45 protein-coding genes and 1 pseudogene (1 of these 46 running past the window's edge) are annotated in these 57,671 nt (G+C 40.1%); 23 read left to right on the forward strand and 23 right to left on the reverse strand.

Annotation, left to right across the window (positions count from 1 at the left end):
• Positions 1 to 131: 131 nt before the first annotated feature.
• From XEN7305_RS18325 to XEN7305_RS30395, 3 genes and pseudogenes are all read right to left on the reverse strand, one after another.
• Complete coding sequence (locus XEN7305_RS18325) at positions 132 to 863, reverse strand: hypothetical protein (RefSeq protein WP_006510983.1); 732 nt, start codon at positions 861 to 863, stop codon at positions 132 to 134.
• Positions 864 to 1,022: 159 nt separating this feature from the next.
• Complete coding sequence (locus XEN7305_RS29845) at positions 1,023 to 1,145, reverse strand: hypothetical protein (RefSeq protein WP_006510984.1); 123 nt, start codon at positions 1,143 to 1,145, stop codon at positions 1,023 to 1,025.
• Positions 1,146 to 1,148: 3 nt separating this feature from the next.
• Positions 1,149 to 1,205, reverse strand: a pseudogene (locus XEN7305_RS30395) (prevent-host-death protein); the annotation flags it as partial.
• A gap of 85 nt (positions 1,206 to 1,290) precedes the next feature.
• Between XEN7305_RS30395 and XEN7305_RS18335 the strand changes: the two are divergent.
• On the forward strand, positions 1,291 to 1,557 hold the full coding sequence (locus XEN7305_RS18335; RefSeq protein WP_006510985.1) for a DUF1778 domain-containing protein: 267 nt from the start codon (positions 1,291 to 1,293) through the stop codon (positions 1,555 to 1,557).
• Positions 1,558 to 1,704: 147 nt separating this feature from the next.
• On the opposite strand, the gene XEN7305_RS18340 is transcribed toward XEN7305_RS18335, so the two are convergent.
• From XEN7305_RS18340 to XEN7305_RS18350, 3 genes are all read right to left on the reverse strand, one after another.
• Complete coding sequence (locus tag XEN7305_RS18340) at positions 1,705 to 2,631, reverse strand: RluA family pseudouridine synthase (RefSeq protein ID WP_040898582.1); 927 nt, start codon at positions 2,629 to 2,631, stop codon at positions 1,705 to 1,707.
• Between the two features lie 65 nt (positions 2,632 to 2,696).
• Positions 2,697 to 3,668: a hopanoid-associated sugar epimerase gene (gene hpnA / locus XEN7305_RS18345; RefSeq protein ID WP_006510987.1), complete on the reverse strand. Its 972-nt coding sequence runs from the start codon at positions 3,666 to 3,668 to the stop codon at positions 2,697 to 2,699.
• A gap of 208 nt (positions 3,669 to 3,876) precedes the next feature.
• Positions 3,877 to 6,552 carry a trans-splicing intein-formed DNA polymerase III subunit alpha N-terminal partner DnaE-N gene (locus tag XEN7305_RS18350; RefSeq protein ID WP_006510988.1) on the reverse strand — a complete coding sequence of 892 codons (2,676 nt, stop codon included), beginning with the start codon at positions 6,550 to 6,552 and terminating at the stop codon, positions 3,877 to 3,879.
• Between the two features lie 167 nt (positions 6,553 to 6,719).
• Here XEN7305_RS18350 and XEN7305_RS18355 point away from each other — a divergent pair, with 167 nt between their 5' ends.
• The 4 genes from XEN7305_RS18355 to nusB all read left to right on the forward strand — a co-directional run bounded on the left by XEN7305_RS18355 (position 6,720) and on the right by nusB (position 10,088).
• Entirely contained in the window at positions 6,720 to 7,466 is a 747-nt protein-coding gene (locus XEN7305_RS18355) for a DUF1995 family protein (protein ID WP_006510989.1), read from the forward strand.
• A 127-nt stretch (positions 7,467 to 7,593) separates the two neighbouring features.
• On the forward strand, positions 7,594 to 8,403 hold the full coding sequence (locus tag XEN7305_RS18360; RefSeq protein ID WP_040898565.1) for an HpsJ family protein: 810 nt from the start codon (positions 7,594 to 7,596) through the stop codon (positions 8,401 to 8,403).
• 236 nt (positions 8,404 to 8,639) lie between these two features.
• Entirely contained in the window at positions 8,640 to 9,356 is a 717-nt protein-coding gene (locus XEN7305_RS18365; protein ID WP_006510991.1) for a DUF502 domain-containing protein, read from the forward strand.
• An 84-nt stretch (positions 9,357 to 9,440) separates the two neighbouring features.
• A complete protein-coding gene (gene nusB, locus XEN7305_RS18370; RefSeq protein WP_006510992.1) occupies positions 9,441 to 10,088 on the forward strand; it encodes a transcription antitermination factor NusB in 648 nt (215 codons plus the stop codon).
• A gap of 139 nt (positions 10,089 to 10,227) precedes the next feature.
• Here nusB and XEN7305_RS18375 read toward each other — a convergent pair whose 3' ends face one another.
• The 4 genes from XEN7305_RS18375 to XEN7305_RS18390 all read right to left on the reverse strand — a co-directional run bounded on the left by XEN7305_RS18375 (position 10,228) and on the right by XEN7305_RS18390 (position 13,823).
• Positions 10,228 to 12,264 (reverse strand): amylo-alpha-1,6-glucosidase, encoded by a 2,037-nt coding sequence (locus XEN7305_RS18375; protein WP_006510993.1) that lies wholly within the window; start codon positions 12,262 to 12,264, stop codon positions 10,228 to 10,230.
• 102 nt (positions 12,265 to 12,366) lie between these two features.
• Positions 12,367 to 12,972, reverse strand: a complete 606-nt coding sequence (locus XEN7305_RS18380) for a Crp/Fnr family transcriptional regulator (protein WP_006510994.1) — start codon at positions 12,970 to 12,972, stop codon at positions 12,367 to 12,369.
• Positions 12,973 to 13,095: 123 nt separating this feature from the next.
• Positions 13,096 to 13,353, reverse strand: coding sequence for a hypothetical protein (locus XEN7305_RS18385; protein WP_006510995.1), 258 nt, complete (start codon positions 13,351 to 13,353; stop codon positions 13,096 to 13,098).
• Between the two features lie 251 nt (positions 13,354 to 13,604).
• Entirely contained in the window at positions 13,605 to 13,823 is a 219-nt protein-coding gene (locus XEN7305_RS18390; RefSeq protein ID WP_006510996.1) for a hypothetical protein, read from the reverse strand.
• A 149-nt stretch (positions 13,824 to 13,972) separates the two neighbouring features.
• Here XEN7305_RS18390 and glsA point away from each other — a divergent pair, with 149 nt between their 5' ends.
• The gene (glsA, locus tag XEN7305_RS18395) at positions 13,973 to 14,938 is read left to right on the forward strand and encodes a glutaminase A (protein ID WP_006510997.1); all 966 of its coding nucleotides are present in this window, start codon (positions 13,973 to 13,975) and stop codon (positions 14,936 to 14,938) included.
• Positions 14,939 to 15,068: 130 nt separating this feature from the next.
• Here the strand turns inward: glsA and XEN7305_RS18400 are convergent, their stop codons facing one another.
• On the reverse strand, positions 15,069 to 16,082 hold the full coding sequence (locus tag XEN7305_RS18400; RefSeq protein ID WP_006510998.1) for a type I glyceraldehyde-3-phosphate dehydrogenase: 1,014 nt from the start codon (positions 16,080 to 16,082) through the stop codon (positions 15,069 to 15,071).
• A gap of 480 nt (positions 16,083 to 16,562) precedes the next feature.
• Between XEN7305_RS18400 and murC the strand changes: the two genes are divergently transcribed.
• A complete protein-coding gene (gene murC / locus XEN7305_RS18405) occupies positions 16,563 to 17,993 on the forward strand; it encodes a UDP-N-acetylmuramate--L-alanine ligase (protein WP_369792517.1) in 1,431 nt (476 codons plus the stop codon).
• A gap of 80 nt (positions 17,994 to 18,073) precedes the next feature.
• Here murC and XEN7305_RS18410 read toward each other — a convergent pair whose 3' ends face one another.
• Complete coding sequence (locus tag XEN7305_RS18410; protein ID WP_006511000.1) at positions 18,074 to 19,309, reverse strand: VWA domain-containing protein; 1,236 nt, start codon at positions 19,307 to 19,309, stop codon at positions 18,074 to 18,076.
• Positions 19,310 to 19,412: 103 nt separating this feature from the next.
• On the reverse strand, positions 19,413 to 20,216 hold the full coding sequence (locus XEN7305_RS18415; RefSeq protein WP_006511001.1) for a glutathione S-transferase family protein: 804 nt from the start codon (positions 20,214 to 20,216) through the stop codon (positions 19,413 to 19,415).
• Between the two features lie 355 nt (positions 20,217 to 20,571).
• Here XEN7305_RS18415 and XEN7305_RS18420 point away from each other — a divergent pair, with 355 nt between their 5' ends.
• Positions 20,572 to 20,805, forward strand: a complete 234-nt coding sequence (locus tag XEN7305_RS18420) for a hypothetical protein (protein ID WP_006511002.1) — start codon at positions 20,572 to 20,574, stop codon at positions 20,803 to 20,805.
• A gap of 70 nt (positions 20,806 to 20,875) precedes the next feature.
• On the opposite strand, the gene XEN7305_RS18425 is transcribed toward XEN7305_RS18420, so the two are convergent.
• The 3 genes from XEN7305_RS18425 to XEN7305_RS18435 all read right to left on the reverse strand — a co-directional run bounded on the left by XEN7305_RS18425 (position 20,876) and on the right by XEN7305_RS18435 (position 22,665).
• On the reverse strand, positions 20,876 to 21,295 hold the full coding sequence (locus XEN7305_RS18425; protein ID WP_006511003.1) for a DUF309 domain-containing protein: 420 nt from the start codon (positions 21,293 to 21,295) through the stop codon (positions 20,876 to 20,878).
• 33 nt (positions 21,296 to 21,328) lie between these two features.
• Positions 21,329 to 21,742 carry a TerB family tellurite resistance protein gene (locus tag XEN7305_RS18430; RefSeq protein ID WP_006511004.1) on the reverse strand — a complete coding sequence of 138 codons (414 nt, stop codon included), beginning with the start codon at positions 21,740 to 21,742 and terminating at the stop codon, positions 21,329 to 21,331.
• Between the two features lie 152 nt (positions 21,743 to 21,894).
• Positions 21,895 to 22,665: a MarC family protein gene (locus tag XEN7305_RS18435; RefSeq protein WP_202951300.1), complete on the reverse strand. Its 771-nt coding sequence runs from the start codon at positions 22,663 to 22,665 to the stop codon at positions 21,895 to 21,897.
• A gap of 420 nt (positions 22,666 to 23,085) precedes the next feature.
• Between XEN7305_RS18435 and XEN7305_RS18440 the strand changes: the two genes are divergently transcribed.
• Complete coding sequence (locus XEN7305_RS18440) at positions 23,086 to 23,376, forward strand: hypothetical protein (RefSeq protein ID WP_006511006.1); 291 nt, start codon at positions 23,086 to 23,088, stop codon at positions 23,374 to 23,376.
• 58 nt (positions 23,377 to 23,434) lie between these two features.
• Here the strand turns inward: XEN7305_RS18440 and topA are convergent, their stop codons facing one another.
• The 3 genes from topA to XEN7305_RS18455 all read right to left on the reverse strand — a co-directional run bounded on the left by topA (position 23,435) and on the right by XEN7305_RS18455 (position 28,047).
• Positions 23,435 to 26,122, reverse strand: coding sequence for a type I DNA topoisomerase (topA, locus tag XEN7305_RS18445; RefSeq protein WP_006511007.1), 2,688 nt, complete (start codon positions 26,120 to 26,122; stop codon positions 23,435 to 23,437).
• A gap of 354 nt (positions 26,123 to 26,476) precedes the next feature.
• On the reverse strand, positions 26,477 to 27,220 hold the full coding sequence (locus tag XEN7305_RS18450; protein WP_006511008.1) for a phycoerythrobilin:ferredoxin oxidoreductase: 744 nt from the start codon (positions 27,218 to 27,220) through the stop codon (positions 26,477 to 26,479).
• A gap of 98 nt (positions 27,221 to 27,318) precedes the next feature.
• Positions 27,319 to 28,047, reverse strand: coding sequence for a 15,16-dihydrobiliverdin:ferredoxin oxidoreductase (locus XEN7305_RS18455; protein WP_006511009.1), 729 nt, complete (start codon positions 28,045 to 28,047; stop codon positions 27,319 to 27,321).
• Between the two features lie 245 nt (positions 28,048 to 28,292).
• On the opposite strand from XEN7305_RS18455, the gene lysA reads away from it, so the two are divergent.
• The 3 genes from lysA to XEN7305_RS18470 all read left to right on the forward strand — a co-directional run bounded on the left by lysA (position 28,293) and on the right by XEN7305_RS18470 (position 32,870).
• Entirely contained in the window at positions 28,293 to 29,702 is a 1,410-nt protein-coding gene (gene lysA / locus XEN7305_RS18460) for a diaminopimelate decarboxylase (RefSeq protein WP_006511010.1), read from the forward strand.
• 80 nt (positions 29,703 to 29,782) lie between these two features.
• On the forward strand, positions 29,783 to 30,688 hold the full coding sequence (cdaA, locus tag XEN7305_RS18465; protein WP_006511011.1) for a diadenylate cyclase CdaA: 906 nt from the start codon (positions 29,783 to 29,785) through the stop codon (positions 30,686 to 30,688).
• Between the two features lie 133 nt (positions 30,689 to 30,821).
• The gene (locus XEN7305_RS18470) at positions 30,822 to 32,870 is read left to right on the forward strand and encodes a thioredoxin domain-containing protein (RefSeq protein ID WP_006511012.1); all 2,049 of its coding nucleotides are present in this window, start codon (positions 30,822 to 30,824) and stop codon (positions 32,868 to 32,870) included.
• Between the two features lie 191 nt (positions 32,871 to 33,061).
• Here XEN7305_RS18470 and XEN7305_RS18475 read toward each other — a convergent pair whose 3' ends face one another.
• A complete protein-coding gene (locus XEN7305_RS18475) occupies positions 33,062 to 34,024 on the reverse strand; it encodes a DMT family transporter (RefSeq protein ID WP_006511013.1) in 963 nt (320 codons plus the stop codon).
• 519 nt (positions 34,025 to 34,543) lie between these two features.
• On the opposite strand from XEN7305_RS18475, the gene chlP reads away from it, so the two are divergent.
• From chlP to XEN7305_RS18490, 3 genes are all read left to right on the forward strand, one after another.
• Positions 34,544 to 35,767: a geranylgeranyl reductase gene (gene chlP / locus XEN7305_RS18480; RefSeq protein ID WP_006511014.1), complete on the forward strand. Its 1,224-nt coding sequence runs from the start codon at positions 34,544 to 34,546 to the stop codon at positions 35,765 to 35,767.
• Between the two features lie 183 nt (positions 35,768 to 35,950).
• The gene (pheT, locus tag XEN7305_RS18485; protein ID WP_006511015.1) at positions 35,951 to 38,383 is read left to right on the forward strand and encodes a phenylalanine--tRNA ligase subunit beta; all 2,433 of its coding nucleotides are present in this window, start codon (positions 35,951 to 35,953) and stop codon (positions 38,381 to 38,383) included.
• A 285-nt stretch (positions 38,384 to 38,668) separates the two neighbouring features.
• Positions 38,669 to 39,970 (forward strand): diguanylate cyclase domain-containing protein, encoded by a 1,302-nt coding sequence (locus XEN7305_RS18490; RefSeq protein WP_006511016.1) that lies wholly within the window; start codon positions 38,669 to 38,671, stop codon positions 39,968 to 39,970.
• Between the two features lie 33 nt (positions 39,971 to 40,003).
• Here the strand turns inward: XEN7305_RS18490 and XEN7305_RS18495 are convergent, their stop codons facing one another.
• Positions 40,004 to 40,831 carry a leucine-rich repeat domain-containing protein gene (locus XEN7305_RS18495; RefSeq protein ID WP_006511017.1) on the reverse strand — a complete coding sequence of 276 codons (828 nt, stop codon included), beginning with the start codon at positions 40,829 to 40,831 and terminating at the stop codon, positions 40,004 to 40,006.
• A gap of 308 nt (positions 40,832 to 41,139) precedes the next feature.
• On the opposite strand from XEN7305_RS18495, the gene XEN7305_RS18500 reads away from it, so the two are divergent.
• From XEN7305_RS18500 to XEN7305_RS18525, 6 genes are all read left to right on the forward strand, one after another.
• A complete protein-coding gene (locus XEN7305_RS18500) occupies positions 41,140 to 42,492 on the forward strand; it encodes an efflux RND transporter periplasmic adaptor subunit (RefSeq protein ID WP_006511018.1) in 1,353 nt (450 codons plus the stop codon).
• A 151-nt stretch (positions 42,493 to 42,643) separates the two neighbouring features.
• The gene (locus XEN7305_RS18505; protein ID WP_006511019.1) at positions 42,644 to 45,958 is read left to right on the forward strand and encodes an efflux RND transporter permease subunit; all 3,315 of its coding nucleotides are present in this window, start codon (positions 42,644 to 42,646) and stop codon (positions 45,956 to 45,958) included.
• 363 nt (positions 45,959 to 46,321) lie between these two features.
• Positions 46,322 to 47,308 (forward strand): SDR family oxidoreductase, encoded by a 987-nt coding sequence (locus tag XEN7305_RS18510; RefSeq protein WP_006511021.1) that lies wholly within the window; start codon positions 46,322 to 46,324, stop codon positions 47,306 to 47,308.
• Positions 47,309 to 47,796: 488 nt separating this feature from the next.
• Positions 47,797 to 48,633: a bile acid:sodium symporter family protein gene (locus XEN7305_RS18515; protein WP_144053316.1), complete on the forward strand. Its 837-nt coding sequence runs from the start codon at positions 47,797 to 47,799 to the stop codon at positions 48,631 to 48,633.
• Positions 48,634 to 49,013: 380 nt separating this feature from the next.
• Positions 49,014 to 51,086, forward strand: coding sequence for an adenylate/guanylate cyclase domain-containing protein (locus XEN7305_RS18520; RefSeq protein WP_158500421.1), 2,073 nt, complete (start codon positions 49,014 to 49,016; stop codon positions 51,084 to 51,086).
• Between the two features lie 128 nt (positions 51,087 to 51,214).
• On the forward strand, positions 51,215 to 52,636 hold the full coding sequence (locus XEN7305_RS18525; protein ID WP_006511024.1) for a mechanosensitive ion channel family protein: 1,422 nt from the start codon (positions 51,215 to 51,217) through the stop codon (positions 52,634 to 52,636).
• A 203-nt stretch (positions 52,637 to 52,839) separates the two neighbouring features.
• Here XEN7305_RS18525 and XEN7305_RS18530 read toward each other — a convergent pair whose 3' ends face one another.
• The gene (locus XEN7305_RS18530) at positions 52,840 to 54,264 is read right to left on the reverse strand and encodes an aldehyde dehydrogenase family protein (RefSeq protein ID WP_006511025.1); all 1,425 of its coding nucleotides are present in this window, start codon (positions 54,262 to 54,264) and stop codon (positions 52,840 to 52,842) included.
• A gap of 187 nt (positions 54,265 to 54,451) precedes the next feature.
• On the opposite strand from XEN7305_RS18530, the gene XEN7305_RS29440 reads away from it, so the two are divergent.
• On the forward strand, positions 54,452 to 56,446 hold the full coding sequence (locus XEN7305_RS29440; RefSeq protein ID WP_006511026.1) for a serine/threonine-protein kinase: 1,995 nt from the start codon (positions 54,452 to 54,454) through the stop codon (positions 56,444 to 56,446).
• Between the two features lie 9 nt (positions 56,447 to 56,455).
• Here XEN7305_RS29440 and XEN7305_RS18540 read toward each other — a convergent pair whose 3' ends face one another.
• Positions 56,456 to 57,499: a nitrilase-related carbon-nitrogen hydrolase gene (locus XEN7305_RS18540; protein WP_006511027.1), complete on the reverse strand. Its 1,044-nt coding sequence runs from the start codon at positions 57,497 to 57,499 to the stop codon at positions 56,456 to 56,458.
• Between the two features lie 54 nt (positions 57,500 to 57,553).
• Here XEN7305_RS18540 and XEN7305_RS18545 point away from each other — a divergent pair, with 54 nt between their 5' ends.
• Positions 57,554 to 57,671: the 5' end (the start) of a DUF4346 domain-containing protein gene (locus XEN7305_RS18545; protein ID WP_006511028.1), read on the forward strand. Its footprint extends 266 nt past the window's final position; 118 of the gene's 384 nt are visible here — the first part of the coding sequence; its start codon is at positions 57,554 to 57,556; its stop codon lies beyond the right edge, outside the window.

Here is a 57,671-nt window from a genome sequence, read left to right on the forward strand (position 1 = left end):
TCCAGAAATCCCAATTCGTGAGAGTTGGAAGCGCGTGAGACACGCTGAGGTTTCCTCAGCAAGTGTAATCACGTAAGAAGCCCACACTGTAATCTTTGATTCAGTGTGCGGAGGATGTCACCAAAGTATCATCACATTAAGAGCAAGAGAATTGAGAACAGCACCACTCCAGCAAGAAAAGATTTAAAACAAGTATCTTTCTCGTCAGGTAGTTCTCGCTTAAGAACATTGAGGATAATGCTTCCTGTTAAAAAAGACCAGATAATCGCGATCGCGGCTTCGTTGAGATGAACGGCTTGTCCAATCACGGCTCCCAAGACAATTGCCCCAACTAAAAACCAACGCCCTTTCTTGTCATATAGAGATTGGTGATGTTCCCGTAAATTCTCATCGATAATGAAAAAATGCAGGGCAACGGCCATAAAAAAGAGCAGGCAGTCAATTAAGGTATGTTCACTCAAGTCCTGTAAAAGATAACCAGAAATGACATTAAGAATGCCAAAGGCAATGATATGAATCCAAAAACTAGTTGATTCATCATGAGTGATTTCAGAGTTCTCTTGCCGAAGGGACTTGGCTCTATGGGTTAATAAATTCAAGCCATAAAACACCAATAGTCCCATCAGTGCCAGGATATAAACATGATTTTCTAAATACTGTACTAGTAAAATTTCACTATGCTGAAGTTCTTCCTGAGTATGGCTAAGCTCAGGGAATATTTCGAGAAATACATAACTAAGAGAGACTCCACCAGCAAATGACGTCCAGCGAAATCGGGGAATGATCGAAAAGATCGGCAATCGGGCAGCAAATCCATGAACTAGAGCTAAAGCGATCGCTAAAATCAAACCTGGGCTAACCATATTTTTATCAATTAACTAAATAATCACAGACAATAGCTGAGACGACTTAGAGTAGCCTGAATTTAGCCTTACTCTCCATCAGACAAAAACTTAGATGCTCTAATAAAGATAATCTTCCCAGGCTTGTTTCGCAAATACTAGCTTCATTCAACTATTAACTCATGTTCTGTAACCCTTTCCAGAACGAAGCTCTGCGATCGCATCATTGATGCTATCAGCATTATTTTTACTAGACAATAGATGGAAAGTAGCTTCATAAGCTTTAAAGTCATCCAAACTCATAACCACAACCGAAGGGGCATTTTGTCTAGTTACGATTACTGGCGTGCGATCGGCTTCAATTTAGTTAAGATATCCAGCTAGCTTTTGTCGAAATTCAGTGTAAGTAACTGTGTCCATTGTTAAATAAAATAAGGGAGAAATAATTATGAAAATAAGTGGCAAACAAAAGGTAGTAAATCTGAGAATTGATGAGATTAGACGGAATCTAATTGACGAAGCAGCAAACCTTCAAGGGAAATCTCGCACTGAATTTATGGTAGAAGCGGCATATAGAGAAGCCGAACAGACTATTTTAGATCAAAAAATTTATATATTAGATCAAGCAGACTACGAATATCTTTCTCGTACAGATCATCAACCAGCTCCTAAGTTAGTCAAACTATTTAAGAGCAAAAGCCCTTGGGAACAGTAAAAATTCTAGTGAAGGCTTTAAATGATAAGGTTGCTGCTTTCTATAAGTCATTTGGTTTTGTACAATCAAAAAGTGACCCTCTTTTATTGATGAAAGCGATCGCTGAAGTGAGAGCTAGTATTAATTGCAGCGATTAGCGATTAGCTATTAATTTATTTTCTCTCGCAAAACCCGTAGTAATTTTGTAAACTCTTCAGGTAAAGGCGCGATCGCTTCTATAATCTTTCCCGATACAGGATGTTCTATAGTTAATTTCCTAGCATGAAGTGCCTGCCCAGAAAGATTCACTCGCACTGAACCCCCAGAACCATATAACATGTCGCCGACTATAGGATTGCCATTATAGGTGCAATGTACTCTGATTTGATGGGTGCGTCCCGTTTCTAGGAGAAATTGCATTAGGGTATAGTTGCTCAACCTTTCTAAGATTGACCAATGAGTTATGGCTTCTCTGCCGCCTTGGTCAACCGGAATCACTGCCATTTTTTTGCGATCGCTTTTATGCCTGCCAATGGGTAAATTAATCTGGCCAGACTCAGTTTTGGGACAACCACAAACCACTCCCCAATATTCTCTTCTGGCGGTTTTTGCTTTAATTTGAGCTTGTAGATGTTGGTGAGCGCGATCGCTTTTAGCTACTACGATCGCCCCTGTCGTATCCTTATCCAAACGATGCACAATTCCAGGCCGTTCCACTCCCCCAATGCCTGCCAGATTTTGACAATGATAGAGCAAGGCATTTACCAACGTCCCATTGGGATGACCTGGGGCGGGATGTACAACTAAACCTGGAGGTTTATTGATGATAATTAGTTCTTCATCTTCATAGAGCACATCGAGGGGAATATTTTCAGCTATCAAATCTAGCTTAGTCGGAGCGGGAATTGTGATCTTTAGGCGATCGCCATTAGTCAAGGAATTTTTTTTGCTACCACATACTTTGCCATTGAGAATTACGTGACCATCTTCGATTAATTTTTGAATTCGCGATCGCGAAATATCGGTTAACTGACTGGCTAGCCAGCGATCCAGGCGATCGCTTTGAGTTTTTACCTCTAATTCAATAGTATTTATCTCAATATTGTTTGTAGTATCTAAATCATCTGGATTTGGCATTTTGGCACGAAGCGAATAAATTTTTATTTATTTAAAAACCACTCTACAGCTTTTTGCAAGGCAGGCTTGATAGGGGACTGGGGAAGTCCTAATTCTCTAACAGCTTTGGTCGCATCGTAATACATCTTTTGTCGAGCCATTTTGACTCCATCTAGAGAAACAGAAGGTTTTTTTCCGATCGCACCGAGAAGTAACTCATCAATCCAGGCGCAAGTATGGGGAATACAATGGGGAATTAGTTGTTGTGGTGCAGTTAAATTAGTGATTTCTGCCAAGTTATCTAAGATCTCTTTGAGGGTCAGATTTTGATTCCCCAAAATATAGCGATCGCCACTTTTTCCTTTTTCCAATGCCAAAAGATGCCCCCAGGCTACATCCTCAACATCAATCCAATTTAAACCTGTATCTACATAGAAAGGCATTTTACCCTGTAAGAAACGTAAGATAATTTCTCCTGTCGGAGTGGGCTTGATATCCCAAGAACCAATGGGCGTGCTCGGATTAACAATGACAATATCCTGGCCTGAATTATAGGCTTTTAGGGCTTCTTGTTCGGCAAAATATTTAGATTTTTTGTAATGACCAACTAATTTATCTACAGGACTTTGATGGGTTTCATCAACAGTGATCCCTTTATGGCCTACTCCGATCGCAGCAACCGAGCTGGTATAAATTGTGCGTTCGATGCCAGCTTGCTGAGCTGCGGCTAATATGTTTCGAGTTCCCAAAACATTATTGAGATACACAGATTCTTGGTCTGCTTGCCACAGGGAATAATGAGCCGCGACATGAAACAAGGCGCGACATCCCTGCATTTTTTGCTTTAAATCCCCATCATTAAGATCACCTGTAATAATTTCGACATCTAGAGATTCAAGATTATCGAGCCGACTGGTAGGACGTACCAGTGCTCTTACTTTATAACCTCGTTTTAGAAGCAATCTAACTAGGTTAGATCCGATAAAACCAGTACCACCCGTCACAAATACACGCATTACTAATTTGAAGAGGTCACTATCCAAGTGAAGACAACAAATTATATACGATGGGTATTAACTTTTCTTTTGTGGGTTTATGTTTTAATTATGTTAATAAAGCGCGATCGCCAATTATCAAGATTAACCATACTTAAACTACTGAAGTTATTTTAACTTTTGAAGCATAATTTATAATCCTTATTTACCATTAATATCGAATAGGAAATCATAATCCCAAAACTTGCTTCAACTCCAATCCCTGACTAAAAATCTCATCGATCGCAACCATCTGACCATCAATAGTCATCAACTTATGATCCTTAGTCGCCCGAATCACAGAACCATCATCTAACATATATTCAAAAACTTCCTGTTCTCCTCGATTATGCCATTGGGCAATTTCTTGAGTATAAACAAAACCATTGGCATCCACAGAATAAACAGTACATTCGATTCTTTCCTCGACAATCTTACCAATAGAAATCGCCCCGTATTCTACTGTCAAAACCTCAGTATCAGCACTCAGACAATATTCGGCGAAATCCAACATTTGCTTAAACAAATCTTCTGCCACATCCTGAGTAACCCCATTCTTCGTGGAGCCATCAATAAACTTCACCTTATGCTTTTGCATCTCCGCAACCTTCTTTTTACCCATAGCTCTTCTGAGTAAATCTGCCTCACCCAAAGAATAACCAGCCAGATCTTGAGCCATCTTCATAATTTGCTCTTGGTAACAAAGCACACCATAGGTCTCTTTGAGAATTGGTCTTAACAATTCATGTTGAAACTCAACCTTTTGGCGACCATGTTTGCGATCGATAAAAATAGGAATTAAGCCTGCATCCAATGGTCCTGGTCGATAGAGAGCGAGAATAGAAGAAATATCTTCAATACCCGAAGGCTTAAGATCTTTTACGATCTGACGCATCCCATCAGATTCTAATTGGAAAATACCTTCGAGATCGCCTTTTTCTAATAATTTCTGAGTTTTATTAACATCTGGTGGTAATTTTTTACTTGTTCCTTTTTCGATAATATTAAAAGCCCTAATAGAATCTAGAGGCAAACTATCTAAATCTAAATCCGTATGTTGATATTGTTTAATTAAATCCGCCGCTCTTTGAATGGTTGTAAGATTTTTCAAGCCCAGAAAGTCCATTTTTAATAGTCCTAGAGCTTCTAAATCTTCCATATAATATTGGGTAATAACGGCACCTTCATTATTCTTCTGTAACGGCACAACCTCATCCAAAGGCTGAGAAGAAATTACCACTCCCGCAGCATGAACACCAAAAGTTTTATTCGTCCCTTCAATGCGAATTGCCATATCGAGCCAATGACGCACACTGATCGTGCCCACTTCCTCTTTTTTGTCGTTGTAGGTTTTAACGTAATCTTGATCATAGGATCTTTTAAACTCAGGATCAGGACTGTCATCGGAAATCATGACCTTGAGTTTTGCTGGTTTCCCCCGCGCCACAGGAATCAACTTAGCCAGGCGATCCGAATCCGCAAAACTTACACCAAGAACTCGTCCCACATCTTTGAGAACTGACTTGGAAGTCAAGCGGTTGAAGGTAATAATTTGGGCAACATTGCCTTCGCCATATTTTTCTGTCACATATTCGATCATTTCGTCCCGACGTTCGATACAAAAATCCGTATCAACATCAGGCATGGATTTTCTTTCAGGATTGAGAAAGCGTTCAAATAATAATCCATGATGAACTGGATCAATGTTAGTAATTTTGAGAGCATAGGCAACTAGAGACCCTGCGGCACTTCCTCTTCCAGGCCCCACTGGGATGTCCTTATCTCTAGCATGTTTAATATAGTCCCAAACCACTAAAAAGTAAGTAGAAAATCCTTTAGTCTGCATTACTTTTAGTTCTGTTAACAATCTTTCTTTGTAAACAGGAGGAATTTCTGAATGTTGGCGGCATTTAAGTCTTTCAATCAATCCTTGCCAAGTAATTTCTTCTAAATAACTATCAGGAGTATGGCCAGGAGGGACTGGGTAATCGGGAATTCTCGGTTCTCCCAAAATCTTGTAGGGTTTGATTTTTTCGGCAACTTCCACTGTATTATTAATTGCCTCGGCGATAATTTCATCACTAAGATGATCGCGGAATAACTGACGCATTTCTTCAGCAGATTTTAAATACTCCGTCCCGCTATAACGCAATCTTTTTTCGTCAGTAATGCGTTTTCCGGTGAGAATACATAACAATGCGTCATGAGCTTCTACGTCATAGCAAGAAATAAAATGAGAATCGTTAGTGGCAACAATTTTAATGCCAAATTCTTGTGATATTTTGACTAATTCTGTATTGACAATGCGATCCTCTTGGGAGCCGTGATCTTGGATTTCTAAATAATAATCATCACCAAAAACTCTTTGATACCATTGGGCAACTTTTCTGGCCTCTTCTAAATCGCCACTGAGAATTCTTTGGGGAACTTCTCCTCCGAGGCAGGCACTAGTTACAATTAAACCTTCGTGATATTTTTCGAGTAGTTCTTTGTTAATACAAGGGCGGGCAAAAATCCCTTTTCCTTGAAATCCTTGAAGATGGGAAATCGTGGTTAGTTTAACGAGGTTTTTATATCCTTGGGTATCTTTGGCGAGAACTACTTGGTGAAATTTTTTGTAGCGCTTTTTCGGGGTTTTATCTTCCACATCGCCGTTAATGACATACATCTCATTGCCAATAATCGGTTTAATGCCCTTTTGCTTGCATACTTTAATTAATTCGATCGCGCCATACATGACTCCATGATCGGTTAGAGCGATCGCACTCATACCCAATTCTAAGGCGCGATCAATCATTTGGGGAATCTGAGACGCTCCATCAAGTAAGCTGTAATCACTATGGATATGTAAACCAACGAAAGACATGTTTTTAAGGGATAAGGGATGAGGGATGAAGGATAAGGAGAAGCTTAATAGTTGTTTTGGGGATTGGTGATTGGGTACAGTATCTTAGCAATTATCATTTATAGTGTTGCGCAATTTTAGCAAAACCTCACTTTTAGTACTTTTATACTTAATCATAATCAAAAGCCATGAATGAATTTCCCCAAAGTATTGCTGAAGCCGTTGAACAGGCAAAAAAGACTGTGATAGATGCGATCGCAGATGGCTATACCAGATTGCAAGTAGAATTAGTCATTCCTGAAATTCCCCTCCAAGCTCAGTCTTTGGCCTTAGAATTTGCCAATTTATTTTTAGAATCCCATGGTTCGGGAGTCAAAGTCATGTTTCCCGATACAGGTGCTGCGATGCTGGCCAAAAGAGATTGGGGCGAAATTGCTTTTCAAGTCACAGATATGGGCGGACGTTTCACTTCGATAGAGCAGCAAATAGCTGAAACCGATGAAATTTTTATTATGGTCTGTCCGTCTTCGGTGGAAGTAGAGCGAGTGGAAACCTTGTGCAATCTAGTAGGCGATCGCCCTGTAATATTATTGATTCCCCAACTAGAAGATGTCGCCGTTGTGGGAATTGGACTAGCAGCTCGTCGATTAAGAGATAGATTTATTAGCACCCTTTATTCTTGTTACTACATTAGACCTCTAGAGGGGGCGAGCATTTTACGAATTCACCCCTCATCTTGGCAAATTTGGTTAGAAAAAGAAGAGGGTTACGAGTTAGCAATGGAGCTATCTAGTAAACCGATGGGAGAAGAATTAGATCGTTTATTAATCCAGTTAACTACCCCCGAAGGAGAGGCCGGAAAAAATAATTCAACCATCAAAAAACCTGGACTTTTGGGGAATTTACAGAAATTTTTGAAAGCTTTAAGTCAATAGATATTGACCCCAGAATATGAGGAAGCCAATTTATCTTATAGAGGCTAAGATAGGCAGATTAGAAAGCTTGTCAAACTCGCGCGTACCTTGCGCTGCAAGATTATTAGGTCATATTCTTACAAAAATTATGAGTAGCTCTAAAGTTTCCAGTTTTACTTCCCTTTGCCTCAAAACTATTGGGGGAATTCTAGTGTTGACCTCTCTTTTAGACTATTTGACACTAGCAATTCCTTTTCAATTCTCCGATTCCCAATGGCAAATTAGTTTCGCCAGTCAGATGGTGGACCGGGGAATTGTCCCTATGGTTGGGATCTCATTTATTGTCCTAAGTTATTGGGTCGAATCAATTATCTCGCAAGACAGCGATAGCAAAGGTTTTGACCTGCGATTGCCAGCCTTTTGCCTATCTTTGCTTTTAGGTGTAGTTTTTTTTGTTTTGGTTCCTTTGCACTTAAATAATTTACGAGCTATTAGTGTCCAGAATTTGGCGCAAATTGATGCTAGTACCGAAGAAGCCCAATCACTAATTAGTCAAAGATACGAACAACTCAAAAATCCGCAAAATGCTCAACTAATAACCCGCAGAATTAGTGATATTGATCAAGCCTTAAATAGCGGAAAACTAGAAGGGCAAACTATCAATCCGCAACAGCGAGAACAGCTAACCAGCACAAAGCAACAATTGGAAGGCTTAAGTCAAAGTGCTAAAAATCCCGCAACAATTGATGCTCGTCGTCAGGAAGCACAAAATAAACTAAAGACAGAAACCTTAGCACAAAAAAAACGAGCGAAGAGTCAGGCCGTTAAGCAAGGTTTACGGGTAGGGATCAGTAGTTTCCTATTATCTATTGGCTATCTACTTATGGGATGGTTTGGGCTTCAAAGTTCCAATAATAAGGTTGCAAAGACTAGTAATAAAAAGTCTTCATCCCGTTAATAAAAACTGATCAAACGAAATCTCTGCGGTTTTTTTTGATTGTGATTGAGGCAGCACAGGGTAAAATATCAAATAAATCTATCACTAACTAGAAAATCAATTTTTTGCTATCTTTGTTAAGATGCATATAAATATTATTAAGTCAACGCTTGCAATAATTCTTTGCAAGCCTTAAAAATAATATATAGTTCGAGATCAGTTTTATTGTCAGAATATTTCAGGAGAGTTTGCACTCTGTGCTGCAACGCTTAAAGCAAGATTTAAAAAATGATTTGATAGCAGGGTTTTTAGTAGTAATCCCTCTTGCTACAACCATTTGGTTAGCTATTACCATTGCTAAATGGGTAATTGACCTGTTGACTCGTATCCCGAAGCAGGTCAATCCTTTTGAGAGTTTAAATCCAATTTTAACGAATGTTCTGAATCTTGCTGTGGGGTTTGCGGTGCCCCTACTATCTATTCTTGTTATTGGTTTGATGGCAAGAAATATTGTGGGACGCTGGCTTTTGGATTTTGGCGAACAGCTATTGCAAGCGATTCCCCTGGCAGGTTCAGTTTATAAGACTTTAAAGCAAATTTTAGAGACTTTGTTGCGAGATTCTAAGAGCCGCTTTAGTCGCGTGGTAATGGTGGAGTATCCCCGTAAGGGTATCTGGACTCTGGGGTTCGTTACTGGGGCTGTTAGTGCTCAATTTCAAGCCCATATTTCCGAGAAAATGATTAGTGTGTTTATTCCTACTACGCCTAATCCGACTTCCGGATGGTATGCAATGGTTCCGGAAGAGGAAACAATTGATCTGGCGATTTCTATAGAAGATGCTTTTAAAGTTTTAATCTCTGGTGGTATTGTTAATCCAGAGGCGGCTGAAACTCTTGCCCCAAATTTATCTATTCCTTTGCCAAAGGCTCACCAAAAAATGTCATTAAAAACACCTGTAACAGAGGACTCTTAATTAGAAATTAGAAATTAAAAATTGAAAATTGAAAATTGAAAATTACATTCTCTTCATTTACGTCACCTACTGAATAACTGACTTATGCCTCCTCGTCAACAACCTCGAAGTATTGCTCGCGAATTAGCACTTTTAAGTATTAGTCAAATCAAAACTAGTCCTAGTAAGCTTGCTGAACAAGATTTAGAAGATCTGATGTTAGGTGCTGTGAGAACTTTAACCTCAGAAGTGCAAGATATTTTAGAAACTGCTAGTGCCGAGACTAAACGTGGTGAAGAGCGTCTTCTCAGCAGTGCGACCCGCAGTAATGATTTGGACAGCGCCAAATTGATGGTATCCGATGCTATTAAGTTAACTCAAAAAGCAATTAATAGATTGGGCACTGCGATTGAAATTCCCGAATTTGTTCAGTTAAGTAATCAAGAAAAAGTTAAAGAATATGCGATCGCGATTATTGCTGCTGTCAAAGAAAACCGACAATATATCGAACAGTATATTGAAGAAGTCTTGGTAGCATGGCAACTCAGTCGTTTACCGAAGATCGATCAAGATATTTTGCGGATCTCGGTTGCGGAGATGTTATATCTAGAATTGCCCATTAGAGTGGCGATCGATGAAGCAGTAGAGCTAGCCAAAAGATATTCTGATGATGAAGGTTTTCGCTTTATTAATGGCGTTTTACGTAAGGTTAGCGATCGCATTAAGAAAGAGAAGTTACCTGTTAATCCTTAAATTGGGTAATGGGTAATGGGTAATATAGCCCTTCTCTAATTAGTGAGATACATAAGGATATGCTTTAGGGAATAGGGAATAGGGAATAGGGAACAGCAAACTGTATCTTATGAATATGAGAAACGCTATAAGTAATGAGCTATTTGTTTACCAAGAGCCAACTTCTTAGAACTTCTGCGACACTCCAAGCTTGGGCAAAACAACCTCTGGGAGTGAAGGGCGCGTCGCCATCGAAGATTTCGCTAATGCTTCCGATACAGCCAGCTTGTAAATGATCAGCCATTGGTTCAATGAAACTACGGGCTAGTTCGGGGTTGTTATAGACTCGCAGATGGGCTTGAATGAAATGACCAATGAGCCAAGACCATGTGGTTCCTTGATGATAACTACCATCCCGCTGCAATTGATTGCCGCCGTAGATTCCTACATAATCAGGATCATTAGGATCAAGCGATCGCAAACCTGAGGAAGTAAGCAAAATTTGACTAACCTTATCTACTACCATTTTCTGTTGTGATTTTTGTAGAGGCGAAGACCATTCACTCTCAATTGCCTCTATTGACGGGAGAGAAACTGCAAAAATTTGATTGGGTCGAAAGCTAGGATCATTACCCTCAGGGGAATCAATTACGTCATAGCAATAACCCCCAGCTTCATACCAAAATTTGGAGAAATGCGATCGCGCTCTTGTAGCTAGTTCTTGATATTTACTGCCAGATTTCCCTAAAACCTGAGCAAAATACATCATACAGACCAAAGCATTGTACCAAAGAGCATTGACTTCAATAGGCTTCCCAATACGTGGCGTCACAACCCAATCTCCAACTTTGGCATCCATCCAGGTCAGCTGAACTCCTTCTTCTCCAGCATAGAGCAAACCATCATCATCCAGATGAATATTGTAGCGAGTGCCTTTGAGATGCCAGTCAATTATTTCTGCTAAAAGAGGGAATAATTTGGCTAAAAACTCTTGATCTTTGGTGGCAGCGTAATAAAGCTGAATCGCCTCGAAATACCATAAAGTTGCATCTACCGTATTGTATTCTGGCGTTGACCCAGCATCGGGAAACATATTGGGCAACATTCCCTGGTCGAGATGTTTGGCAAAGGTGAGAAGAATTGTTTTCGCAATTTCATATCTTCCCGTGGAGAGGGTTAGGCCAGGTAGGGCGATCATCGTATCTCTTCCCCAGTCAGTAAACCAAGGATAGCCCGCAATAATCGTTTTCCCCTTGGGATTATCGGTTAATGGGCGATCGACAATGAACTGATCTGCTGCTAAAACTAACTGTTCGACCCAATCCTTAGGCTGACGGGGATGGGGTTTTTTAGCAAGAAAATTGGAGAAGTACCACAGATTCAGTAATTTACTTTCTCTATTGTTTTTTTCCTGTAGACTAACTTTGCTATCCAATTGAGGAGTATTTTCCGTACTCGCCACAATTGTTATGGCCTCTCCTGGCTGTAAAGTAACCTTGCCTGTTGCAGCATTAAGATGGTCTTCTACTTCATCTAAACCTCGATATTTTTCAACTGCTAAGGTAAGATTGCGATACCAATTATTATTAATCTCCCAGCTAAAGTTGTTGGTTTGATTTTCCTGGGTGGCAAATAAATATAAGCTAGCTGCATCATCGCAGGCTCTAATTTTTAAGCTCTGTTCCCCAAGATGATCCACAGAGAATAATGAGCTGCCTTCTGTTTTATTGTGATAATCTCGGTAATTAACTAATGCTTTGAGGGACAAATTTAAGGGCTGAGTACCTCGGAGGAAACTATAGCGAATATAAGTTGTATTTGCTCCATGCTGCATCCAAATACGCTTTTCAAGCAAGCCATCAGCAAAGGCATAGTTCCAGACAGCCGTTGTCCCTGCTAAATAAAAATTCTCGATATTCAGATATCCGTGGGGCGCAATTGTGCCGTCAGCCCAACTATTAGTGTAGAGATCATAGGATTTTGTATTATATTGAACAGTCTCATCTAGTTTAGTTAAGAGTAAAGTTCTAGCCACAGGGGGCTTTAAAGCGGCAACAAGTAAGCCATGATAGCGCCTTGTTAATCCTCCCGCGATCGCACCTGAAGCATAACCACCAATGCCATTGGTCACCAACCATTCTCTCGACTGAGAAATTTCAAAATTACTACATATTTCTCGCCCAAACTTGAGACTCATAATGACCTGACCTATGGTTTAAGAGATTCAGTAGCTATGCAAAATCAGTTATACATTCTTTTTTGCCTAACATCTAACACTATAATCTCTAACACCTCTCGATCATGGTCTCTTAATAATAATATGGCGATCGCTATCAAATTCAATCCAGTTTTTAGATTGAAACTCACCTAACACTCTGGTGACAGTTACTCTGGTGGCCCCAATTACATTGGCTAGATTTTGATGGGTGAAACGAACGGCAAGACGAGTCCCGCCCTTAACAGGTTGTCCCATATCGTCTCTAAGCATTACGAATAACTCCCACAAACGATCTTCAACTAGTTTAATCGCAGTAACAGTTAAAAGTTGTTCAGTTTTAATTAAGCGATAACTTAATTTAGCAATTAATTCTGCAATAATTTGAGGGTATTTTTTTAAATATTGAGTATTCAAACATCTAATGTAAACATCAGATAGCGCTTGCGCTTGATAGGGCGCAGACTGCAAATTTCTATTGTCAAAAACATTACCAGGAGTTACCCAGCCGAGTATTATTCCCTTTTCTGCAAAATTAATCTTACTTAACTGCACCACCCCGCGATAAACTTGCCAAATTCCAGTTTCTAATAATGTAATTTCCTCGCCTTTTTCGTAAAATTCTAGTAATGGTTCTTGAGAATCCTTTGGTTGATAAAAATTCGGTGACAGTCTATCAGTCAATAACATAATGAAAATACTTATTCACTTAGGGGAGGGGGATAACCTGATCCCAAGTGTATTGGATAAAAGTAAATAAATAGTAATCGAGAGGTTAAGGCGTAATTCGATTACTATTTTGAGTCTGTTGAGTTAGTTGGTCGGTTCAGTGTTGCCAAAAGAAGGGATTAGACCCTTGCCCGATTCGTAGCCATCTTGGGCTGTAATTTCGCCGATAAGCTCAGGTTCTTGATTAATACATTCAGGTCTCTTGGCATATTTGCAAACTCTAGCATAGAGTCGCGCTCGGGTTCCCGGACTGCCATTGGAAAAATTGACTTGTCCTTTTTCTGTGATGGAAACGCCACAGATCTGACAAGTTTGCAGATTATTCAAATGATTTTTATCCATAATTTATCAATATTGTTATCTGAGTCAGTGTAGCGCAGGTCAACAAAATATTTATTAGCTTATGGTCTAGCTAAGAATGGTGTTAGGTTTTAGGTGGTAAGTTTTAGGTTAAAAAGAGTTACATTTTAATTTAAATCGAAGAATATTTTATGTAAAAAGCATTTTTAAGGCTTTAGCCGCCTATTATAGCTAGGTTTATGATTTTTTGAAGTTTACCTAACACCTAACACCCAATCCCTAAAACCTTTTCCTCACTCTTCAAAAATAGTGATATTTGTATAGCTATCAAAACAACTAACAATAATTGTTTTGTCATATTCGTTAAAAGAATTATAAGCACTATTAAAAGTATTTCTCAGTTTGTGATGCATCTTGCCGGAAAACCGACGTGAATGCATCGTTGTACCATCATCTAAAACCTGATAATTCCATTCTTGGAGATTAGCGGTTATCTCATTGAGTAAATTCATGATTTATTAACCTAGTGATAGCTGTTATTAAGAGATTTTGTAATGATTAGAGTATTCCCATTTCTCTCGATTTACTAACAGGCCATCAACAGAGATTGAATCTTTCTGGTAATCTCAGTAAATATATTGACCGCAGCATCTTATCTTTAATGTCTAAACTAGAAAGATTTCTGGAATCTCTTTATAAAAAATATCGAACCCTTAACTCAGGAAAACTAGCAAGTTATATTCCTCAGTTGGCTAATGCCAATCCCGACTGGTTTGCCATCACTGTGGTGACTACAGATGGCAAGGTTTTTACTGTAGGAGACAGCCAGGAAAATTTTACAATTCAATCTATTTCCAAAGTATTTCTCCATGGTATGGCATTGGAAGATTGTGGAAGGGCCGCATTACTCGAAAAAGTGGGGGTAGAACCAACAGGTGACCCCTTCGATTCGGTAATTCGCTTGGATGAAAACTCGAAACGACCTGATAATCCGATGGTCAATGCTGGGGCGATCGCCACCACTAGTTTAATTAAGGGTAATGAATTAACAGAACGCCTTAATCGAATGTTAGAAATGTTTCGTCGTTATATCAACCGCGACGTTTTTATCGATGTTTCCGTATTCATGTCCGAAAGGGCAACAGGTCATCGAAATCGGGCACTAGCTAACTTACTGCTTAATTTTGGCACAATTGATCATAATATTGAAGAAATTCTCGATCTCTATTTTCAACAATGCTCCCTGGTTGTTAACTGTCAAGATTTAGCGATGATGGCTGCAACATTAGCGAATCGAGGTATTCAACCAATTACGAATCAACAGGCTGTCCAATCCGAATATGTCAGGGATATGTTGAGTGTGATGCATACCTGCGGCATGTACAATTACGCAGGAGAATGGGCTTATCGTGTCGGTATTCCTGCTAAAAGTGGAGTTTCTGGGGGCATTATTGGTGTAATTCCCGAAAGAGCTGGGATCGCTGTCTTCTCGCCACTAATTGATCAACAAGGGAATAGTGTTAGGGGATTACGAGTATTCGAAGATTTATCCCAAGAGTTTGGTTTTCATTTGTTGGATGTATCGATGGGAAAATGCAATTTTGCGGACTGCCTCGAATCGGATTGAATTAGATTTTAGGTTTTAGGTTTAATGCTTTGATAGTTAATGAAACTCAAAAAAAGCAAGGCAATGAGAAAAGCATCAATTTCCCATTGCCTTTTTAGAGCTTATAGCTTAGAGCAAAGTGATTTGAAAATTAATTCCATTTAGCAGCCATAACTTCTGCTAAATCAACAACTCTTTGAGAGTAACCCCATTCGTTGTCATACCAAGCAACAACTTTCATCATGTCGCCATCAAGAACTAGAGTTAGCTGTGAGTCGATAGTAGAAGAAACATTAGTTCCCTTAAAATCGCCGGAGACTAGAGGTAATTCGGTATAACCAAGAATTCCTTTAAGTTCTCCTTCAGCAGCAGCTTTGAGAACTTCGTTTACCTCTTCGGCAATAGTTTTCTTCTCGACCTGAGCGACCAAGTCAACAACGGAAACATTGGGAGTAGGCACGCGCATAGCAATCCCATTGAGTTTGCCTTTCAATTCGGGAACAACCAAAGCTACTGCTTCAGCTGCACCAGTAGAAGTAGGAACAATATTAATAGCGGCTGCTCTAGCTCGTCTCAAGTCACGGTGACTAGCATCAAGAATACGTTGGTCTCCAGTGTAACTGTGAGTAGTCGTCATTGTTGCTTTAATGATGCCAAATTTATCGTTAAGAACTTTGGCAATAGGAGCTAAACAGTTAGTAGTACAACTAGCATTACTAACAATATCAAATTCGCCAGGTTGATATTGATCTTCGTTAACCCCAACCACATAGGTCCCAATACCAGCACCTTTACCAGGAGCAGTAATTAGAACTTTTTTCGCTCCAGCCTGTAAATGCTTACCTGCACCATCTTTGTCTCGGAAGACACCAGTTGATTCGATTACGATATCCACATCCCATTCTTTCCAGGGCAAGTTTAAGGGATTGCGATCAGATACACATTTAATTGTTTGGCCATTAACAATCAAAGAGTTAGTGTCGGCCTTAATGTCAGCATCTAAAATGCCCAACATTGAGTCATATCTGAGCAAATGAGCATTAGTTTTGGGATCGGAAGTATCATTAATCCCCACTAATTCTAAGTTGCTATTTTCTCTGCCTACTAAGCATCTTAAAAAGTTACGTCCAATACGTCCAAAACCGTTTATTGCTACTCTAACCACTGCGTCTTGCCCTCTATAATAGTTTTACGTCAATAAATTAAATGATTCTTAATAAGACTCATCATATCGTAAAGTATGACTTATTCAATATGCTAAAAAAAATTGATTTTTTCTCCGGGGATCGCAAGAGTCTAGTTAGTTAGTAAAACCACAGATATTCCTAGTAACTGATGGTAAATAGAAATTTCCTTTATGGTGTTTTCTCGGTTCCGGAGCGAAATGATCATAAAAGAAACCTAAATCAATACTTATTGCTTCTTATTTATTTGTCATTTGCTTTTGAGCAATATCACTAGTCCGAAAAATTGCTGTTATCATAGCCCGTATCGCTTGTGACTATTGTGCGGAGAAAATCTCCGCTAGCGATGTACGTTCGTCGTGAACAGCCAAAATACCAGTGGTTCTGAAGGAGACTTGAGGGTGAAGAAAGTAGATTTAAATGGCAGACCATTTCATTTTATTGGCATTGGCGGGATTGGAATGTCTGCTCTAGCATATATTGTTGCGAAACGTCGATTGCCAGTATCGGGATCGGATTTGCGGACTAGTCATATTACCGATCGCCTAGAAGCTTTGGGTGCCAAGATTTTTGGTCGGCAAGTAGCGAGTAATTTGGCATCTTTTGCTTTGCCTAATACTGCTAACGCCAGATCTTTGTCGACTATGGCGGTCTCGAATGTTGAAACAGCAACAAATTCTGTGGCAACTCAAGTAAAGAATACTGTTAACAATTTACCTCAAGTAATTTGTTCGACAGCGATTAATTCTTCTAATCCCGAATATCAAGAAGCTATTAAATTAGGGTGTCCAATTTTTCATCGTTCGGATCTTTTGGCCGCTCTGATTAATGAATATTCTAGTATTGCCGTCTCGGGAACTCATGGGAAAACGACTACTAGTAGCGCGATCGCCTATGTGTTGCTCCAAGCAGGTTTAGACCCCACAATTATTATTGGGGGAGAGGTTGATGCTTGGTCAGGTAATGCTCGCGCTGGAGAAAGCGATTATTTGGTCGCAGAAGCAGATGAGTCTGATGGCTCTTTGGTGAAGCATTTTCCCGCCATCGGAATTATTACTAATATTGAACTAGATCACCCCGATCGCTATCAAGATTTGACCGAAGTTATCGAGATTTTTCAGACTTTTGCTGAGCAATGCGAAACTTTGATTGGCTGTATTGATGATCCCAATATTCAGCAACATTTAAAACCTGATATTAGCTACAGTCTCGACCCTGATAGTAATGCTGATTACTTGGCAAAAAATGTTAACTATCATGATCAAGGCACGCAAGCAGATATTTGGGAAAGAGGGGAATTTCTGGGGACTTTAAATTTACAATTGTTGGGAACTCATAATCTGAGTAATGCCCTGTCTGTGATTGCTGCGGGACGTAAAATTGGTTTAGGATTTGCCGAAATTGCTGAGGGCTTGGCAAGTTTTACTGGAACCAAAAGACGTTTTGAATTACGTGGAGAAGTTAATCAGATTAGGTTTATTGATGATTATGCCCATCATCCAAAAGAAATCGCGGTGACTCTAGCCGCAGCTAAATTAAGAATTAGTCAAAATCTGGATACCCAAAGAGTGGTTGCGGTCTTTCAGGCCCATCGCTATAGTCGGGCACAAACTTTCTTGGAAGAATTTGCGGCTGCGTTTAAGGATGCTGACCTGGTTGTGGTTACAGACATTTATAGCGCAGGAGAGATGAATACTACTGGGATTAGCGGAGAACAATTGGCTAGCGCGATCGCAGAGCATCATCCTCAAGTTTTTTATCACGGAGATCTCGCTACTCTGCCTCAATATTTGCGATCGCAAATTTTGCAGCCAGGAGATTTAACTATGTTCCTTGGGGCAGGAAATCTCAATCAAACTATTCCTAAAACCATTAGTCTGTTCGGTTCATAGCTTTGCTGGGATAACGAGAAGTATCTAGTGCCGCTACGCGGAAGTAATAGGTAATAAGTAATAAGTAATGAGTATTGTTTTTACAAACCAATTTTAGAAGCCAATCTGGTTCTCTTTCTTTCCTTTGGTGATAATTCTTCTCCTCGCTGTAGACGAGTGGCACTATTTTGTAAAACCGTAGCCGAAGTTTTATCTCCCAGTTGCAAGGCTGTTTTGGCAGCATTTTGCAGCATAGTCACGGCTCCAGTCTTGTCTCCCTCTTGCAATTTTGTTTCGGCAATTTGAGTTTGACGGTATTTTGCTAAGAGAAGAATTGATTGCTGTACTTGTTGATTTAATAGAGGATGATATTCTTCTTGTGAGTTGATTTCTATCGAAAAAATAGGAGACAATTCATTTTCTCCTGCCATAGTTGGATTATCGTAGGAAACCTGCACTGTGGCTATTTGATAACTACCTGGAAATAATTGGTTAATATAAAGATTTATTAGCACAATTCTGGCCTTATCGGTCATTAAATCACCAATACGAACTTTGAAATAGTTTCCTTCTAGTTTAAACGGTATTTCCACCGCTTCTGGCGCTACTTGAGTAATGGGTTTTAGTTTGCCTAATCTAGTTCCCGGAGATAATTCCACCATTAAGTGGGCATTGGTTAAACCTACTGTTTGAATGCGAGCAAAAACCTGCTCAAATTCAATTAAGGCTTGTTCTGGCTCTTCTATGTAGCTTAAAGTTCCGTTGGCCAAGTCAGCAATTTTTTCTAAAGTGTCTTGACTCCAATGTTCGCCAAAACCAAGAGTATTAATTGTGATTTGATATTCGGCAGCTAGTTTGGCAAATCGGACACAACGCTCATCGTCACCATGTTCGTTCTCCCCATCACTGAGCAAGCAAATATGAGAAACATTATTGCGCTTGCGATGGGAGATTTCTTTGATACCCAATTTCATTCCGCGATCGATCGCAGTACCACCCTCTGCCTCTAGCTTATCTATCAAAAATTTTATCTTGGCAATATCGGTTACTGATTGACTAGGAACAATCACTGTGGCTTCTTGATTAAAGGCAATCACTGAAATGCAATCCCCTGGTTGTAGTTTTTCAATGATTGAGATTGCTGCCTGTTTGACAGTTTCTAGAGGTTTTCCTTTCATCGAACCACTGCAATCTAAAACTAAACAAAGATTTAGTGGCAAATCATAATCCGTTGATTCGGCGATCGCGGATATTTCTAGAGACAATTGACGCTGACTATTTCTACTGTTAGCGTCAATATGAGCGTCACTTAAATAATGTTCTAGATTAATTTTCATCTCTACTATTTCAGGGAATAGGCAACAGGGAGTAGGGAACAGGGAAGAGACCAGCTACTTTTCCTTGCTCCTCGCTCCTCGTTCCTCGTTCCTTCTTATTTTTTTATTCTATTTCAATCGACGTTGGAGCCGCATCATCATTGGGGGTCGAACTACTGTTAGAAGTAGAAGCTTTACGATAATCGGCATAAAGGCGATCGCGCCAGTCGAAGAAGATATCATAATCACTATTATCAGCAAGGCCGGGAATTCCCTTGCCTTTGAGCTGACTGGGAATATCGAGATAAGAGCCTTCAGGAAACTTCAATAAAATGCTTAATCCTGCAACAGCCAAATCTGCTAGGGTGGGTGTATCTCCGACTAAATAGGGTTTGTTTTGTAATATCAAACTTAGCGCTTCTAAATCTTGTTTTAATCCCTTCTTGGCATCTTTAACTGCATCGCCACCAAAACCAACGCCCATACCTAAAACATCTAATAACTCACCGGGAATTGCCCCCACAAGATTTTTTAGTAGATCGGGAGTTTCCTTTGGCAACACAGAAGTGCGGAAGTTCTGATTTTGGTTTAAAGCTCCAATAAAAGCCTTTCTGCCTTTGAGGCCGATGGATTCATCTGCCCATTCTTCGATGAGTAGACATTGACCTTTGGCCAAAGGATCTTCGGGGATAATGGGGCGATCGGGATATTTGCGATCGAGATAAAAAGCTATTTCAGTAGAATCAGCAATATAAGTACTACCGTCTTTGAGTATTGGCACCTGCTTACTACCAGATTTTTGGAGAAGTTCTATCTGTCCAACACCGGGAGTAACTTCAATTTTGCGGTATTCCAGTTCTTTGTAATCGAGAATTAGACGAACTTTCTCTGAATATTGGGATAGTTCAAATTGATATAACTCCAGCATTTCCTTTTCCTTGGGATGGGATTAAAATTCAGCAATTGTCACCAGAGAACCCATCGTGAAACAACAGGTTTTCCTCTGACTTCGTTAATGTAACTTCTTTTACCATCATTTTGCTGTAGTTTGCTGGACAAGGAAAGCTATAGAGATTTTTGTCGAGGCGCAAGACCAGTCTCTGTCGGCAATTCAGGCTATTTCATCGTCCCAAAATTTCTCAATTCCAGAATTTTGGTCGCCAGGTCCGGAAAACACCTCTATAATGGAGCCGAACCAAATACATTTTTTTGTTTTTTTGTCAATATATAAATATAAGCAGAAAAATTAATTCAAAAATTTAGATTTTCACGGAGCTAAAACCATGCTGACAGCAGAAAGCAACCAAAAATATCGCTTCCACGACATAATGACTCTAGCCGAAGAAGCTGAAAAACTGGGAAAAAGGGCAATGCAGTTAGGGCTAATCTCTAGTTTGACAGTCCATGTTTTTCCAGACTGCTGGCAATTTTCTTTTTCCAATCGTCGGGAATCAGAAATGATGACTCCACAAGAAGCTTATCTGCGATTTAAGAAACTTGTGGAACGAGCTGACTGAAGAGTCAAGAGTCAAGAGTCAAGAGTCAAAAATTATTGCCCAATGGTATTTTGTGCCTGAGATGAATTAGTCATGTCGAACTATCAACTCTCAAGATTTTTGGTAACTGGCAATTTACTTTATTTGTTGCAGTGGCGTTTTCTGGAGAAAATAACTTTTGGGCAAAATCAGCCAAGTTTTCTGGAGGGAGTCTTTGTAATGTTTGCAAAAGCAAATCACTTTCTATGAGCAGTTGCGTAACATCAATATCTTGATAATCAGGTTGGTAATCACTCAATCTCCGAACACCTTCTCCCAACAAGATTACTGCACCCCGCAGGTTCAACTCATGGAGATGATGACAAGCAACCGCAACCTGTAAAATACCTTGATAAAATCTTTTGTCTAGCTCAAGCGCCTCAATCCAAATCGCTTCTAAAGTATCGTGGCACTCATAAAATTGCTGTTGGTTAAACTGCTCTATCCCTCGGGAAAATAATGCCGACTGCATAAATATTGGATCAAATAAATTTAAGTTTCAGAATTAATCATGGCCTACTAGCCTACGAATTGAGCCAAAAATTACATTGAAGGCAGAACGAGAATTCATTTTACTGGGATCTAACAGCTGAAGTTGATTTAAAAGTTGGGCCTCTTCAGTGGCAATATAACCATCGGCATATATCACTCCAGCAATTTCGGCAAATAGACTTTGATAATTTTCCATAGTTGGGTTGGTGCCCAAATAATCTGATAGCCATTGATAGCAATTTTCCGCATCAATTGGTTCTTTGCTGGACAATAAGGATTTTATTTCTGGATCATCCAGCAGACCACGCTTGGAAGCAAGTTTGTATAGGTATTCCCATTCTTCCGGTTGAAACACACCATCAATCCAGGCAGCAGCAATTAAAAGCCGGAAAAGTTTTAGGTCATTACTCGCTGTTGATTTAACCATAGTCAAGAAAAAATAAGCAAACTCATCTTGTCAAATATAGAGAACAATATTCTCCTCTTCCACATATTAGAAGCAACTTATTCTTTAAAGTGACAATTTTCAGGTTTATTTACAAATTACAATTTTTTTAACTCGGAAATTTAAGCTTAACTTCAAAGAATAGGCAAACTTAAAAGTTGTTTTTGAATAATATAATAAATAGTCAAAACCTGAAGATTGATGGCCGAAAAGATAAAAGAGATTGCTAATGCCAACTGAATAATGGTTAACATTGAACTCAAAACCAGAAGCAGTGCCGGCCTGATAAAACTCAAGATCTTATCGGCATATAGCATACAGAGCAGATTGAGGATCATAATGATCGCAATCAAGCCCAAAATTTTATCAACATTATTGTCAAGTCTTTTTGCGATCGTCATTGAAATCATTACTAATGCTATTCCCTGAGGAGTTAAAATAGTTGGGAAAGTAAGTGGGGAAATTAGCGTTGTTAGAGGATTGTCCGGTGTTTTAATAGAATTAGTAACATTGGTTTCATATTGAGCTAAAAGCATTCTGATTGAAACTAAAAATAAAACAATTCCTGCTGCCCCTATTAAAGAGCTCAGGCTGATATTGTACTTGTTTAGTATATTTTGACTAGATAGAGCTATCACAAAAATCACTGAAGTTGATAAAGTGAAACTCCGTATAGCTAGTTTTCTTTTGACCTTTTTGCTGGCATTTTGAGTCAGCTTGACAAAAACAGGAATAATTTTTATCGGGCCAATAGTCATCAAGAAGATAATAGCAAGTCGAGACAAGGAGTTCTTGCCATAAATTTTTCTAATGTCTTTGATAAATCTTATTTGATGCTCAATGATATTTGTCAAGTCAGTTTTTTCAGACTCAAGATCATTACTTTCGGCTATTTGCGAAATCAAAACACACTCATTGGCTTGTTCGCAAACACTTTGATTTAAAGGGTTGGCAAGAGAATAAACAAATGTATTTGCAAAAAAAATAGAAATAGCGATAAAACAGGTCAAGCAAATAATTCTAAAAGCAATGATTCTAGAAAAAATGAATTTTCTTATTTTCGGGAGTTGCACAGACAGATAATTACGCGATACATATATTTATAAATACATTACATAGTATTGGCTCAACCCAACACTCTTTAATTTTGACGATCAATAAATGATTACCCACTATAGCCTTAAATTAAAAGCTTAAATAATAGCAAGAGAAGTGATTAGTCATGGAAAAATAACAAGAATTTTTTTCGTGGCGCATAATCTTTAACAACGCAACATATTTCTTGTTAAGCACAAATTTAAACAGAATAAATAGAGAGAAGTATCATGCTTACAACAAATCCAGAATTCAGCGGCAATGCCGCAATAAGCATTAAAAGACAAAAAGATGATAGCACTAAAAAATCAAATGACCATAGCAAAAAGACCACCAATAGTCATGTCGAAATAATCCGCGCTTTAACACCTATTACAATTGCATTAATTGGAGGCATAATTGGTGGGTATGCATTATTCCTAGAAGTTGAGGAAACGAGACTGACCGCTGCCATGGGTCTAGCAGGTTCAGCCATAGCTGGAGCTTCAGGTCTAGCACAACAATCTGGCAAAAATGAATAGTCTGGGAAAAGAACCCAAGTCCCTTAACTAAAAAGCGAATAATTTGAATAATTTTCAATTACGTATTAGCTGTTTTCTTTCTGGTAGTAGTTTTTTTAGCAGCAGTTTTCTTAGTCGCAGTCTTCTTAGCCGTAGTTTTCTTGGTGGTAGTCTTCTTGGCAGTAGTTTTTTTTCTGGTAGTTTTTTTTGTTCCTGCTTTGTCTGCCAAAAGTGCGATCGCAACTTCTAAGGTCATACTTTCGACTGTTTCCCCTTCAGGAATCCCCACATTGGTCTTATTATGTTTGATGTAATCGCCATAAGGGCCGTTGTAAATATTTACTGGCTCCTTATCTTCAGGATGTTCTCCCAGCTCTCGCAAAGGTTTCTTCTTGCCGCCTCCACGACCCCGTTTGGGCTGAGCCAGCAATTCCATTGCTCGTTCAAAGCTCACAGTGATCACATCATCTTCTTTTTTAAGAGAACGATAATCTTTCGTGATTTTCTTCTCCCCTTCAGCTTTAAATTCATGAACAATGTAAGGACCGTAAAAACCAAGACTTGCTTTAACTTTACCTCCAGTTTCCGGATGTTCTCCCAATAGACGGGGCAGAGTTAATAACCCAACGGCAAGTTCTAGAGTTGCCTCCTCCGGTTTCATTCCTTTGGGAAGAGACATTTTCTTGGGTTTTTTATTCTCTTCTGTTTTTTCGCCCAATTCTACATAGGGGCCATATTTTCCAACTTTGATGTAAATGTTTTCCCCAGTTTCCGGGTGGACACCTAAAGTATCAGGGCCTTCAATTTTTTGGCGAATAATCTCGGCAATTTGCTCAGGATTGAGATCTGCTGGAGTCAAATTATCGGGGATGGAAGCTCTTACTGGTTCTTCTTCCCCATTATCAACCTGAATAAAAGGGCCATATTTACCAATACGCACCGCCACATCCAGATTGTCTAATTTAATCGTTTTGGCATTTTCCAAATCGATGGTTTCATCTTGGATTTTGACCTGGGTTTCTAGTCCTACTTCCCCTTTATAAAATTGTTCTAAATAGGGTAACCATTGTGCTTTTCCCACCGCAATCTCATCTAGAGTACGCTCCATTTTGGAAGTAAAACTAAGATCCACAAGATCGGGAAAATGTTCTTCTAGCAAACTGGTCACAGCAAAAGCGGTAAAAGTGGGGACTAAGGCTTTGGCTCGCACTTGTGCATATTCGCGATTAATAATTGTGCCAATAATGCTGGCATAGGTACTGGGTCTACCGACGCCTTCTTTTTCGAGGGTTTTGACTAAAGAAGCTTCTGTATAGCGCGCTGGCGGTTGGGTTTCATGGCCTAAGGCGTCTAGCTCTTTGCAGTCTGGTTGATCGCCAACTGCTAATGCTGGCAATAGGACTTCTTGGTCATCTAAGGCCGCCTTGGGGTCGTCTGAGCCTTCGACATAAGCGCGGAAAAAACCGGGAAAATCAATTCTCTTTCCCGAAGAACGAAATACTGCATCTTCAACATCAATATTAATCGCAATCTGAGTTAATCTTGCCTCTGCCATTTGACAGGCAACGGTGCGCTTCCAAATTAGATCATAGAGTTTGAATGGTTTGTCGCTTAACCCTGTTTCCTTGGGAGTGCGGAAGGTTTGTCCTGCGGGGCGAATTGCTTCATGGGCTTCTTGAGCACCTTTACTTTTCGTGCTGTATTGGCGAGGTTGGGGACTAAGATATTCTTGACCGTATCTTTGTTCGACACAGGAACGTGCAGCCGCGATCGCTTCTTGGGATAAATGCACTGAATCTGTCCGCATGTAGGTGATATAGCCCTGCTCATAGAGTTTTTGGGCTACTCCCATAGTTTCACGAGCCGACATGCCTAATTTACGATTGGACTCTTGCTGTAATGTCGAGGTCGTAAAAGGTGGCGAAGGTTTGCGTTTAACGGCTTTTTCATCTCGTTTACTAACCGTCCAGGTTTTATTAATTAATCTTTCTTTTAGTGCAATCGCTTCGGTCTCATTAAGCAAGATGACATTTTTGCCCTGAGCAATTTTGCCGGTATCAGCATCAAAATCTGCTCCGGTGGCGAGTTTCTTACCTGCTAGAGTAATTAATTTCGACTCAAATAAGTCCTGATCATATTCAAGAGTCGCCTTGAGATCCCAATAATCTCCTGACTGGAAAGCACGACGCTCCCTTTCTTTTTCTACTAAAAGTCTTACCGCAACTGATTGTACTCGACCAGCAGACAGTCCCCATTTAATTTTTTTCCATAGAAGAGGAGAGAGGGTATAGCCATAGAGTCTGTCTAGGATGCGGCGAGTTTCCTGGGCATGAACCAAATCCCGATTAACTTCCCGACATTCACTCAAAGCTCTTTGGATTGCCTCCTGAGTAATCTCATGAAATACCATCCTTTTCACTGGTACTTTGGGCTTGAGAAGTTCTAGCAAATGCCAGCTAATGCTCTCCCCTTCGCGATCTTCGTCCGTCGCTAGAATCAGTTCATCTGCCTCTTTGAGCGCCGTTTTGAGTTCCTGAACAATCTTCTTTTTTGTTTTAGGAATTACATAAATCGGTTTAAAGCCACTTTCGACATCAACTGCCAAATTTTTCCAAGGTTTGTCCTTATAGGCCGCGGGAATTTCATCAGCCTTGGAAGGGAGATCGCGAACATGTCCCATAGAAGCTTCTACTTGAAAGCTATTGGGCAGATAGTTACGGATGGTACGCGCTTTGGTAGGTGATTCGACAATAACAAGAGTGGACATAGACAGATAACTAACGACTTAAAATAAAAGATATCGGCTGCACATTGGGAGCTCAGATCTCGCCTTACATTTATTATCCCTTAGAGAAAAAAATATCAGGTCTCGAAATGTTTATCATTTCACTATATTGAACATTAACCATTAGTAGCACTTTTTTTGTTGATAACTTAAACAACCTCTTCTCGTCAAGCTTGACATAGTGCGTTCAAAGGTTGAAGTTTGTCAGGTGAGTGGACTTCTGATGCTTTTAAATAAATATAAACCGAAGGCAGAAGGCAGCACCAAAGGACACCGCAATCCATAAGAGCAGAGGGCAGGGGCAGAAGTCTCAATTGAAAATACTGGTGTTAGGGTTTAAGTTGATAGGGCCAACTTTCTTTCTAAATCGAACAAGAAACCATGAATATATTCCTCAGTCCATTCCTCCCCGTATAAACGGGTGAACATTCCCCTTGCAGGATCTTTTTCTGCTCGGTAATTTAGATAACGCTTCTGAGCTTGCAAAATATCATCTAATTGCTTGCCATCTGTTACTTCTTCAGCTTGCTCAACAAAATCTAAATAGGCTTGTAAATAATCACAAAATGCTTCAAAGACCTGGGTTTGAACTACTTCAGTTTCTTGGGGACGAGTCCATAAAAAAGCAGGAGAAAAGAATTGTGATGCTTCGGCTGGAAAATCGCCACCCCATTCCAAATTTGCTTGGTGTTTCTCAAAAATTGGCATGATCGGCTCAGCATATTTGGCCTTATAGCTAGGATCGTCTCTAAATAGAGGCTGCATATCGATCGCAATCAGATGTCCCCCAGGAAGAGTCACTAAATCTCCACCGAAAAAAGGCAAGTCATAATTTAGCTCGGGAAAAATCACAAAATTCAGTACTTGTAAGGCATTTCCTCCTTGAACATGAGCCGCTCTAATTTGCCTGAGCTTTTTTGACTTGAAAGCATGACTAGTGGTTAAGACATTCTCCTGTCTTTTTCCCTTGCCCATAACCCCTTCTTTTCGCTCGAAACCTTCTGGAATGTGATAGGGGGATAATTCCAATCGCTCTTGCAACGTTGCGATCGCATAATCGAGAAAGGGTTGATATAGCATGTAGGTTAGGTTTTAGGTGTTAGGTGTTAGGTGTTAGGTGTTAGGTCTAATAGGAGTGGAGGGAAATAAGAAAGTTACCCATTACCCATTACCCAAAATTAGACAGAAGCTACCGCCAAAGGTGTGGCATCTTCGAACAAAAATTCATAAAGGAATCTATTTGACCATTCTTCACCAAAATAGCTGCTAAATAGACCATGCGCTGGATCTCTTTCCGCACTATACTGGTCGTAATGCTTTTGAGCTTCTATGATGCGTTTAATCTCTCTTTCTGTCTTTAAAGGCTCTGCTGAAGCCAACATTTGCCAATATAACTGGACATATTCTTGATAGGCAGGAAACAATCGGTTAACTACTGTTTCCGCGTCGGTTTTGGCAAACAGTAAATATTTAGAGAAATACTGATTGGCATCATAAAACTTCATCTCCAAATTTTGTGCCAAGTCATTATACTTGTCGCGAATCTCCCGCATCGGCTCAATATACTTTTCCTGATAGGCTGGGTCGCGAAATAAAGGTTGAAAATCTAGAACAACTAAAATTTTCTTTTTGCCGAAAGATAAAAAATCAATTCCCAACAAGGGAAGATCATAGTTGTGACTAGGATACATGACGCAGTTGAACACTTGAGACATCTCTCCTGCATCAATATAGGTGTAGCGTATTTTTCTCAGCTCGGCAGATTGATAACACCAACTTTGAATAGTCGCCTTACTCTTACCGCGATCGCTAACATTAGCCTCAAGTCCTGCGGGAATGGGTCGGCTCCGCAAATTAAAATTACCAAATAATTCTTCTTCTAAATACTCTTTAAAAGGTTGAAACATAACTTATTAACAATAAAATAATCCGCTCTTGCGATCGAGCATAAGAAATCATTGTTAATTCAGTCTCATTTGTTACAAACAAAGCAACAATCCGTAATATTTTCTCAAAGATTTGTTGCTCCCCCGACGCAAATCAGAAGTTTCAGAAGAGTTTTGATCGCTCTTCCGCAGTTATACTTAGATTCTGGTAGAATGCTATTTATCTTTAACCTTCTAAATCGTTAATCAACATTATCCCACCAATCATGCTCTCGATAGATCGCAACTTAGAAAATTCTGGACATCAATATTTATCCCAGGTCGATGATCTAGAAAATCCCCCGTCTCCTAATCAATCATTATTACCTCTAACCGCAAAAGTTAATAAAAATGACACTCTGGAAATAGGAGGTTGTGATGTCGAGCTTTTAGTAAAAAGATTTGGTTCTCCCTTATATATTCTAGACGAGTTTACTCTGCGAACAGCTTGTCGCCAATATCGAGAGGGTTTTGCGAATCATTATAGCGGTGAATCTCAAGTTATTTATGCCTCCAAAGCTTGGAGTTGTCTGGCGGTATGTCGCATTATTGATAGTGAAGGTTTGGGTTTTGATGTCGTCTCAGGAGGAGAACTCTACACTACTTTGCAGGCAGGAGTGAGCAGTGACAAGATTTATTTCCATGGCAATAATAAGTCCGCAGCGGAATTGGAATTAGCGGTAGAGAGTGGTTGTACTGTTATTATTGATAACTGGTTGGAGCTGAAGACATTAGCCGCGATCTCCTCAGCTAAAAGTCCTAAGCCTGTGCCAATCTTGCTGCGCCTAACGCCAGGGATTGAATGTCATACTCACGAATATATAAAGACTGGTCATCTTGATAGCAAGTTTGGCTTTGATCCTAATCAAATCGAAGAGGTTTTCTCCTTCGTAAGTGGGCAGCCTGCCCTAAACTGCATTGGTCTTCATGCTCATATTGGCTCGCAGATTTTTGAGCAGCAACCTCATCAAGATCTCGCAGATGTCTTAGCACAATGGCTGAAAAAGGCTAATGAGTACGGCTTACCTGTTAATATTCTGAATATTGGTGGCGGCCTGGGAATTCGCTATACCGAAACGGACGATCCTCCAAGCATCACCAATTGGGTGAAAGCAGTCTCCGAGGCAACCGAGTCTGCTTGTCATAAACATCAAATTCCCCTGCCAAAATTGATTGCTGAGCCTGGGCGCTCCCTAATTGGTTCTTCCTGTGTGACTGCATACACTGTGGGGGGGAATAAGGAAGTTCCTGATATCCGCAATTACATTGCAATAGATGGTGGCATGTCAGATAATCCCCGTCCGATTACTTATCAGTCTTTGTATCGTTCGGTGATTGCCAATAAAATGTCGGCGCCCATGAGTCGGAACGTCACTGTCGCAGGGAAACATTGCGAATCTGGAGATGTTGTAATTAAAGATGCGAATCTTCCTGAAACCGAACCAGGCGATATCCTGGTCGTTATGGCGACGGGGGCTTACAATTACAGCATGGCCTCTAACTATAATCGTATAGGAAGACCAGCAGCAGTGGTAGTTAATCAAGGAGAAGCTAATCTGATTATCGAGCGAGAAACCTATCAAAATCTTTTGGAGCGTGATCGCCTACCAGAAAGGCTGATTGATTTTCGAGTTTAATTTAATTGCTGTATTTCCTAACTATTTGATGATACTCCCTCACTATATTCAACCTGTAAACAAAAACTAGAAAAATAATAATGTCATTGTCGGGTTTTTTTCCTGACTTGAGCTGGATTCCTTCGTGGCTGCCCAAAAGTGTCGAGATTGGCTTAGTTCTTGCCTTGAGTTACGCTCTTATTCTGATTATTGACGAGGGAGAGCGTCGTAGCCTATGGATGGTCAGGGGATTTATTACACTTATGCTAGCCACTGTAGTTAGTAGAAGTCTGGGACTTCTATTGCTGGGTTTTTTGCTGGAGAAGTTGGTTATCGGGGCTGCTGTGGCAATGGCCGTAATTTTCCAGTCTCAGTTCCGTCGTTTTCTCGAACAAATTGGCAAGGGGGAAATTGTTCAATTATTCCAAGTAAGCCAAAGAACTAGTATTCAGCCCAATAGTACAACTGAACGTATTGTTGAAGCTGTCAAAGAATTATCTCAAAATCGGACAGGAGCATTAATGTTGCTGGAGACAACTGATGCTTTAGAGAATGAAGAATTTGTTTCCCCTGGCGTTCCGTTGAATGCAGAAGTGTCCAAAGAATTACTACAAACTATTTTTCAGACTTCTACCATGCTCCATGATGGTGCGGTAGTTGTTCGAGGTTCGCGAATTATCGCTGCGGGAGTGATTTTGCCTCTTTCTGAGCGCAATGCTTCTCGTCAATTGGGAACCCGCCATCGTGCAGCTATGGGAATTACCGAGCGAGTAGATAAATGTCTCTGCATTGTAGTTTCTGAAGAAACAGGTTCGATTTCCCTCGCTGAAAAAGGTAATCTTAATCGTCCTTTGACTAGTAGTCGACTCCAAGAGTTATTGCAAGATAAGTTTGCTTCTAAAGTAGAAGGAGATGCCATTGGCTTAAGTCGGAAAATCCGTTCTCAGGGCATTATGTTTTTGGAGCGAATTTTGCGATTGCCATCATCGATGACAGATAAGAAATAGTGATGAAGGCAGAAGGCAGCGGTGAGACCCCGCGCCGCCGTCAGGCGCAAGGGAACGCTCACCAAGAGAGAGGGCAGATGGCAGAGGGCAAAGAGAGTTTTTCTTTTATTAACTATCAATTTAGTAACTATTAATGACTAATCATCTTGCTGAATCTCGTAGTCTTTATCTACAAAAACATGCTGAAAATCCCATTGATTGGTGGTATTGGTGTGATGAGGCACTCAGTATTGCCGCGGCAGAAAATAAACCGATTTTCCTCTCGATTGGTTATTCTAGCTGCCATTGGTGCACTGTTATGGAAGGAGAAGCTTTTTCTGATAATGCGATCGCAGATTATCTCAATAATAACTTTGTCCCGATCAAGGTAGATCGCGAAGAGCGACCCGATATTGACAGTATCTATATGCAAGCGCTCCAGATGATGACTGGGCAAGGGGGTTGGCCCCTCAATATCTTTCTCACTCCTGGAGATTTAGTCCCCTTTTATGGCGGGACTTATTTTCCGGTGACTCCTCGTTATAATCGCCCCAGTTTTATCGATATTTTAAAATCAGTTAGACGTTTCTATGATGTGGAAACTGAAAAATTAGAGGGTTTTAAAACAGAGATTTTATTTAATTTACAACGCAGTACAAGTTTAGAAACCACGGAAGATGCTTTAACTTCAGAATTATTAGATCAAGGTCTAGAAACCAATACCGCAGTTTTGTCATCAGGTGATCCAGGTCGTCCGAATTTTCCCATGATTCCCTATGCAACCGCGGCTCTGCAAGGCAGTAGATTGAATTTTAATAATCGTTATGACGCAGATAAATTATGTCTACAACGGGGACAAGATTTGGTTCTGGGGGGCATTTGTGATCATGTTGCCGGGGGGTTCCATCGATATACCGTCGATCACACCTGGACAGTGCCCCATTTTGAGAAAATGCTCTATGATAATGGGCAAATTTTAGAATATCTGGCTAATCTTTGGAGTTGTCAAAGACATTTCCTAACGATTGAAGACGCGATCGCAGGAATTGTTAACTGGCTAAAAAGAGAAATGCTGGCCCCCCAAGGTTATTTCTATGCTTCTCAAGATGCGGATAATTTTGCGACGGCTGAGGCAGCCGAACCGGAAGAGGGCCTTTTTTATGTCTGGAGTTACAATGAGTTGGAAAATCTCTTATCTGCTGAAGAATTAGCCGAATTGCAGGCCGAGTTTAGTATTACGCCCCAAGGAAATTTTGAAGGTAGTAATGTTTTACAAAGATTCAATCACGAAGAATTATCCCCTAGTTTAGAGCAAACTCTTCAGAAATTATTTGCTGCTCGCTACGGAGAAAAGCAAACTGGGATTGATACTTTTCCTGTGGCTAAAAATAACCGAGAAGCCAAAACTAAACCCTGGCCAGGTCGAATTCCCCCAGTAACAGATACGAAAATGATTACAGCTTGGAATAGCTTAATTATTTCTGGTTTGGCGAGGGCTGCCAGTGTTTTAGGGATTACTAATTATCAACAGTTAGCCGAAAATACTGCGAATTTTATTTTGCAACAGCAATGGCTTGAAGGCAGATTGCATCGTTTAAATTATGATGGACAAGCTACGGTTTTGGCTCAATCAGAGGATTATGCCCTATTTATTAAAGCCTTATTAGATTTGCATCAGAGTAGTCCCCAAAATCCTCAATGGTTGGATTCTGCGATCGCGCTACAGGCAGAATTCGATCGTCTCTTCTGGAGTGAAATGGGCGGTGGTTATTATAACAATGGTTCAGATGTGGGAGATAATTTATTAATCCGAGAAAGATCTTATATGGATAATGCTACCCCTGCGGCTAATGGAGTAGCAATGGCAAATTTGGTTCGTCTCTTCTTATTGACTGATAACCTAGAATATCGCGATCGCGCAGAGCAGGGATTACAAGCCTTTGCTGGCATTATGAAATCTTCTCCCCAAGCCTGTCCAAGTCTATTTGTAGCGTTGGATTGGTTGCTTAACGGCACAGTGGTCAAAACAACAACAGAAGAATTTGCGATCTTAATCACCGATTATTTCCCTACCACAGTCTATCGCATAGTTACAGAACTTCCTCAAGACGCGATCGCTTTAGTTTGTCAGGGTTTATCTTGTCTAGAACCAGCGGAAAATTTGGAGCAGTTGCGATTGCAGATTAGACAAATTGCGGAGTGAATACCCAGTCTTAATCAGTCAAATGACCGATGTATTGACCACCCTCAAAATTCTACTATAGTGGCAGATACTTCTCGAACATCCCCAGGATTGAGCCACAAAACTAGGCTTAGATCCTGGTTTTATTATGTGGGTGAAGGGAATGGGGAACAGGGAACGGGGAACAGAATAAGAGAAAAGCTCATAAGCCATTATTCATTAGCTGTTAGCCATTTGCGAATTTGTTCCCGTTGATTAATTAAATAAATACTAACTAGAGTTAAGCAAACGCCTACAGATTGGAGAGGACTTAAAACTTCTGCCAAAATTAGATTGCCAAATAGCAAGGCAAAAACAGGGGTCAGAAAAGTCAAAGAACTAAGGCTCGTAAGATTGCCGGAAGATGCGAGATAGAAAAATATGCCATAGGCGATCGCGCTACCAAAAATCGTGGCATAACTAAGGGCTAACCAACCTGATAAATCGATATTGACCCATTGAGTCGACTCTTGCCACCAAGAAATCGCAAATAAGGGAATTCCACCCAAAATCATATGCCAGCCAGTTGCCACAATCGGGTCACTATGAAGCGTTACATAACGAATAAGAACTGTTCCTACTGCCATCGCCAGGGCCGCTAGTAACATCAGCAACTCGCCACTATTGAAAAATTCTAGCCAATCGAAACTCAGTGACATCCAATCCCCCTGAAAGATCCCATAGATCAGGCGATCGGGAACTCCAATCAAACTAATACCAAAAATGCCGATCATTAAACCTAGCCAGCCAAAGAAACCAATAATTTCGCCAAATAACCAGCTAGACAATAGGGCAACAGCCAACGGTTGAGAATCAATCATCACCGAACCCAAACCAGCGCCAGTTCTCACTAAACCTGCGGCCAAGAAACCCTGAAACATTGCTCCATCAATCAAGGCAAACAAACTAATCCATAACCAAGATTTCCAAGTTTGAGGTTGAGGCCGTTTTAAAATAGCGGCAGCAACTAAAACTAAAATTCCTGCGGGGACTAATCTGAACCCTGCGAGAAAAAAAGGTGTGGTCTGGGTGATGACGCCTTTCATTGCAACCATTGCAGTTCCCCAAAGAAAAAACGGTGCAATAAAAAGTAATGCTTTTGTCGTAAGAAATGATTTCTGGGGGCTGAATTCCATATATATTGGATTAAAAAAAAGATTTATCAACCTAAATTTTAATCAATTTTGTACTTTTGTTAATCCTTTTGCAATGCCTCACCAAGGCCAACCCATTTCGTCAAGCTAATAATTAGAAGCATTTATAGCTTTTCTCGGAGTCAGGAGGTACACTCTACCATTCCCTGTTCCCCTATTCCCTGTTCCCTGTTCCCTGCTGTTCCCCTATTTCCTGTTCCCTGTTCCCCTATTCCCTGTTCCCTGTTCCCTGTTCCCCTATTCCCTGTTCCCCTATTCCCTGTTCCCCGTTCCCTGTTCCCGAAAGCAAGGCGTTTATGTACCTCATTAGTACGAGAATTGCTATATGTATATTTTGTATTAAAAATAACAGTTGATACTCATTAAAAATTAACTTTTATTAAGTCAGTTGTTAAGCTCTATTGCAACTTTGGTCAAACTCGGGAGATCTGGTTCCAGAAGACCAGACTACATGATACTATCCGATCCGTAGCTTAAGAAGATATTTTTAGGAGAAAGACCTTGGGAATTAGGGTTGCAGTTGTTGGCTCAGGTCCTGCTGGTTCATCCGCAGCAGAAATTTTGGCAAAAGCTGGTATTGAAACATTTTTATTTGAAAGAAAGCTAGATAACGCTAAACCTTGTGGAGGGGCAATTCCCCTTTGTATGGTGGACGAGTTTGATCTCCCACCAGAAATTATTGACCGCCAGGTTAGAAAGATGAAAATGATATCTCCTTCTAATGTGGAAGTAAATATCGGTCATACCCTTAAAGATGGTGAATATATTGGCATGTGTCGCCGCGAAGTCCTCGATGGCTTCCTGCGTGATCGTGCTGCTAAGTTGGGTGCTAATCTCATTAACGGCACAGTTTATCAGTTGGATGTTCCCACTAACGATAAAGATCCTTACACTCTTCATTACGCGGATCATTCCAATGGTAGTAGCAAAGGAGTAATGAAAACCCTCAAAGCCGATGTTGTAATTGGTGCTGATGGAGCAAACTCTCGGATTGCTAAAGCTATCGATGCTGGAGACTATAACTATGCGATCGCGTTCCAAGAACGGATTCGTCTTCCTGAAGATAAAATGGCATATTACGAAGACTTAGCAGAGATGTATGTCGGCAACGATGTCTCCACAGATTTCTATGCTTGGGTGTTCCCCAAATTTGACCATGTGGCAGTGGGCACGGGGACAATGAAAGTTCATAAAGCAACAATTAAAGATCTCCAAGCTGGAATTCGTGCTCGTGCAGCTCGTAAACTAGAAGGTGGGGAGATCATCAAAGTAGAAGCTCATCCAATTCCCGAACATCCCAGACCTCGCCCCATTCGCGGCAGAGTAGTTTTAGTGGGAGATGCTTTGGGTACGGTTACCAAATCTTCTGGTGAAGGGATTTACTTCGCTGCCAAATCTGCCAGAATGTGTGCCGAAACTATTGTTGAAGCTTCTCAAAATGGTGCTAAGCTACCTACCGAAGCAGATCTTAAAGGCTTCTTGAAAAAATGGAATAAACAATACGGTGCAACTTATCTTGTATTGGATATTCTGCAAAAAGTCTTCTATCGCTCTGATGCAACTCGTGAGGCTTTTGTGGAAATGTGTGCTGATGTAGATGTTCAAAAAATGACTTTTGACAGCTATCTCTATAAAACTGTAGTTCCTGCAAATCCTCTAACCCAAATGAAGATTACAGCGAAAACTATTGGTAGTTTGATTAGAGGTAATGCTCTGGCTCCCTAGAGGGAAAATGAGTAATGAGTAATAAGTAATAACAACTTTACCGTTCGTCTATTTTCTATTTGGTTAGGAATTAAACGAGCGGTTATTTCTTTTAAAGGAAGGGGGCTCTTTGGGGAGAATGTTAAAAGAAGAATGTTAAAATCTTTGGGCTGGGTCAGAAATATAAATTAAATTACATTATCAATGCGCGTCTCTCTTAATTGGTTACAAGAATTAGTAGATATCGACCTGACAACCGAAGAGTTAGGCAAACTTTTAACGATCGCGGGTTTCGAAGTAGAAGCGATTGAGGATTTGAGTAAACAAGCTGATGGAGTGGTGATTGGCAAAGTTATCAAGCGCGATCGCCATCCTAATGCTGATAAATTGAGTGTTTGTACCGTAGATATCGGACAGGCAGAACCATTAAATATTGTTTGTGGAGCCGCTAACGTTTGTGAAAATATCTTTGTCCCTGTCGCCACAGTCGGAACTTATCTTCCTGCGGTGAATCTGAAGTTGAAACCCACCAAATTGCGAGGTGCTCCTTCGGCGGGGATGATTTGTTCCCTATCAGAATTGGGTCTAGAGAAAGATTCGGCAGGAATTCATATCTTCACTGGTGATCTGCAACCAGGAGCAGATGTCCGTCCTTTATTGGGCTTGGATGATGTAATTTTAGACTTGGCTACTACTGCTAACCGAGCTGATGCTCTGAGTATGGTGGGAATTGCGAGAGAAGTGGCTGCTCTGACCGATAAAGAAGTTAGATTACCTGTTGCTGAGGAAGTTACCGTCTCTTCTAGTGATAGCTTGAGTTTAGAAATTGCTGATAAGCTCGCTTGTCCTGCTTATATTGGCACAATAGTTGAAGGTTTAAAAATTGCGCCTTCTCCAAATTGGTTGCAATGGCGACTTCAAGCCGCGGGAGTGCGACCAATTAATAACATAGTAGACATCACCAACTATATCCTGTTGGAATGGGGGCAACCGCTCCATGCCTTTGATCTAGAAAGATTACAAGCAATTGCCGGGGGAGATAATTTAACTATCGGGGTGAGATTTGCCACTGGGGAAGAAAGCCTCAAAACCCTCGATGGGCAAGATAGAACATTAAACACTCAAAACTTGGTAATTACTGCGAATAATGTCCCTGTGGCTCTAGCAGGCGTTATGGGTGGAGAAGAGACGGAAGTTTATGGGCAGACAGAAAATATCGTTTTAGAAGCAGCCTTGTTCGATCCTGTAGCGATTCGTCGCTCCTCTCGCAGTCAGGGCTTACGCAGTGAAGCTTCGACCCGATATGAAAGAGGAGTTAACCAAGTAGAATTGGTCATGGCCTGTAACCGTGCGATCGCGTTGTTTGCTGAATTAGCAGGCGGTAAAGTAGTCAATCAAAGTTTTGCTAATTTTCGTCCTGATATTACTAAAAGACCCTCAATTTTATTGCGTTTAAGTCGAATTCATTCTCTATTGGGTCAAGTAGTCAAAGGAGAAGGCCCAGGAGATATTGAAACTCAGGAAGTAGAAACTATTTTGACAGCTTTGGGTTGTAAGCTCGAAACCATTGTCGATCAGCCTAATACTTGGAAAGTAACAGTCCCACCCTATCGCTATCGCGATTTAGAACGAGAGATCGACCTGATCGAAGAGGTGGCCCGTCTTTATGGTTATGATCGTTTTTGCGATACTTTGCCCGAGAAAACCGAACCAGGTTATCTTTCCCCTGAATACCTAACGCGCAATAAGCTTCGTGCTAGTTTCCGAGGTGTTGGGTTAACCGAGTTGGTTCAATATTCTTTGGTCAAACCCGTAGCAGAAGAAATTACCTTAGCGAATCCCCTATTTGCTGAATATTCTGCCCTACGGACTAATTTAGTCTCTGGGCTAATTGATGCCTATGTTTATAATCAATCCCAAGGAAATGGGGGTCTTAATGGCTTTGAAATCGGTCATGTTTTCTGGAAAGATGGCGCTGATTTTCAAGAAGGCGATCGCGTTGCGGGAATTATGGGCGGAGATTTTGCCACCGAAGGCGGTTGGACACGTAGCGGCAAGCCAGCAACCATGACTTGGTATGAAGCCAAAGGAGTTCTTGACGGGGTGTTTGCGGTCCTAGGGCTTAATATTACTTACCGAGCAGAGTCAGAAGATGTCAGATTCCATCCTGGGCGGACAGCCTCCTTGTGGTTGGAAGGTAAGCGTTTGGGAGTTTTTGGGCAACTTCATCCTCAACTTTGTCAAGAAAGAGATCTTCTGGATGCGGTCTATGTTTTTGAATTAGCTTTTGAAAATTTACATAACGCCTTAAACCGTGAGCAAATCACCACTCCCAAATTCAAATCCTATTCTACCTATCCGGCCAGCCAAAGAGATTTAGCTTTCTTTGCACCTTTAGACTTATCTGTTGCTGAGATTACCAAGATTATGACTAAAGCTGGTGGTAAATTGCTCGATAAGGTAGAACTATTTGATGAATATAAAGGCAAAGGTGTTCCTGAAGGACAGCGTAGTCTGGCTTTTAATATTGTTTATAAAGCTAGCGATCGCACTTTAACAGACCAGGATGTTGATCCTGTGCATCAAGAGGTTCGCGATACTTTAGTTAAAAAGTTTGAGGTTTCTCTACGTAGTTAGTTTCTGTATGTAGTTAACTATATGGTGGGCAATCCCTATTTTAGGAGTTGCCTAACACCTAAAACCCAATACCTAAAACCTTTGACTCGCATCGCCAAATCGTCCATTTTCTCCATTCCCCAGCGCGTAGCGCTATAAATAAAAGTTTGTGCCAATATGGAATGAGTAATTTTTTATTAAAAAATTGCCAATTTTAAGGCGGTATTAGATATCTACTTTATAGTTGTTAGTCTATTAATCTTGGTGGTCTTGACAGGTATATGGTAGTTAATCATTGGGTTGAAGATGAAAAAATTGATTCATTTCTGGAAACTTGATTTATTCCTAGCATTACTACACAAAAAAATTACTACGGTTATTGTTCTCTTATCTTTTATTGCAATCTCCATTGGTTTTTTTGGCACCAATCATTTAATTAATAGTCTTATCGATAATCAGGCTTTGAGCCGGGCAGAATTATCATCAAAAATATTAAGAGAATCTTGGTTTACCTATAGTCAAAATGTCGTCAATCGTCTCAAGGATCAAAATATTAAGGTAACGCCTCAATATCACAATATCCCCAATGCAATTCCTAATCCAGCAACTTATCTCATCGAATTAGGCGAAACCCTCAGCTCTCAAATTACTGGCACAGAACTGCAACTCTATAGTGAATATCCTTTTCCGTATCGAAAGGACAATGGCGGCCCTCAAGATAGTTTTGAAGAAGAAGCTCTACAGCATCTAAAAATAAATCCTGCTCAACCTTTTTTTCGTCGAGATAAGGTAAAAGATTTCGTATTATTTCGTTATGCCGAAGGTGTCACAATGCAATCGAGTTGTGTTGATTGTCACAATTCATACCCCACTAGTCCGAAAAAAGACTGGAAAGTTGGCGACCTACGAGGTGTTATTGAAGTTAATCAGTCTATTAATGATGTCATGATTTTTGCTGAGGATGGCATGAAAGTTATTCAGCTAAATATTGCCATAATTGTTTTTTTGCTTTTTATTAGCATCATTTCTGTAATTACTTATTTACGTAATTACAACGATATTTTGCATCAAGAAGTCCGGAAAAAGACCGAATCTTTGCGCCAATTAGCGGTCATTGATGGTTTAACTCAATTGGCCAATCGTCGGCAGTTTGATCACACATTAGAGCTAGAGTGGTATCGTTTACAAAAAATCGGCGAAAATCTTTCGTTACTAATTTGTGATATTGATTTTTTCAAGCAGTACAATGATACTTATGGTCATCAAGCAGGAGATGATTGTCTAAAATTGGTTGCTCAGATTATTGCTGATGGAGCAAAACGAAACGGAGACTTGGCAGCTCGTTATGGAGGGGAAGAGTTTACCCTGATTCTTCCTGGAACCGATGCAGCTGATGCGGCAATAGTTGCAGCAAGGATTATCCGAAATGTTCGCCGTCTTCAGATTGTTCATGAAAAATCTGACATCGACTCCTATGTAACTCTTAGTGTGGGAGTTGCTAGTTTAATTCCGAATAAAACTTGTCAACCCCAAAAATTAATTAAAATTGCCGATGATGCCCTTTACGAAGCTAAAAAACAAGGCCGTAGTCGTTTTGTTATTGGCTAGAAATGTTATACAAGGTAATCAATATAGAATTTTCTACAAGAAGCAGAGCGCATCACTATTATCAGGACAAACTTGATTGGAAGCTGGATTATTGTTCAGATATAGTTCCGATAGATTAGTCAGATTACCCAAGGGTCTCACATTAGAAATTTGATTGCGATCTAGATTCAACTTGCTCAAATTTATCAGAGAAGATAAAGGTCTGACATCGGAAATTTGATTAGAATTCAAATCAAGTTCATCTAAATTAGTCAAAGAGCTAAGAGCACTGATATCTGATATTTTATTTCTCCCTAGATAGAGCTCAGTCAAATTAGTTAATGATCCGAGAGGACTGATATCCGATATTTTGTTTTGGTTGAGACGCAGGATAGATAAATTAGGGAGAGAGGCCAAAGGAGTGAGGTCGGATACTTGGTTCCTCAGTAAACCGAGCAATGTCAAGTTGGTAAGAGATGCTAAAGGGCTAATATCTGAAACCTGATTATAACCAAGTTGTAATGTTCTTAAATTTGTTAGAGAGCTCAGAGGTGAAATATCAGAGATTTGGTTATTGTAGATAACAAGTTGCGTGAGATTTGTCAGAGATCCCAAGGGTCTAACATCAGAGATCTCGCTAGAAATAAGATTGAGTCTGGTAATCACATTTGCTCTTTTGGCAGCACTAGTGCAGTTGTCGACATTGATGGCTTCCATCACCGCTTTGATAGTGTTTTGGGTTTCAGCATCTAGTTTGTCTTGTGCTTGACACCAATCGAAAAAATTAGCATAAGATTCCTGAGCTCTTGCGGATGGAATTAGTAGAGAGTTAAGAGTTATAAAAGCACTTAAACAAGCGATCGCTTTATACTTGATCTGCATAAGGGAAAAATAATTAACCAGTGTGACTTTGCGCCATATTTTCTTGACTCCTCATAGTAACACCATAGCAGTTTGCCTGGGGCTACTAATTTGATTCAAATATTATTTCACCTAAGTATTTTGCAATCGTCAAAAAAAATTATCTTAATGATCAATCTAGATTATGCAAGAGATCATTTTGTCTTGAGCAATTTATAATTATTGTTCTGAATAATTTAGTCTCAAGTAGTATAGTAATAATACGGGGATTGAATTTAGAATTGAGCGGTATTAACATTTTTTCAGTATAGGTATACGGGATAAGGCTTATGAGTAAGGCAGAAACTAGTAATCCTTTTGCAAAGAAACTATTAGGTGCCGTCTTCGCGATACCTTTGTTGGTTGTTGGCTGTGGCGGAAAAGAAGCTCAAGCACCAGGAGCCAGGGCTGTCCCGGTGAAATTGCAGACCCTAGAGACGAGCACTTTGGTTGATAGTACGCAGTATGTGGGAACGCTTGAGGCTAGAGGCAGGGTTAACCTTGCACCAAGAATTAACGGTCGTATTCTCAATATCTTTGTGAGGCAGGGCGATCGCGTGACTCAGGGGCAACCCATAATTGAGCTAGAACCTACTCAGCAACAAGAAGATGTGAACGCAGCAACCCAAGCCGTCAATGTGCAGAAAGCGACGTTGGCCCAAACTCAGGCTCAGTTAGGCACAGCAGAGGCTGATCGAGCAGCAGCAGCAGCAGAAGTGGAAAGAGCGAGAGCTGATCTTCAAGATCGCGAAGCCGAAGTAAAACTTGCTCAGATTAATATTGAGCGCTCCGAAATGTTGGTTAAGGGCGGGGCTCAACCCCAACAGGATTTGGATGATAAAACCCGCAACCTTGCTACTACCGTTGCTCAGCGAGATTCTAGAAAGGAGGCCCTCAATTCTAGTATTAAATCTTTAGATGCAGCCCAGAAAAGAGTTGAACAAGCTGTTGCCAGTATAGAGAGTCAACAAGCAGCTGTCAGACAAGCTGAATCTGAATTAGGTTCAGTTAGCCAAAACTTGGCCTTCAATACGATCAATGCTCCGATTAGTGGCATTGTTGGTAGTTTTAGCCAGAAAAAAGTCGGTGACTTTGTAAATACTGGGGAGCAAATCACCACGATCACAGACAATCAACTTTTCTACCTCAATATTTCTATTCCGACAGAATTCCGCTCGCAATTAAAAGCAGGTTTACCCGTCAAAATTATCAAGAAAGATGGCACTGACGGAATTACAGGAAGAATGACCTTTATCTCCCCCGAAGTCGATCAGGACACCCAGTCTATTTTGACTAAAGTAACTTTTCAAAATGATGGCAGCCTTAGAGACCGAGAATATGTTCAGGTAAAAGTTATTTGGCAAGAAAATCCTGGAGTTTTGGTTCCCACAAGGGCAGTAACGACTCTTGGAGGACAGAGCTTTGTCTATGTAGCCGCACCAGGAGAATCGGAAGAAACCGAACTAGTTGCTAAACAACAACCAATTAAGGTTGGGACGATTCAAGGTCAGGCATATCAGGTGATCTCTGGGGTTGCCAAAGGCGATCGCATTGCGGTAACCAGAATCCTTGACCTCAAAGATGGCACTCCAATTACGGATGCTTCAGACGAGTCGGCGGCCAGTGAACAGAGCCTTAATTGATCATAACTTTTTACATTTGCCAACTACTTAAGTGATCTTAAGTAATCTATTTACTAGATAATAATTGTTCCTCCGTTTTATTCTTAAGCCGGGAAGCTATACTAAAATTCTTCTAAGGCTTGTCGCTTAAAAATCCTACTCCCGAAAATTGATGATATTTTCCATTGCCACCCCCTTTATCAAACGACCTGTTTTAACGACGGTTTGCACTATTCTAATTATTCTGGTTGGTTTGATTGCCATGGCACTATTGCCTTTGGATAAGCTGCCGGAAATTGCCCCCAAGCGAGTTTCTGTCACGGCAAACTATGTTGGAGCTGATGCCCAAACCACCATTGATAATGTTACTACTGTTCTAGAGCGGGAAATTAACGGGGTAGAGGATGCGAAATGGATTGACTCTTTCACCGATAATAATGGCAATGCAACTATCAATATCAGCTTCCCTGTAGAAAATGATAGTAATATGGCTCAGGTATTGGTGCAAAATAGGGTTTCCCAAGCTCAAGCCGAATTACCTCAGACAGTTTTGGCTACAGGACTCAAAACCGAGAAGCAATCTCCTAGTATCACTTTGGCCTATGCCTTCTACGCAGAAAAAGATGAGAACGGAGAGTTTCCCTATGACACTATTTTTATTAACAACTATATTGATCGTTACGTTTGGAATGACTTAAGAAGAATTAAAGGGGTCGGTAGCATAACGCTTTATGGAAGTTCTACCTATGCAATGCGAATCTGGGTTGACCCCGACAAGCTAGCGGCTAGAGGTTTGACGGCATCAGATGTGGTTAACACTATTCAAGAGCAGAATTTTGATATTGGGACAGGCGCCATTGGGAAACAGCCTGCTTCATCTGAACAGGATTTTGAGTTTCCTCTAAAAGTTCAAGGCCGCTTTACTACCCCGGAAGAAGCAGAAAACATGGTAGTGAAAGTAGGTGATAATGGGGAGTTGATTCGTATCAGAGATATTGGCAGAGCCGAATTAGGAGTACAAAATTACGATACCAGCTCCTATGTTGACGATAATCTGCCGGCAGTTACGTTATTGATCTATCAGCTTCCTGGAACTAATGCCCTCGATACTGCCGAGGCTGTAAAAGCTAAAATTGCCGAGCTAGAACCTTCTTTCCCGCCTGGAATTAAGCAGGCAATTATTCTAGACAATACTTTGTTTGTTAATGCTTCCCTTAAAGATTTGGCAATTACTCTGATTCAGGCGATCTCTTTGGTTGTTTTGGTAATCTTTGTTTTCTTGCAGGACTGGCGTACGACAATTATCCCAGCGATCGCGATTCCTGTGGCGATGCTAGGGGCCTTAATTGCCGCTATGGCTCTTGGTTTTACCCTCAATAATATGAGCTTGTTCTCTTTGATTCTGGCAACAGGACTAGTAGTAGATGATGGGATCGTCGTGGTAGAAGGAGTCTCAACAAAGTTGTCCCAGGGGATGAGGCCAATGCAGGCAGCTCTTGATTCGATGGAAGAATTGTCAGGGGCGATCGTTGCGACCTCTTTGGTCTTAATCGCAGTATTTGTTCCGGTGTCGTTCTTCCCTGGTAGTACAGGGGTAGTTTATAAGCAATTTGCGTTAATTATGGCCGCAGCAGTGGCATTTTCTACCTTCAACGCTCTTTCTTTTTCGCCCACTATGGCCTCGATCCTCATGAAGCGTCAGCAAGATGTTAAGGGGCCATTGGGCAAGTTTTTTGATTTGTTCAATCGTTTCTTCGCTTGGGTAACAGAGCAATATCGAAGATTACTAGAACTGCTAACCCGTTTCAAACTAATCATTATTGCTATCTTCATTGCTGGTCTAGTGGCAACGGGGTGGGTGTACCAGAGCTTGCCTCAAGGATTTATCCCCGACGAAGATCAAGGTTACTTTTTCGCGATTATCGAAGCCCCAGCTGGAGTTTCCCTCAACTACACGAGTGAAGTTAGTCAACAGGTTCTGCCTGAAATTATGGAGTTCGAGGAAGTTGAACATGCCTTAGCCTTAAATGGCTTCTCCTTTGAAGGTCAAAACAGTAATAAAGCAATTATATTTATCAAACTCCATGATTGGGGTGAACGACCTGGGGCCAAACATTCTGTTTATGGGGTGATGAATCGCTTGAACGGGGTACTGAGCAAGAAAATAGATGGCGCGACAGTCCTGGCCGTTAATGCTCCTGCGGTTGATGGTCTGAGTAACTTTAGTGGTTCGGAGTTATTCATCCAAGATAGGCAATTGAAAGGAATGAGTGCTCTGATTGACAACACTCAGCGAGTTCTTCAAGCAGCTAATCAGCGCCCTGAGATTGCTGTTGCTTTCAGTACTTTTACCTTCGATAGTCCGATGCTAGAGGCGGATATTGATCGTGACAAGGCTAAAGCTCAGAATGTGGACATTAATGAGATTATGACCACGTTACAAACCTATCTGGGTTCTAACTATGTCAACCAATACGTATTAGATGGTCGTCTCTATCGAGTTTATGCTCAAGCAGAAAAAACCTCTCGTGCCAACCCCCAAGATATTTCCCGTCTTTATGTGCGATCGCGAGATGGAGCTTTGATTCAATTAAGTAACTTTGTGGCAGCACAACCGATTTCTTATCCTCCCATTGTGACCAATTACAATGTCTTTTCTTCAATTAAAATCAACGTAGCACCTGCACCAGGTTATAGTTCAGGACAGGTAATTGCAGTGATGGAGGAAGTAGCAGAACAAACCTTGCAACCAGGCTTTGGTTATGAATGGACAACTACAGCTGCCGAGGAAAAAGCTGCTGGTGGGGCTGCTCCGATTATCTTTGGTTTAGGTTTTGTGGTGGTGTTCTTGGTGTTGGCCGCTCAGTACGAAAGTTATATTGATCCCACCATCATTATGCTTACCGTCCCTCTAGCTATTTTGGGAGCCTTGGGAGGAATTTGGTTAAGGTCGATGTGGCAAGGTTTGCCTTTTAACCCAGGAGCAGGAATTTGGCCGATTCTCAACAATAATATTTATTGTCAGGTAGGGTTAGTAATGTTGATTGGGATGGCAAGTAAAAACGCTATTCTAATCGTAGAATTTGCCAACCAAGCAAGAGCATTGGGGATGAGCATTACCAAAGCAGCTATTACTGCTGGAGAACAGCGTTTGCGTCCGATTCTCATGACAGCTTTCTCTTCACTATTTGGTTTCTTACCTTTGGTAATTGCTGATGGTGCTGGAGCCCTGGGTCGTTGGTCTTTGGGAACAGCTGTTTTTGGAGGCTTGGCCGTGTCCACTGTTTTATGTTTGTTATTTGTTCCCAACCTTTATATTGTGATCAAAACTTTGGAGCAAAATTTCTTGAAAGGAGGTAAAAAACCTAAAGGTGGCAAACGCGGTGGTAAAGGTGGTTCTTCGCGTAAACCCAAAGAGCCGCCAATTACTTCAGCTCCAGATGATTCACCTGTTCCTAGTTTTAAAACTTCTACGCAAAATGAGTAATAAGTAATAAGTAATGAGTAATAAGTAATAAGTGAGAATTAAGTTTTATGTTTAAAGATTGGAATTTTGATGATTGGGCAAATCATATTTTATTTTTCTTGACTGTTTTAATTTTGCTTTATTCTTTTATCTTTGTTTGATAGTGGGGTTGTGCACCTCACATATATGCCCCATATAACTATGGGGTCGCTTTTTAAGTCTTTATTTATTTGTTATCTGTGATAATTAAAGATGAAAAGCTTTAAAATAGCCTTTAATAGTAGTGATCGCATTTTTATCTTTTATCATTTTGAGCGAAACAATCAGGCTTTCTTTGGTAGAATCTTAGAGAAAGATTACAAAATGTTAACAAAAAAATATTAAATGAAGTTATTAATAATTGGTGGTACTGGCACTTTAGGAAGACAAGTAGTGCGTCATGCTCTAGACCAGAACTACGAAGTATGCTGTTTAGTGCGTAGTCTTAACAGAGGTTCTTTTCTCAAAGAATGGGGTGCTGAATTAGTTAAAGGAGATCTTTGTGAGCCAGAAACCATCGTTCCTGCATTAGAAGGCATTGATGCAGTTATTGATGCCGCTACTACCAGAATTACCGATTCTCTTAGTGTAAAAGCGGTTGATTGGGAAGGTAAAGTAAATCTTATTCAAGCTGTTAAGAATGCGGGAATAGATAGATATATCTTTTTCTCGATTCTCAATGCCCAAAAGCATCCTGAAGTTCCTTTGATGGAAATCAAGCATTGTACCGAACTCTTTTTGGCGGAATCTGGCTTGAACTATACGACTCTGCGTCTTGGTGGGTTTATGCAGGGGTTGATCGCCCAATATGCAATTCCCATTTTGGATAATCAAGTAGTCTGGATTACTGGGGAAAGTACACCAATTGCCTATATGAATACCCAAGATATTGCTAAATTTGCTATTCGTGCCTTAGAAGTCCCAGAGACTGAAAAGCAAACTTTCCCCGTTGTGGGAACTAGAGCGTGGGAAGCTTCTGAGATTATGAGTCTTTGTGAAAGATTGTCAGGTGAAAACGCTAGAATTTCGAGGGTCTCTCTGACTGTATTGCGTTTGATGCGTCGGGTTACTCGTTTCTTTCAATGGGGACAAAATACCGCAGACCGTTTAACTTTCGCTGAAGTTTTTGCTAGTGGCAACGCTTTTGATGCCGAGATGAAGGATGTTTATCAGACTTTTGGCATTGCCAAAGAAGAAATAACGACTCTTGAAGAATATATGGATGAGTACTTCACTCGCATCATGAAGAAACTCAAAGAAATCGACTACGAGAAAAATAGAAATAAGAAGAAAAAGAAAAAACCTACCAAACCTTATCGTAATCAGTTTTAATCCTCCTTTCGCAAGTCCAAATATAGCGCTAAAGGATTACGTATTTTTCTTAATTTGGCGATCGCTGAGTAATATATTTGCGATCGCTAATTCCTAGTTGTATCTATTTAGAAGTATTTCAGCTTTAAACCCCCAGAACGCGATCGCATTTTTGTCATTTCAAAAAAAATGGATTTTAATTGGAGTGAATAATAGCTTTAAAAGAGTTTTTTGATATGACTAACTCACCCTACTTAGATTTCATATTGTGATTCAAGCGGGAAAACTGGCAGGAATTGTCCCTCGATTTCATTCTCATCAACTAGAGCGCTCGAATAATTCATGATATCTAAGTTAGACAGCTAAAAGTCCTGCCATCTCCTCGACAGTAGCTTTAGCTAATGTTACTTATTCTTTTCTATTTCAAGCTCTACTTCGTTAACCTAACAATATCCTTAGATATCTAATTTTTATAGCTCATGAGTCCTTCAGAATTAATCCTCTTTTTCATGAAAACTAGTGTTATTCTGTCCGTTTTTGCGATCGGATTAGAGGCTACTTTCAGAGACATCTCCTATTTTCTTCGTCATTCTAGACAGTTTTTATTGTCATTTGCTTCTATTTATCTTTTCGTTCCTCTAACAGCGGGAATTATTATACTGATTTTCAGCGATATTCACCCTGCTGCAAAAATTGCTATTTTTTCCCTTTCAGTTTCTCCTATTCCACCCCTACTGCCAAGAAAGCATCTTAAAACAGGAGGAACTCTGTCCTATATTATTGGGCTCCTTGTAGCTATGTCTCTGCTGGCAATTATTGTTGTTCCTTTGCTTGTTGAAATTTTTTCCCTAGCTTTTAATCGACCAGGAGGGATTTTTCCTTCTGCAGTTGCACAAGTCGTTCTCAGCATAATATTAATTCCATTAGCTATAGGTTTAATATTTAGGTATCTACTTCCTAATATTGCCGACAAAGTAGCAAGACCAATACTTTCAATTGGTTCTGTTTTTTTGCTATTTGGAAGCTCATTTATCTTATTCAAAGCTTTTCCGGCGATTATTTCCCTAATTGGCAGTGGAACAATTTTTGCAATCATTCTCTTTGTTGCCATAGCATTGGCAATTGGTCATACATTCGGGGGCCCAGTTCCCAATGATAGAACAGCTTTAGCCTTATCTACTGTTTCTCGTCATCCTGGGATAGCACTAGCCATTGCAGGGATTAATTTCCCAGACCAAAAACTTTCTCTAGCAGCTGTGATTCTTTATTTGGTGATTAGTACAATCGTTACCACTATATATTTAAAAATTCGTCAACGCTCATTACAACAACCAGAAAAAAATTAGATGCTGTCTAAATTTTATCGGCAAAAACACTCTATAAAGTACTATTTTTGTTGGGAGTGGGGACAAAAGTAAAAAAGCATTGTTTAGCAGATTGAAGCTACAATCTTTCTCCATCCTTTTTCATTTGCCTCCATAGAGCGCTGGCTAAACAAGAAATATAAATATATGTAATATGTTGTACAAAACTCAGCACAACATAGTATTATCTTGGGGCAATGACCAGAATTTTTTTGTACTAATAATTCTTTTTTTGTCGGGCAAAGAGAATACTAAATATACTCTTGTCTAACAAAGATTTATTCTAAATGAAACTTTTTTTTAGGAAATTAGCATCTATTACGAATTCAGTTAGCATTCGTTCTAAATTGCAAACGCTAATTTTGTTTGCATGTTTATTTGCCTTTACCATATCGGGCTATATTAGCTACTCAACTTCACGGGAAGCCCTCGAAGATAGTATATATGGCAAACTCGCCGCATTAAGAACCAGACAAGCAGCAGCACTTACTTCTTATACAGAACGTATTGCTCGCGAAGCAAAAATTTACAGTAATTCATTGGGTGTGCGACGTGCGTTCAGTGAACTCAAACAAGCTTATCAAGAATTAAACAATCAATCCCTAACTTTTGAACAGACAGAGCAGTTAAAAAGATTCTATAAAAAAGAAATTTTTCCAAGACTAAAGTTGGTATCGAAAGGAGAACCTATTATAGATGCCTACATTCCTTCTAACCCAGCTGCCCAATATTTACAATATTATTATTTAGCTTCTAATCCTCATCAGATTGGGACAAAAGCAGAATTGAATCGAGCAGGTGATGAGAGTAGTTACAGTAATGTTCATGCTCAAATCCATCCTCGGCTTAGAAAAGCTGCTGAGGAATTTGGATATTACGATTTTATACTTGTTGATGGGGAATCAGGAGATATTATCTACACTGTCTCAAAGGAAATCGATCTAGGCACCAATCTTCAAGAAGGATTATACTCTAACACCAATTTAGCCAGGGCATATAAAGAGGCTCTAAAAATAAGAGACCCCAATCACATAGTTATGGTCGATTTTGAGAATTATCGTCCATCCTATGATCGTCCCGCTGCTTTTATTGCTACTAATATTTTTGACAACAATAAATTTTTAGGTGTTTTAATTTTTCAAATCCCTATTGAATCTATTAACCAAGTAATGACTGTTAATCAAAAATGGCAAGAGGTTGGGTTGGAAAATACAGGGGAAAGTTTTTTAATTGGCCCGGATTTGTTAATGCGCTCGGAACCTCGTCTTTTCATAGAAAATCCAGAGCGATATTTTAGTTCTTTACTGAAAGCAGGCTACTCAAAATCTCAGATAGAAAGAATTAGGGATTTGAACACACCGATTTTGCAGCAAAAAGTAAAAAATAATATTACTGAAAAAGTGTTTGATGGTGAACAAGGAACTGAAATCAGTAAAGATTTTAGAGGAGCTACTGTTCTTTCTTCCTATCAACCTTTAGAATTTTTAGACTTAAATTGGGCTTTGATTGCTCAAATCGAGGAAAAAGAGGCTTTTGACCCGGTGAATAACTTGAATCGTCGTATCATCATTGCTGCGGCAGTTATTCTACCGTTAATGGCGTTGATTGCTAATTGGTTTTCTAATCTTTTTACTCGACCTATTGAATATTTATTAGGAGGCACAAAAAGACTAGCAGCGGGGGAAACAAATGTACGCGTAAAAATTGATGGTTTTGATGAATTTGGGCAATTAGCCAACTCTTTTAATGTCATGGCTCAGAAATTACATGAAAAAGAACATCGTCTTCAGGAGCAGATTCGACAAAATGAGAATTTATTACTCAATATTTTGCCTCCTTCTGCTGTAAAGCGAGTTCAAGAGGGTGACATGTATTTTGCAGATAGTTATTCTGATGTATCTCTGCTTTACGTAGATGTAGAAGGGTTTAATAATTTAACGTCTAAAGTTACACCCCAAGAAGCAGTAGATTTGCTCAATGAAATGATTGGAGCTTTCGATGAAGCCGCTGACAAATACGGAATCGAGAAATTAAAAACTATAGGCACTACTTACATTGCCGTATCCGGTCTATCTATACCCAGAGTTGATCATGCTAAAAAAGCTGTTGATTTTGCGATTGAGCTTGTGGAAATAATTCAGAAATTTAGTCAGAATTATAGTTTTCCAATTACTTTGGGCATAGGCATCCATTCTGGATCTGTTGTCGGGGGGATAGTTGGTAAATCTAAATTTATTTACGAGTTATGGGGTGATGCGATGAAAATAACCCATGGCATATATGCCTCGCCAGAAACTAATTCGATACAGGTAACAGAACAGGTTAAAAATGCATTAGATAAAATTTACCATTTTGAAAAAGTTAAGGATGTATTTATTAAGGGAATTGGTTCAATTCCTGTTTGGGTTCTCAAAATTACATCGCAGAAAATATAACTAAGTGCAGATGAAAATACTCAGTTGTTATTCATAAGTTATATTAACCAAAACCGTCATTTTATAAACTTAATGGAAAAAGTTTTTATTAAAAAATTCCACTGCCCTACTATGTAAAAAAACGAAAAATGCGAGAAAATTGGTTATTTTGGAGTTTTATATCTGCTATTCTCTTTCCTTTACTTATGATTCTCTTAGGGGAAATCACACTAAATCTAGAGCGAAAGCAAAATCGAATTGCCAATTTAATAAAAATCCTTCGCAATTTAATAATACCTTTTTCTGCTCTATTTGTTATCCAATTTAAATTACTGCAATTACCTAAAAATAGTATTTTTCTCAGGTTTACTGAGACTTTTCTCTGGATTATCTTAATTTATTTTGGTTTGACTCTTATCAATCAAATATTATTCGAAGATGCTCAACAAGGTACTTGGAGATCTAATGTTCCGAAATTACTTTTAGATCTGAGTCGAACTTTTTTAGTCTTAATAGGCGCAGCAGTTGTTTTATCTAATGTATGGGATGCTAATCTGGGGCGATTACTCACGGCTCTAGGAGTAGGTTCACTTGTTATTGGTTTAGCATTACAAGATAGTTTAGGTAATATTTTTTCCGGAGTTACTTTGCTTCTTGAAAAACCAATCAAGATTGGAGATTGGATAGAATTGGGAGACATACAAGGACAAGTCTATGAGATCACCTGGCGTTCAGTTCATATTTATACTCGTCAAAGGGATTTGGTGATTGTGCCTAATTCAGAACTAGCTAAAGGCAGTTTTCGAAATTATAGTAGCCCTGAACCAATACATGGAGTTGAAGTGGAAATCAAGTTCTCATGTAATGATACCCCAAATAGGGTAATTGAAGTTCTTAGAAAAACCGTATTAGACACCAAGGGAGTCCTTCGAGAACCACCGCCTAAAGTTCGATTAACATCTTTGGATGATTGGTTTCTTATGTATAAGACAACATTTTTTGTGAAAGATTATGTTCAAGGTATTGAAAGCAGACATGAATTCCAGTTACGCATGTGGTACTCATCTCAACGTTATAATTTGACTATGCCTTATCCCACCACTTTAGAGTACCAATCATCTATTCCCATTGCTGATGAATATCCCCAGAAGGCGCTCGATATTTTAAAACAAGTTCCGGGATGGGATTCACTTGCTCCAAATGTCTTGTCTGAGGTTTTAAAATATTCAATCTTTGAGAATTATGCTCAAGAAGAAGTGATTGTTAAAGAGGAACAATTACTTAGAGGTCTGTTTATTGTACTTGAAGGAAAAGTTGCCTTGTCTTTTATTAATTCATTTGGTCAGACAAAAATCGTTGGTCATATTCTTCCTGGAGAAATTTTTGGGGAAAAGTCTTGTCTCCTCTCCGGACAAAGAAGTGATGTCACAGCAACATCATTAGTTGACACTGAGCTAGTAATTATTCCTATTGAGCTTTTGCAATCTAAGATTAAACAGTTTCCTTTGTTGGCAAATAAGCTAGGGGAAATTATGGAATTGCGGCGACAACTTATCGTCTCACTAAGCTAGAATCTCCTGCCCATGCTCTGAGAATTTCTCCAAAAATCAATGCCATAAAGGTCATCGAGAAGCTGTTAAAGAAAAATGTTGGTGACCAGTTTTTTCACTGGTGAATTTAAAATATTATAGTGATGGTTTGAGAGATTGCTATTCTTTAGAGGTGGAATTGTTAACATGCTGGACTTTTAGCTAATATCGAGCGTCTTTATTTATTAAATTGGATCAAACCACCAGGGATCGGCAAAAGACTGAGTTTTAATTAAAAAAGCTTTTTTGCGCATAAACCGCTTCAGAGCAGCTGCACCCATGCGAGAGCCCCCAATTCCTGAAAACTTGAAGGCATTTTTCTCTGCTTCATGGATAAAGGCCGTTAGGCCAGCATCATTAATGCTAATTGCACCCGCATCTAGACCTTCAGCTACAGATATGGCCTCTGTTTCTGAACCAGCAAACACCGCAGCACTTAATCCATAGCAAGTATCATTCGCCAAAGATATCGCCTCTTCATTGCTAGCAAAGGGCATGATTGGCATAATCGGAGCAAAAGTTTCTTCGCTCATAATTTTCATGTCATGGTTTACCTTGGTTAATACTGTGGGAGGACACCATAAACCACCAGCTAATTCTGCGACTGCCCCGCCACAATGAATTTTTGCCCCTTTCGCGATCGCATCTTCTAGATGTTCCGTAATGATCTTGGCCTGTTGTTGGGCAATAATAGGGCCAATTTCTCCTGATTCCGTCACAGGGTAATTGAGCTTGAGTTTTTTTGCTTTACTCACCAGTTGCTCGACAAAGTCATCAAAAATAGATGCGGCGACATATATCCGCTCAATGGAGAGGCAAGATTGTCCTGAGTTAATCACAGAACCCCATAAAATAGCTGAGCTAGCCAAATCAAGATCCGCCGAAGCTAGAACAATAGCGGGATCTTTGCCTCCCAATTCTAAAAATGCTGGGATAAATCTGGCGGCGGCGGCGGCGGCGACTTTTTTCCCTGTAGCGACACTTCCTGTAAAGCAAACTAGATCTACTTCTGAGATTAAATCAGCCCCTATGTCCCCGGCTCCTTCTATATAGAGTAAAACATTGCTCAATTCAGGCACTGAGTTAATAGTTTTAGTTAAAGGAGCAATGAAGCGAGGGGCAATTTCACTGGGTTTGGCGATCACCGCACAACCAGCTAATAATGCGGGAATAGTGTCAATGGTCGAGAGCAATAGGGGAAAATTCCAGGGGCTAATCACTCCCACTAAAGTATAAGGAACTAATTGCTGTTGCAGTTGAATAAAACTAATCGCTGTAGTTTTATCAGGCTCGGTCGACAATAATTCTGGTGCTAGGCGACACCAGCGATCTATGCCAGAAATCACAGAGTCAAACTCAATCAAGGTTTCTGAGTATCTTCCCGTATCTTGAATTAAAGACTCTATCAGCTCATCTTTATGTTCTATAAGTGCTTGTTTCCAATCTTGTAAAGCCTTGATACGTCCTGCTATGCCCAACTGTTGCCAAGCAGTTTGAGACTCTCTTAGGCGATCGCATTTTGCCCTGAGCTCCAAGCTCGTCAAAGGATGAATCCAGTAATCAACCTTAAGCGATCGCGGATTACGAACCTGAAGAATTTGTTCATTCATGTGCAAAATAAATTACCTAGCAAGAAACAGGGGAAAAAAAGACACTGTGAGGCATAGCGAAGAAAGAACACGGACTGAGATTATTTAAAAATTATCTTTAATGTCGTATTATACATTGGCGAAACCATTGTTAATAGTCGGTTTTTATCTTTAAACAACTTCTTTGATGCAAAATAGCTGCCTAAACATGTCAAACTTCTGTCTCAACCCAGCCTGTAGTAACCCTCGTAATTTAGAGCAGAACAAGTTTTGTCATGGCTGTGGTGGTAATTTGACAGAAACTAGCCAAAGCTTCCTATTTGAGAATTACCGAGTTACCAAACTTCTAGGAGAAGGCGGATTTGGGCGGACTTATTTAGCTGAATATTTACGCCGCTACAATGAGCCAAGGTTGATTAAAACCTTAATCACTAATGGGCAAAAACAGACTCAGCAAAAAATCAAAGAACTATTTACCAGAGAAGCAGCACAACTTTATCAGTTAGATCATCCTCAGATTCCCAAATTATATGAATATTTTGAAAAAGATAATAACCTATATTTAGTTCAAGAATTTATCGACGGCATTAATCTCCGTGAAGAATTAGAGCAAGGTAAACCTCTTTCGTCACAAAAAATAGAAACTATCTTGCAAGAACTTTTGCCCGTACTTACTTATATTGAAGGCCAAAATCTGCTGCACCGTGACATTAAACCCGAAAATATTATGCGTCGCCATGGTGATGGTTTGTTAATGTTGATTGACTTTGGCGCAGCGAGGGTGAAAACTGGCATAACTCCCACCGTGTTAACGACTATCTATACACCTGGTTATGCTGCCATAGAGCATATGATGGGGAGACCAGTTAAAGCCAGTGATGTTTATAGTCTAGGAGTTACTTGTATTCGTTTGTTGACTGGTTGTTTGCCCAGCAGCACAAGCGATCCGATTTATGATGATAATGAAAATTGCTTTTGCTGGAAAGAGTACCTACAGGAAAACAAGATTGAGGTTAGTCCGCGATTAATCGCAATTTTGGATAGGATGGTCGCCTCTTCGCTCAAAGATCGCTATCCCGACTCACAGGCTGTGCTCCAGGATTTATTGCGTCCTCTATCTCCTCCTCCTGTACTGCTATCAACAGAGCTGCTGGAAAATGAGCAGCATTCTACTGTGCCTTCTCCGACACTATCAATAGAAGAAGCCAAGGAGCAGCATCCCCATGTGCCTCCAGCTGTTTTTGTTTCGGCGCAAACTTTAAGAAAATCTTCTGTAAGATTTGGCTTGATCGCTGTTTTAGCTAGTTTTGTAACTGGTCTGATCGGAGTAGTAGGTTATTTATTATTAATTAATCAGCCTGAACTTGAAGCGATAAATACTACTCAAGAATCCATTGATAACAACAATCTTCTTGTGGAAAAGCTAGAAGCTCAATATAACAAGGGAAAATATCAAGATTGTTATCAGTCGGCCGCGAAAAATGCTCATCAAGGTCATAATCAATTGCAAGAATGGCTCGGAAAATGTGGTTTAGCAGCAGCAAAACTCAAAGCAAATGCTAATAGTTATAGTGGTGCGATCGCAATTGCCCAAACCATACCGAATACAGTACCCAACTACCCAGAAGTCAAAAATAGTATTAATGAGTGGTCAGAAGAGATACTAAACCATGCAACAAAAGTTTATCAAACAGGAAACATTGAAGAGGCTATTAAAGTTGCTGATCTGATTCCTGATAATAGCAGTGCCAACTCTAAAATTCCCAATATAATAGCCCAATGGAAACAGGAAGAACAAACTCGTAGAGAAGTAAAAACTGTAGGGGCAGAATATCATCGATTGCGCGATCTCCTGGCTGCAGAAAAATGGCAGGAGGCAGATGAGGAAACTACAAGGATGATGTTGCGAACTGCGGGGAGGAGCCAAGAAGGATGGTTTCGGAGACAAGATGTTAATTTTTCCTGTGAATATCTACAAACTATTGATCAACTCTGGTCAGAATCTAGCCAAGGGCAATTTGGTTTTAGCTTGCAAAAAGAAATCTGGCAGCAAAATGGCAGCCCAAGTGATGCTCGTGGTAAGGATAGTGTTAGTGAGGGAAATCAAGGTAGCCTTCCCAGTGATATTTGGGAAGGGAAATGGGGAATGTGGGATGTCACCTTGGTAGAATTTTTTGCTAACGCTGCAAAATGCAATCTTTAAAAGAATTTTTTAGATTAATCCTTGTTTTTTTAACCCCTCGATAGTTGCTTGCTGTGTCTCGATAAAATGCTGGCGGGGAATTTCTCCTGATTGCATATTATTGGCCGGATAAAAATGGGGCAAATCGTAACTTTGTGTATATAAACTTGCTCGATGTCGCGACAAAAGATTTTTGATTCCCGGTCTTCTACGATCGCGCCTCAAAGCTGCTAGATCAATCTCTGCATAGGCGGCCATGCTTTCTCCTGAACCTGTCTCGGCCAGGACAATTCCCCGATAATCAACAATTTTCGAACCGCCATCTACCGACGAAATAGGCACCGGACTATTGGCAATGCCTGCGGTGTTGGCCGAAATCACATAGGCCATATTTTCTACTGCCCGCGAAATCTTAGCTGCTTCCTTTGGCGATCGCGCATCACCGTAAACTTCCGAGGTGGGATGAAGTAAAATCTCAGCTCCCCGCATGGCTAAAGAACGCGCTACTTCAGGAAACAAAATCTCATCAGATGCGATCGCAGCAAGATTCCCAATCTCTGTTTTCGCTACAGGAAAAGCTCCTTCCAAGCCATATAAATCCAGATATTTATCCCAAACATCACCGGGTGTGGGGGTATAAACAGAATTTAGCCGCCGATAGCGCAAGACCATTGCCCCCGCAGGATCGAAAACAAAACAATTTTGGAAATAAAGATTCGGAAAATTGGGGTCTAGTTCATAGGCGTTGCCCGCCAGAAAAATATGATGCTTCTGAGCTATTTTCGCCAAATCATCATAAAGGGGATCATCCATCTCCAGACAAGCTTTGGCTGCCCAACCTGAGACGCTTTCACCCATGGGGAAACTAGTGAGCCAATATTCAGGCAGTACTACTAAACGACAGTCTGCACCAATAAACGCACGGGCTGCTGCAATTTGGGGATCTAAACGGGCGATCGTTTTTTTTATCAGCGATCGCACTTCTGTTTTATCGGTTGCATGATTAACGGCGTGACAGGTCACTTGAAGAGCCAAGGCTCGGAATGAATCGATGCGATCAGAGTTTGCGTTCATTTTCCTTCCTGAAAATCCTGCTATTATACATAATTACAATTTTTCGTAACTTTAATGAGTGAACTTAAAGAAAAAATCAAAGCGATAGACGATAAACTATCCAAAAGGCCAATAGCCCTTGACCCAGGAGGTTATTATGTCATTTATATCGATCGCGAAGCTGAATTGATTT

It is taken from the genome of Xenococcus sp. PCC 7305 (assembly GCF_000332055.1).
GTDB lineage: Bacteria > Cyanobacteriota > Cyanobacteriia > Cyanobacteriales > Xenococcaceae > Xenococcus.

Bases quoted from the DNA above. Each gene is read 5' to 3' on its own strand.
- XEN7305_RS18350 (WP_006510988.1), bottom strand. From the start codon at position 6,552: ATGTCTTTCGTTGGTTTACATATCCATAGTGATTACAGCTTACTTGAT.
- XEN7305_RS18495 (WP_006511017.1), bottom strand. From the start codon at position 40,831: ATGCAGATCAAGTATAAAGCGATCGCTTGTTTAAGTGCTTTTATAACT.
- lysA (WP_006511010.1), top strand. From the start codon at position 28,293: ATGCTCTCGATAGATCGCAACTTAGAAAATTCTGGACATCAATATTTA.
- XEN7305_RS18515 (WP_144053316.1), top strand. From the start codon at position 47,797: ATGAAAACTAGTGTTATTCTGTCCGTTTTTGCGATCGGATTAGAGGCT.
- XEN7305_RS18475 (WP_006511013.1), bottom strand. From the start codon at position 34,024: ATGGAATTCAGCCCCCAGAAATCATTTCTTACGACAAAAGCATTACTT.
- glsA (WP_006510997.1), top strand. From the start codon at position 13,973: ATGTCTAAACTAGAAAGATTTCTGGAATCTCTTTATAAAAAATATCGA.
- XEN7305_RS18355 (WP_006510989.1), top strand. From the start codon at position 6,720: ATGAATGAATTTCCCCAAAGTATTGCTGAAGCCGTTGAACAGGCAAAA.
- XEN7305_RS18490 (WP_006511016.1), top strand. From the start codon at position 38,669: ATGAAAAAATTGATTCATTTCTGGAAACTTGATTTATTCCTAGCATTA.
- XEN7305_RS18325 (WP_006510983.1), bottom strand. From the start codon at position 863: ATGGTTAGCCCAGGTTTGATTTTAGCGATCGCTTTAGCTCTAGTTCAT.
- hpnA (WP_006510987.1), bottom strand. From the start codon at position 3,668: ATGCGTGTATTTGTGACGGGTGGTACTGGTTTTATCGGATCTAACCTA.
- XEN7305_RS18510 (WP_006511021.1), top strand. From the start codon at position 46,322: ATGAAGTTATTAATAATTGGTGGTACTGGCACTTTAGGAAGACAAGTA.
- topA (WP_006511007.1), bottom strand. From the start codon at position 26,122: ATGTCCACTCTTGTTATTGTCGAATCACCTACCAAAGCGCGTACCATC.
- cdaA (WP_006511011.1), top strand. From the start codon at position 29,783: ATGTCATTGTCGGGTTTTTTTCCTGACTTGAGCTGGATTCCTTCGTGG.
- XEN7305_RS18380 (WP_006510994.1), bottom strand. From the start codon at position 12,972: ATGTTATTGACTGATAGACTGTCACCGAATTTTTATCAACCAAAGGAT.
- XEN7305_RS18440 (WP_006511006.1), top strand. From the start codon at position 23,086: ATGCTTACAACAAATCCAGAATTCAGCGGCAATGCCGCAATAAGCATT.
- XEN7305_RS18540 (WP_006511027.1), bottom strand. From the start codon at position 57,499: ATGAACGCAAACTCTGATCGCATCGATTCATTCCGAGCCTTGGCTCTT.
- XEN7305_RS29845 (WP_006510984.1), bottom strand. From the start codon at position 1,145: ATGAGTTTGGATGACTTTAAAGCTTATGAAGCTACTTTCCATCTATTG.
- XEN7305_RS18430 (WP_006511004.1), bottom strand. From the start codon at position 21,742: ATGGTTAAATCAACAGCGAGTAATGACCTAAAACTTTTCCGGCTTTTA.
- XEN7305_RS18425 (WP_006511003.1), bottom strand. From the start codon at position 21,295: ATGCAGTCGGCATTATTTTCCCGAGGGATAGAGCAGTTTAACCAACAG.
- nusB (WP_006510992.1), top strand. From the start codon at position 9,441: ATGCCTCCTCGTCAACAACCTCGAAGTATTGCTCGCGAATTAGCACTT.
- XEN7305_RS18530 (WP_006511025.1), bottom strand. From the start codon at position 54,264: ATGAATGAACAAATTCTTCAGGTTCGTAATCCGCGATCGCTTAAGGTT.
- XEN7305_RS18410 (WP_006511000.1), bottom strand. From the start codon at position 19,309: ATGAAAATTAATCTAGAACATTATTTAAGTGACGCTCATATTGACGCT.
- XEN7305_RS18420 (WP_006511002.1), top strand. From the start codon at position 20,572: ATGCTGACAGCAGAAAGCAACCAAAAATATCGCTTCCACGACATAATG.
- XEN7305_RS18335 (WP_006510985.1), top strand. From the start codon at position 1,291: ATGAAAATAAGTGGCAAACAAAAGGTAGTAAATCTGAGAATTGATGAG.
- XEN7305_RS18390 (WP_006510996.1), bottom strand. From the start codon at position 13,823: ATGAATTTACTCAATGAGATAACCGCTAATCTCCAAGAATGGAATTAT.
- XEN7305_RS18525 (WP_006511024.1), top strand. From the start codon at position 51,215: ATGCGAGAAAATTGGTTATTTTGGAGTTTTATATCTGCTATTCTCTTT.
- XEN7305_RS18415 (WP_006511001.1), bottom strand. From the start codon at position 20,216: ATGCTGGAGTTATATCAATTTGAACTATCCCAATATTCAGAGAAAGTT.
- XEN7305_RS18360 (WP_040898565.1), top strand. From the start codon at position 7,594: ATGAGTAGCTCTAAAGTTTCCAGTTTTACTTCCCTTTGCCTCAAAACT.
- XEN7305_RS18470 (WP_006511012.1), top strand. From the start codon at position 30,822: ATGACTAATCATCTTGCTGAATCTCGTAGTCTTTATCTACAAAAACAT.
- XEN7305_RS18500 (WP_006511018.1), top strand. From the start codon at position 41,140: ATGAGTAAGGCAGAAACTAGTAATCCTTTTGCAAAGAAACTATTAGGT.
- pheT (WP_006511015.1), top strand. From the start codon at position 35,951: ATGCGCGTCTCTCTTAATTGGTTACAAGAATTAGTAGATATCGACCTG.
- XEN7305_RS18375 (WP_006510993.1), bottom strand. From the start codon at position 12,264: ATGAGTCTCAAGTTTGGGCGAGAAATATGTAGTAATTTTGAAATTTCT.
- XEN7305_RS18450 (WP_006511008.1), bottom strand. From the start codon at position 27,220: ATGCTATATCAACCCTTTCTCGATTATGCGATCGCAACGTTGCAAGAG.
- XEN7305_RS18385 (WP_006510995.1), bottom strand. From the start codon at position 13,353: ATGGATAAAAATCATTTGAATAATCTGCAAACTTGTCAGATCTGTGGC.
- XEN7305_RS18505 (WP_006511019.1), top strand. From the start codon at position 42,644: ATGATATTTTCCATTGCCACCCCCTTTATCAAACGACCTGTTTTAACG.
- XEN7305_RS29440 (WP_006511026.1), top strand. From the start codon at position 54,452: ATGTCAAACTTCTGTCTCAACCCAGCCTGTAGTAACCCTCGTAATTTA.
- XEN7305_RS18455 (WP_006511009.1), bottom strand. From the start codon at position 28,047: ATGTTTCAACCTTTTAAAGAGTATTTAGAAGAAGAATTATTTGGTAAT.
- murC (WP_369792517.1), top strand. From the start codon at position 16,563: ATGTCTGCTCTAGCATATATTGTTGCGAAACGTCGATTGCCAGTATCG.